39 protein-coding genes and 2 pseudogenes (1 of these 41 running past the window's edge) are annotated in these 48,298 nt (G+C 71.4%); 20 read left to right on the top strand and 21 right to left on the bottom strand.

Features of this window, described 5'->3' with window-relative positions; translation table 11 throughout:
* From GSY69_RS00980 to pknB, 5 genes and pseudogenes are all read left to right on the top strand, one after another.
* Window positions 1-664: pseudogene (locus GSY69_RS00980) on the top strand (hypothetical protein); the annotation flags it as partial.
* Window positions 661-2,544, top strand: coding sequence for an FtsW/RodA/SpoVE family cell cycle protein (locus GSY69_RS00975; protein ID WP_160952046.1), 1,884 nt, complete (start codon window positions 661-663; stop codon window positions 2,542-2,544). The pseudogene GSY69_RS00980 and the gene GSY69_RS00975, both read left to right, overlap by 4 nt.
* Window positions 2,541-4,010 carry a peptidoglycan D,D-transpeptidase FtsI family protein gene (locus GSY69_RS00970; protein ID WP_160952045.1) on the top strand — a complete coding sequence of 490 codons (1,470 nt, stop codon included), beginning with the start codon at window positions 2,541-2,543 and terminating at the stop codon, window positions 4,008-4,010. The genes GSY69_RS00975 and GSY69_RS00970 overlap by 4 nt, the downstream gene beginning before the upstream one ends.
* Window positions 4,007-5,815: a protein kinase domain-containing protein gene (locus tag GSY69_RS00965; RefSeq protein ID WP_160952044.1), complete on the top strand. Its 1,809-nt coding sequence runs from the start codon at window positions 4,007-4,009 to the stop codon at window positions 5,813-5,815. Before GSY69_RS00970 ends, GSY69_RS00965 begins: the two co-directional genes overlap by 4 nt.
* The gene (pknB, locus tag GSY69_RS00960; protein ID WP_160952043.1) at window positions 5,812-7,845 is read left to right on the top strand and encodes a Stk1 family PASTA domain-containing Ser/Thr kinase; all 2,034 of its coding nucleotides are present in this window, start codon (window positions 5,812-5,814) and stop codon (window positions 7,843-7,845) included. The genes GSY69_RS00965 and pknB overlap by 4 nt, the downstream gene beginning before the upstream one ends.
* 97 nt (window positions 7,846-7,942) lie before the next feature.
* Here the strand turns inward: pknB and GSY69_RS00955 are convergent, their stop codons facing one another.
* The 4 genes from GSY69_RS00955 to GSY69_RS00945 form a co-directional block, all read right to left on the bottom strand.
* Window positions 7,943-8,608: an anthranilate synthase component II gene (locus tag GSY69_RS00955; protein ID WP_160952042.1), complete on the bottom strand. Its 666-nt coding sequence runs from the start codon at window positions 8,606-8,608 to the stop codon at window positions 7,943-7,945.
* Entirely contained in the window at window positions 8,605-8,781 is a 177-nt protein-coding gene (locus tag GSY69_RS14355) for a hypothetical protein (RefSeq protein WP_235936187.1), read from the bottom strand. The genes GSY69_RS00955 and GSY69_RS14355 overlap by 4 nt, the downstream gene beginning before the upstream one ends.
* A complete protein-coding gene (locus GSY69_RS00950; RefSeq protein WP_328698705.1) occupies window positions 8,778-10,175 on the bottom strand; it encodes a class E sortase in 1,398 nt (465 codons plus the stop codon). Before GSY69_RS00950 ends, GSY69_RS14355 begins: the two co-directional genes overlap by 4 nt.
* Window positions 10,176-10,306: 131 nt before the next feature.
* A complete protein-coding gene (locus GSY69_RS00945; protein WP_202410706.1) occupies window positions 10,307-11,575 on the bottom strand; it encodes an MFS transporter in 1,269 nt (422 codons plus the stop codon).
* 663 nt (window positions 11,576-12,238) lie between these two features.
* Between GSY69_RS00945 and GSY69_RS14065 the strand changes: the two genes are divergently transcribed.
* Both GSY69_RS14065 and yczE read left to right on the top strand, forming a co-directional pair.
* The gene (locus tag GSY69_RS14065) at window positions 12,239-13,123 is read left to right on the top strand and encodes a cell division protein CrgA (RefSeq protein WP_328698704.1); all 885 of its coding nucleotides are present in this window, start codon (window positions 12,239-12,241) and stop codon (window positions 13,121-13,123) included.
* A 4-nt stretch (window positions 13,124-13,127) separates the two neighbouring features.
* A complete protein-coding gene (gene yczE / locus GSY69_RS00935; protein ID WP_268525650.1) occupies window positions 13,128-13,784 on the top strand; it encodes a membrane protein YczE in 657 nt (218 codons plus the stop codon).
* A gap of 219 nt (window positions 13,785-14,003) precedes the next feature.
* Here yczE and GSY69_RS00930 read toward each other — a convergent pair whose 3' ends face one another.
* Together GSY69_RS00930 and GSY69_RS00925 are read right to left on the bottom strand one after the other, a co-directional pair.
* Window positions 14,004-14,786 carry a rhomboid family intramembrane serine protease gene (locus GSY69_RS00930; RefSeq protein WP_268525648.1) on the bottom strand — a complete coding sequence of 261 codons (783 nt, stop codon included), beginning with the start codon at window positions 14,784-14,786 and terminating at the stop codon, window positions 14,004-14,006.
* Between the two features lie 43 nt (window positions 14,787-14,829).
* Entirely contained in the window at window positions 14,830-15,369 is a 540-nt protein-coding gene (locus GSY69_RS00925) for a peptidylprolyl isomerase (protein ID WP_160952041.1), read from the bottom strand.
* 247 nt (window positions 15,370-15,616) lie between these two features.
* Between GSY69_RS00925 and GSY69_RS00920 the strand changes: the two genes are divergently transcribed.
* The gene (locus tag GSY69_RS00920) at window positions 15,617-16,501 is read left to right on the top strand and encodes a hypothetical protein (RefSeq protein WP_160952040.1); all 885 of its coding nucleotides are present in this window, start codon (window positions 15,617-15,619) and stop codon (window positions 16,499-16,501) included.
* Between the two features lie 128 nt (window positions 16,502-16,629).
* Here the strand turns inward: GSY69_RS00920 and GSY69_RS00915 are convergent, their stop codons facing one another.
* From GSY69_RS00915 to GSY69_RS00900, 4 genes are all read right to left on the bottom strand, one after another.
* Complete coding sequence (locus tag GSY69_RS00915; RefSeq protein WP_160952039.1) at window positions 16,630-17,832, bottom strand: CoA transferase; 1,203 nt, start codon at window positions 17,830-17,832, stop codon at window positions 16,630-16,632.
* 1 nt (window position 17,833) lies between these two features.
* Window positions 17,834-18,391 carry a ribonuclease E activity regulator RraA gene (gene rraA / locus GSY69_RS00910; protein WP_160952038.1) on the bottom strand — a complete coding sequence of 186 codons (558 nt, stop codon included), beginning with the start codon at window positions 18,389-18,391 and terminating at the stop codon, window positions 17,834-17,836.
* Window positions 18,392-18,484: 93 nt separating this feature from the next.
* Window positions 18,485-19,228 carry a hypothetical protein gene (locus GSY69_RS00905; RefSeq protein ID WP_160952037.1) on the bottom strand — a complete coding sequence of 248 codons (744 nt, stop codon included), beginning with the start codon at window positions 19,226-19,228 and terminating at the stop codon, window positions 18,485-18,487.
* A gap of 163 nt (window positions 19,229-19,391) precedes the next feature.
* Complete coding sequence (locus tag GSY69_RS00900) at window positions 19,392-20,435, bottom strand: NAD(P)-dependent alcohol dehydrogenase (protein WP_160952036.1); 1,044 nt, start codon at window positions 20,433-20,435, stop codon at window positions 19,392-19,394.
* A 169-nt stretch (window positions 20,436-20,604) separates the two neighbouring features.
* On the opposite strand from GSY69_RS00900, the gene GSY69_RS00895 reads away from it, so the two are divergent.
* Window positions 20,605-21,504 (top strand): SMP-30/gluconolactonase/LRE family protein, encoded by a 900-nt coding sequence (locus GSY69_RS00895; RefSeq protein WP_160952035.1) that lies wholly within the window; start codon window positions 20,605-20,607, stop codon window positions 21,502-21,504.
* 143 nt (window positions 21,505-21,647) lie between these two features.
* Window positions 21,648-22,424: an SDR family oxidoreductase gene (locus tag GSY69_RS00890; protein ID WP_160952034.1), complete on the top strand. Its 777-nt coding sequence runs from the start codon at window positions 21,648-21,650 to the stop codon at window positions 22,422-22,424.
* A 20-nt stretch (window positions 22,425-22,444) separates the two neighbouring features.
* On the opposite strand, the gene GSY69_RS00885 is transcribed toward GSY69_RS00890, so the two are convergent.
* From GSY69_RS00885 to GSY69_RS00875, 3 genes are all read right to left on the bottom strand, one after another.
* Entirely contained in the window at window positions 22,445-23,365 is a 921-nt protein-coding gene (locus GSY69_RS00885; RefSeq protein WP_160952033.1) for a GDSL-type esterase/lipase family protein, read from the bottom strand.
* A 25-nt stretch (window positions 23,366-23,390) separates the two neighbouring features.
* The gene (locus tag GSY69_RS00880) at window positions 23,391-23,705 is read right to left on the bottom strand and encodes a hypothetical protein (protein WP_160952032.1); all 315 of its coding nucleotides are present in this window, start codon (window positions 23,703-23,705) and stop codon (window positions 23,391-23,393) included.
* 198 nt (window positions 23,706-23,903) lie between these two features.
* On the bottom strand, window positions 23,904-25,439 hold the full coding sequence (locus tag GSY69_RS00875; protein WP_160952031.1) for a class I adenylate-forming enzyme family protein: 1,536 nt from the start codon (window positions 25,437-25,439) through the stop codon (window positions 23,904-23,906).
* 135 nt (window positions 25,440-25,574) lie between these two features.
* Between GSY69_RS00875 and GSY69_RS00870 the strand changes: the two genes are divergently transcribed.
* The 3 genes from GSY69_RS00870 (at window position 25,575) to GSY69_RS00860 (ending at window position 29,497) form a co-directional block, all read left to right on the top strand.
* Window positions 25,575-27,284 (top strand): acyl-CoA dehydrogenase family protein, encoded by a 1,710-nt coding sequence (locus tag GSY69_RS00870; RefSeq protein ID WP_268525642.1) that lies wholly within the window; start codon window positions 25,575-25,577, stop codon window positions 27,282-27,284.
* Between the two features lie 156 nt (window positions 27,285-27,440).
* Entirely contained in the window at window positions 27,441-27,866 is a 426-nt protein-coding gene (locus GSY69_RS00865; protein ID WP_160952029.1) for a DUF485 domain-containing protein, read from the top strand.
* Window positions 27,863-29,497: a solute symporter family protein gene (locus tag GSY69_RS00860; RefSeq protein ID WP_160952028.1), complete on the top strand. Its 1,635-nt coding sequence runs from the start codon at window positions 27,863-27,865 to the stop codon at window positions 29,495-29,497. Before GSY69_RS00865 ends, GSY69_RS00860 begins: the two co-directional genes overlap by 4 nt.
* A 240-nt stretch (window positions 29,498-29,737) precedes the next feature.
* On the opposite strand, the pseudogene GSY69_RS15310 reads toward GSY69_RS00860, so the two are convergent.
* Window positions 29,738-30,052: pseudogene (locus tag GSY69_RS15310) on the bottom strand (ATP-binding cassette domain-containing protein); the annotation flags it as partial.
* Between GSY69_RS15310 and GSY69_RS00850 the strand changes: the two are divergent.
* Entirely contained in the window at window positions 30,030-31,355 is a 1,326-nt protein-coding gene (locus GSY69_RS00850; protein WP_160952026.1) for an ABC transporter substrate-binding protein, read from the top strand. The pseudogene GSY69_RS15310 and the gene GSY69_RS00850 overlap by 23 nt on opposite strands.
* A gap of 41 nt (window positions 31,356-31,396) precedes the next feature.
* Here GSY69_RS00850 and GSY69_RS00845 read toward each other — a convergent pair whose 3' ends face one another.
* Both GSY69_RS00845 and GSY69_RS00840 read right to left on the bottom strand, forming a co-directional pair.
* A complete protein-coding gene (locus tag GSY69_RS00845) occupies window positions 31,397-32,143 on the bottom strand; it encodes a cyclase family protein (protein WP_160952025.1) in 747 nt (248 codons plus the stop codon).
* Between the two features lie 234 nt (window positions 32,144-32,377).
* The gene (locus GSY69_RS00840) at window positions 32,378-33,844 is read right to left on the bottom strand and encodes an APC family permease (protein WP_160952024.1); all 1,467 of its coding nucleotides are present in this window, start codon (window positions 33,842-33,844) and stop codon (window positions 32,378-32,380) included.
* 157 nt (window positions 33,845-34,001) lie between these two features.
* Here GSY69_RS00840 and GSY69_RS15075 point away from each other — a divergent pair, with 157 nt between their 5' ends.
* From GSY69_RS15075 to GSY69_RS00815, 5 genes are all read left to right on the top strand, one after another.
* The gene (locus GSY69_RS15075) at window positions 34,002-34,898 is read left to right on the top strand and encodes a TetR family transcriptional regulator C-terminal domain-containing protein (protein WP_160952023.1); all 897 of its coding nucleotides are present in this window, start codon (window positions 34,002-34,004) and stop codon (window positions 34,896-34,898) included.
* Window positions 34,885-36,342, top strand: coding sequence for a flavin monoamine oxidase family protein (locus tag GSY69_RS00830; RefSeq protein ID WP_160952022.1), 1,458 nt, complete (start codon window positions 34,885-34,887; stop codon window positions 36,340-36,342). The genes GSY69_RS15075 and GSY69_RS00830 overlap by 14 nt, the downstream gene beginning before the upstream one ends.
* A 254-nt stretch (window positions 36,343-36,596) precedes the next feature.
* Window positions 36,597-37,877: a M24 family metallopeptidase gene (locus GSY69_RS00825; protein WP_160952021.1), complete on the top strand. Its 1,281-nt coding sequence runs from the start codon at window positions 36,597-36,599 to the stop codon at window positions 37,875-37,877.
* Between the two features lie 4 nt (window positions 37,878-37,881).
* Window positions 37,882-39,180, top strand: a complete 1,299-nt coding sequence (locus tag GSY69_RS00820) for an aminotransferase-like domain-containing protein (RefSeq protein ID WP_160952020.1) — start codon at window positions 37,882-37,884, stop codon at window positions 39,178-39,180.
* Complete coding sequence (locus GSY69_RS00815) at window positions 39,177-40,406, top strand: M20 family metallopeptidase (RefSeq protein WP_268525624.1); 1,230 nt, start codon at window positions 39,177-39,179, stop codon at window positions 40,404-40,406. The genes GSY69_RS00820 and GSY69_RS00815 overlap by 4 nt, the downstream gene beginning before the upstream one ends.
* Window positions 40,407-40,672: 266 nt before the next feature.
* Here the strand turns inward: GSY69_RS00815 and GSY69_RS00810 are convergent, their stop codons facing one another.
* A complete protein-coding gene (locus GSY69_RS00810; protein ID WP_160952019.1) occupies window positions 40,673-42,073 on the bottom strand; it encodes an MFS transporter in 1,401 nt (466 codons plus the stop codon).
* A gap of 294 nt (window positions 42,074-42,367) precedes the next feature.
* Between GSY69_RS00810 and GSY69_RS00805 the strand changes: the two genes are divergently transcribed.
* Entirely contained in the window at window positions 42,368-43,195 is an 828-nt protein-coding gene (locus GSY69_RS00805; protein ID WP_160952018.1) for a serine hydrolase, read from the top strand.
* A gap of 127 nt (window positions 43,196-43,322) precedes the next feature.
* Here the strand turns inward: GSY69_RS00805 and GSY69_RS00800 are convergent, their stop codons facing one another.
* The 4 genes from GSY69_RS00800 to GSY69_RS00785 form a co-directional block, all read right to left on the bottom strand.
* Window positions 43,323-43,754: a hypothetical protein gene (locus tag GSY69_RS00800; RefSeq protein ID WP_160952017.1), complete on the bottom strand. Its 432-nt coding sequence runs from the start codon at window positions 43,752-43,754 to the stop codon at window positions 43,323-43,325.
* Between the two features lie 75 nt (window positions 43,755-43,829).
* Window positions 43,830-44,351 (bottom strand): hypothetical protein, encoded by a 522-nt coding sequence (locus tag GSY69_RS00795; protein ID WP_160952016.1) that lies wholly within the window; start codon window positions 44,349-44,351, stop codon window positions 43,830-43,832.
* Window positions 44,352-44,419: 68 nt separating this feature from the next.
* Window positions 44,420-45,706, bottom strand: a complete 1,287-nt coding sequence (locus GSY69_RS00790) for an amidohydrolase family protein (RefSeq protein WP_160952015.1) — start codon at window positions 45,704-45,706, stop codon at window positions 44,420-44,422.
* Window positions 45,707-45,742: 36 nt separating this feature from the next.
* Window positions 45,743-48,298, bottom strand: partial view of a DEAD/DEAH box helicase gene (locus GSY69_RS00785; RefSeq protein ID WP_160952014.1) — the 3' portion only. It continues 900 nt past the right edge of the window; the window shows 2,556 of its 3,456 coding nt (coding positions 901-3,456); its start codon lies beyond the right edge, outside the window; it ends in the stop codon at window positions 45,743-45,745.

Here is a 48,298-nt window from a genome sequence, read left to right as displayed (position 1 = left end):
CTCCGCCGCCGAGGCGCCCCCCGGCTCGCGCCGCGCACGCCGCCGCGCAGAGCGGGCGGCCGAGGAGCGTGCCGCCCAGCAAACCGCAGCCGATGCTGGCGCCGCAGGCCACGATGGCACGGGCGAGCGCCGCAGCCGCGCCGAGCGCCGCGCCGACTGCCAGGCCGACAGCGAGGCCGCCCATGAGTTCGGCGCCCCCGCCGATGGCCTCGACGAGGACCTCGACGACGAGCCGCGCCCGCGCCGCCGCGCCCTCAAGGGCCTGCTCGCCGCGCTCGTCGTCGTCGCGGTGATCGGCGTCGCCGGCCTGCTGGGCTGGAACTTCGTGCGCTCGCAGTACTACGTGAGCAACGACGGCGGCTACGTCACGGTCTACCGCGGCGTGTCCCAGAAGATCGGCCCCGTGGCGCTCAGCCGCGTCGAGGACCGCTCGGACATCCAGGTCACCGGCCTGTCCTCCTACAGCCAGCACCGCCTCGAGGAGACCATTCCGGCCGGTTCCAAGGAGTCCGCGGAGAAGGTCGTGGGCGACATGCGCCGCGAGTCGGAGGCCAACTCCCAGCGCACCGGGATCCAGCCCGGGGCCTCGGACGCCACCGAGTCCCCGGACCCGGCGCCGAGCAGCCCGGTGGGCGCCAGCGCCGATGCGGGGGCCGGCGCATGAGCTACGCACCCGCCGCGGCGGCCCAGGAGGCACCCGCCCCCGCCGCCGCGCAGGCCGCCGAATCCTCGGAGCTGCGCGGCCCGCGCACGTACCGCATCGCCGAGCTGCTCTTCGTCCTCATCGCCGTCGCGATCTCCGCCGCGGCCTATGTGCTCGTGGGCCTGGGCACCTCCGACTCCGTGCCCGCGGACGTCTACGAGTACACGTTCTGGCTCGCCGGCCTGGGGATCGGCCTGCACATCGTCACGTGGTGGCGTGCCAAGTACGCCGATCCGGTGCTCGTGCCGATCGCGGTGCTGCTCAACGGGCTGGGCCTGGCGATGATCTTCCGCCTCGACATCGCGGCCGACAAGCACCAGGCGGACAGCCAGATGATCTGGATGACCCTGGGCTGCATCCTCGCCGCGGCCGTCGTCATCGTCATGCGCGACCACCGCATCCTGCGCCGCTGGATCTACCTGTCGGGCCTCGCGGCGATCGTGCTGCTCCTGCTGCCCCTGGTCCCCGGCCTGGGCACCACCGTCCACGGCGCCAAGATCTGGATCTCCGTGGGCCCGTTCTCGTTCCAGCCCGGCGAGGTCGCCAAGCTCCTGCTCGCCGCCTTCTTCGCCGGCTACCTCGTGAACTACCGCGATCAGCTCGCCCTGGCCGGCAAGAAGGTGCTGGGCCTGCGCCTGCCGCGCCTGCGCGACACCGGGCCCATCGCAATCGCGTGGCTGGCCAGCGTGGGCATCCTCGTCTTCCAGCGCGACCTGGGCACCTCGCTGCTGTTCTTCGGCCTGTTCGTGGCGATGCTCTACATCGCCACCGGGGTGAAGTCGTGGATCGCGCTGGGCACTCTGCTCTTCGTCGGCGGCTCCTACGTCGCCTACCTGCTCTTCGACCACGTCCAGCAGCGCGTCGACGGCTGGCTCCACGCCCTGGACCCGGAGGTGTTCAACCGCCAGGCGGGTGGGTCCTACCAGCTCGTCCAGGGCCTGTTCGGGATGGCCAACGGCGGGCTCATGGGCACCGGGTTCGGCGAGGGCCGGCCGCAGACGGTGCCGTTCGCCAACTCGGACTTCATCTTCGCCTCGCTGGGCGAGGAGATGGGCCTTGTGGGCCTCTTCGCGATCCTCGCGCTCTACCTCATCTTCTTCGAGCGCGGGATGAAGACCGCGCTCATGCTTCGCGACGGCTTCGGCACGCTGCTCGCGGCGGGGCTGTCGTTCACGTTCGCGTGGCAGACCTTCATCGTCGTCGGCGGCGTCACCCGCGTCATCCCGCTCACCGGCCTCACGACCCCGTTCCTGGCCGCTGGCGGCTCCTCGCTCGTGGCCAACTGGATCATCGTGGGCCTGCTCCTGCGCATGTCGGACAACGCGCGCCGGCCCGTCACGGAGATCCCCACGGGCGTGCTGCCCGTGCTGCGCGACGAGGACGACTCGCCGCGCCGCCGCGCCCGCCGTTCCTCTGCCGCCGAGGCGCCCGCGGCAAGCACCGCCGGCTCGGCCGGCGCTGGGCCGGCCGGCGCCGATGCACCGGTGGCTGCCGACTCCGCCGCCGGCGCCTACCACTCGGGAGCGACGGGCGAGTTCAGCGACGAGGACCTGGCCCGCGCCTCGGGCCCGGATGACGACGACGCCTGGCGGGTGGCCGGCAGCGCGCGGCCCAGCCGCGCCGCGGCCGCCCCGCAGGCCGAGGGCGGGCCCGCCGCCCGGGCCGGTCACCCCGAGGACGAGGCGCCGACGTCCGCGCTGCCCCAGCACGGGGCGCAGGCGGCCTCACCCGGAGTGCCGCCGCGGCCGCAGGAGGCTCCCCTCGGGGATCCCGAGGAGGCCGCGACGACCGCCCGGCCCGCCGTGAGATCCCGCAACCGCATGGGAGGTGAAGACCAGTGAAGAACCCGCTCAAGCACGTCGCCGTCGTGGGCTTCGTCCTGTTCGCCCTCCTCTTCGGCTCGACGAGCGCCATCCAGTACTTCGCCGCGGACAGCCTGCGGCAGAACCCGCTGAACAACCGCACGGTCATCGCCGAGCTCGCCCGTCCGCGCGGGCCCATCCTCGTCGACGGCAAGGAGCTGGCCGCCTCGAACCCCGTGGACGACGAGTACAAGTACCAGCGCACCTACGGCGGGGACGGCCTGTCGGCCAAGGCGTACGCGAACATGACCGGCTACTTCTCCATCGTCTCCGGCACCACCGGGCTCGAGCGCTCGGAGAACGACCTGCTCTCCGGCACCTCCGACGCGATGTTCTACGACCGCGTGGGCAGCTGGTTCACCGGCCAGCAGCCCTCCGGCGCGGCCATCGACCTGACGATCAACGCGAAGGCCCAGCGCGCGGCCTGGGAGGGCCTGGGCGATCAGCGCGGGGCCGCCGTCGCCCTCAACCCGAAGACCGGCGAGGTGCTCGCGATGGCCTCCACCCCGGGCTTCGACCCGAACACGCTGGCCACGCACGATCGCAGCAGCGCGCAGGACGCCTACCAGCGCCTCGAGGGCGCCAAGAGCAAGCCGCTGTACAACCGCGCGATCGGCGGCAATCTCTACCCGCCGGGCTCGACGTTCAAGCTCATCACGGCCGCCGCCGCCCTGGAGAAGGGCGACGTCAAGCCCGATTCGGAGATCTCCGCGCCGGATTCGCTCAAGCTGCCCCAGACCAGCCGCTCCCTGCGCAACGCCGGCGGCGAGACGTGCGGTTCGAACGGCCGGGCCACGCTCAAGCACTCGCTGACGATCTCGTGCAACACCGCATTCGCCCAGCTCGGCATGGACCTGGGCGGCAAGGCGCTCAACGCGCAGGCGGAGAAGTTCGGCTTCGGCAAGCGCTTCGACATGCCGCTGTCCGTCTCGCCGTCGACCTTCCCGGCGGATGCGAACGAGCCCAGCCTGGCGATGTCCGCGATCGGCCAGTACGAGGTGCGCGCCACGCCCATGCAGATGGCCATGGTCGCCGCCGCGATCGCCAACGGCGGCCGCGAGATGACGCCCAACCTCGTCAAGCAGGTGCGCAACGCCAAGACCCTCGAGACCATCGAGAAGCCCTCCCCCAAGGAGTTCTCGCGGCCCATCAGCTCCGGAACCGCGGACTCCCTCACGGACATGATGGAGTCCGTCGTGGAGGACGGCACCGGCACCGCGGCCCAGATCAGCGGCGTCAAGGTGGCCGGCAAGACCGGCACGGCGCAGCACGCGGAGGGCGGCTCCCCGCACGCCTGGTTCACCTCCTTCGCCCCGGCCGACGACCCGCAGGTCGCGGTCGCCGTCGTCGTCGAGGACGGCGGCAGCGCGGGCAGCGAGGCATCCGGCGGACGGGTGGCGGGCCCCATCGCCAAGGACATCATGGAAGCGGTGATCGACAAATGAGACCCCAGCCCGGAACGATGCTCGGCGGCCGGTACGAGCTCACCAGCCGCATCGCCGTGGGCGGGATGGGCGAGGTGTGGCGCGGCCGCGACACGATCCTCGACCGTCAGATCGCGGCGAAGATCATGAAAGAGGAGTACCTGAGCGATCAGTCGTTCCTCGACCGGTTCCGCGCGGAGGCCCGCAGCATGGGCGCCGTGTCCGACCCCGGGATCGCCGGCGTCTACGACTACGGCGAGGAGAACGGCTCGCCCTACCTCGTCATGGAGTACGTCCCGGGTGAGCCGCTGTCCTCCATCCTCGACCGCAACGGCGGGATGAGCGAGCACGATGCGCTCGACGTCACCGCCCAGGCGGCCCAGGCCCTCGATGCCGCGCACCGCGCGGGCGTCGTCCACCGCGACATCAAACCGGGCAACCTGCTCATCACGCCCGACTTCCGCGTGAAGATCACCGACTTCGGGATCGCGCGCGCCGCGGACCAGGCACCGCTGACGAAGACCGGCCAGGTGATGGGCACAGCGCAGTACCTGGCCCCCGAGCAGGCCACCGGCAAGGGCTCGGTGCCCCAGTCCGACCTGTACTCGCTGGGCGTCATCCTCTACGAGATGCTCGCCGGCCAGCGCCCCTTCACCGGCGACTCGCAGGTGGAGATCGCCATCGCGCAGGTCAACCGGCAGCACCCGCCGCTGCCCGAGACCGTCTCCGAGCCCGCCCGCCGCCTCGTCGACCTCATGCTCGCCAAGAAGCCCGAGCAGCGGCCGGACTCCGGGGCCGCCGTGGCGGCCGGCGCTCGCGCGCTGGCCAACGGCGACATCGCCGCCGCGCAGGCCGCGATCCCCCAGCTCGCCCAGGGCGCCGGCAGCGAGGACGCCACGCGCGCCTTCCAGCCCAGCGTCGGGGACCAGGCCACGCGCGTGCTGCCCGTGACCGCGCAGAACCCCGTCGTCGGCTCCGAGCAGCCCGGCACGGGCCAGTACGGGCAGGCCGCCGATGCGCAGGGCGCGGACGCCCAGCGCCCCGATGAGCTCCAGGACGGCCGGCGGAAGATGTCCGGCGGCAAGGTCTTCGCGATCGTGCTGGCCAGCATCCTCGTCTTCGCGCTGCTCGTGTGGGGCGTGTGGACGTTTGCCACGAGCGGTGACTCGCAGCCCGATCCCGGCCCCACCGCGCAGCAGTCCCAGACGACCGACAGCGCGACGGTCACCCTCGACCCGGATGACTACATCGGCCTGAGCCAGGAGTCCGCCACGAGCAACATCGAGCAGCTGGGCCTGACGGTGCGCGCCGTGACCGTGAGCTCGAGCCGCGATGCCGGCACCGTCACCCGCGTGCGCCGCGGCGATGACGGCTACACGTTCGCCAAGGGCGACCGCGTGACGATCGAGGTCTCGCGCGGCTCGGGCTCCTCGTCGAACGAGGATTCCTCCGGGTCCTCCAATGACAGCGGGTCCTCGTCGAAGAAGACCTCCGGCAGCGGCTCGGGGTCCAACGACAGCGGCTCGTCGTCGAAGAAGACCTCCGGCAGCGGCTCGGGGTCGAACGACGACTCGGACTCCGGCAGCGGATCCGATTCGGGCTCCGACAGCGGCAGCGACTCCGGATCCGGGTCCGGCAACGACTCCGGCGACTCCGGCGATTCGGGCTCCGACAACGGGGGCAGCGATTCGGACAGCGGAGGCGACTCGGGCGGCTCCGACAACGGCAGCGGGGGCGACGCCGGCGGCGGTTCGGACAACAACGGCGCCGGCGACTCCGGCGGCTCGGACAGCGGCTCCGGCGCGGGCAGCGGAGGAGATTCATGAGCGAGCCCAGGATTCTCTCCGACCGCTATGAGGTGCGCGACCTGCTGGGCCGCGGCGGCATGGCGGAGGTGCACGCGGGACTCGACACGCGCCTCGGGCGCCGGGTGGCGATCAAGCTGCTGCGCTCCGACCTGGCGCGCGACCCGTCGTTCCACGAGCGCCTCAAGCGCGAAGCGCAGTCCGCCGCGGGCCTCAACCACCCCGGCATCGTGGGCGTCTACGACTCCGGCGAGGAGACGTTCACGGAATCCGGCGGCTCCGCCGTGCAGGTGCCCTTCATCGTCATGGAGTACATCGACGGGCAGACCCTGCGCCAGGTGCTCTCCGCCCACGGCCACCTCACGGTCCGCGAGGCCCTCGACGTCACGGCGGGCGTGCTCGCGCCGCTGGAGTACAGCCACCGCAACGGCATCGTCCACCGCGACATCAAGCCGGGCAACGTCATGCTCACCCCGGACGGCGACATCAAGGTCATGGACTTCGGGATCGCGCGCGCCCTCGAGGACACCGGCAGCCTGACGAACACCCAGTCCGTGGTGGGCACCGCCCAGTACCTGAGCCCCGAGCAGGCGCGCGGCGAGATCGTCGATGCCCGCTCGGACCTGTATTCGACGGCGTGCCTGCTCTACGAGCTCCTCACGGGCCGCCCGCCGTTCACCGGCGATTCGCAGCTGGCCGTCGCCTACCAGCACGTGGGTGAGACCCCCAGGCCCCCGTCGGACTTCGTGGCGGGCATTCCCGTTAGCGTCGACCGCCTGGTCCTCCACGCCCTGCAGAAGGACCGCGACAAGCGCTATCAGGACGCGTTCACGTTCCGCGAGGACGTCCTCGCGGCCCGCGACGGCCGCCCGCTGTCCATCGACGGCGAGGACGCCACTCGGGCGATCACCCAGGCCCCGCCCACCGTCGTGGCCCCCCTCCCGGTGCCGATGGGCCAGGGGGCGGCGCCCACGGGCGGCACCCCCACGGGCGCCGTCGCGAGCATCGGCCAGGACCCCCATCCGGCGACCTCGGGCCTGTCCGCCCTGCCGGACGCCGGGCCCGAAGAGCAGGCCGCCACCCGCCGCAAGCGCGGCTGGCTGTGGGCCGGCGCCGCGCTCATGGTCCTCGTGCTCGCGGGGCTGGGCCTGTGGGTCTACAACGCCACGAAGCCGGAGGAGAACCCCCCGTTCGCCCTGGCCGACCTGGTCGAGCGCAAGGCCGACGACGCCGCGCAGTACCTGCAGGAGCAGGGGCTGCAGTCCAAGCAGCAGGAGATCGCGGACGACGACGTCGACTCCGGCAGCGTCGTCAAGACCGATCCGAACGCGGGCACCGAGGTGCGCCGCGGGGACACGGTGACGCTCTACGTCTCCACCGGTCCCGATGAGGTCAAGGTGCCGGACACCGGCGGCGACACCGAATCCCTGGCGCGCCAGAAGCTCGACGACGCGGGCCTCAAGGCCGGCAACAACACGGAGAAGAACTCGCCCACCGTGGAGAAGGGCAACGTCATCTCCACGAAGCCGGGCAAGGGCAAGACCGTGAAGAAGGGCTCGAACGTCGACCTGGTGCTCTCCACCGGCCTCGTCGACGTCCCGGACGTCACCGGCAAGTCCGGCGACGACGCCTGCAAGATCCTCAAGGACGACAAGTACCAGCTGGGCTGCCAGGTCGAGGAGGAGGAGACCGCGGACCACGACGCGGGCAAGGTCTTCCAGCAGAACATCAAGGGCGGCGGGCAGACCGACCAGCACGCCACCATCACGGTGACCGTGGCAAAGGCCCCGCCCACGCCGGAGCCCACCACCGAGGCGCCCCTGCCCTCGGCGACCGGCGGCCCGCTCCCGGTTCCCTCCGACCAGAACAACGGGGCCGACGGCGATGACTCCGCCCCCATCCCGGGAATGCGGACAGCGATTCGAGCGCCGTCGACGAGCTCATCGAGAGCCTGCGGCGCATGTAGCCCGTGCGTTCGCCCTCGCCCTCAGCGGCCGGCACCCATCCGGGTGCCGGCCGCTGTGCGCGTGCCGGGGCGACCGGGCTCGTGAGCTCGCTCGTGGCCGGGATTCGCCGGGAACCGGGCCGAGATGGGAGGTTCCGGCGAGGCCGGACCGTCGGCCGCGCCTCGGCGGCTGCAGCCCAGGCTCAGGCCCGGTTGAGGCCCGCCGAGGCAATGGGCGAGCGCCCCCGCGCGGCCTGGGCCGCCTCGGGCATCCCACAGACGGCGAGGAAGTTGCCCACCATCTGGTAGCCGTCCTCGGTGAGGACGGACTCGGGGTGGAACTGGACGCCGAAGAGCGGTGCGGTGCGGTGCGCGATCGCCATGACCACGCCGTCGCGGGTCTGCGCGGTCGTCTCGAAGACCTCGGCCGGCAGCGTGGAGTCGACGATGGCCAGCGAGTGGTAGCGGGTGGCGGTCAGCGGGTTGCGGCAGTGGGCGAACATGCCCTCGCCGGTGTGCTCGACGAGCGAGGTCTTGCCGTGCATGAGCGTGGGCGAGTGCGCCACGGTCGCGCCGAAGACCTCGCCGAGGGCCTGGTGGCCCAGGCAGACGCCGAACAGCGGCAGGCGGTGGGCCTCCGCCCAGGCGATGACCGCGGGGCTCACCCCGGAATCCGCCGGCGCACCGGGGCCGGGGGACAGGAGCACGCCGTCGAAACCGGGCAGCAGCTCGTCGAGCTGGGCCGCATCGAAGTCGTCATTGCGCATGACGGTCGTGCGCGCACCGAGCTCGCGCAGGTAGCCCACGAGCGTGTAGACGAAGCTGTCGTAGTTGTCGACGACGAGGATGTGCGCACCGGCTCCACTCACTGCCCGCCCCCTTCGTCCACCGTGGCGCCGTTGAACGGCATGTACGGGGCGATGACGGGGAAGACGAACTGCAGGAGCAGGTAGCACACGGCGGCGATGAGGATGAGGCAGATGAGCAGGCGGACGAACCACGGCCCGGGGAGGTTGCGCCAGATGAATCCGTACACGGTCACTTGCCTCCTGCATCTGCGAACGCGGGCGAGTCCTTGATGTCCGAGGGCGCGCCCTTGGACGCCGGCCGCCAGTCGGTGAGCTCGGAGTAGGCGATGTAGCGCTCACGCGCGGAGAACATGGGGTTGCACGCCGTCATCGTCATGATCCGGTCCTTGCCCTTGTACTTGGGGTAGGCCGGGACGGGCGAGAGCACGTCGGTGTCATCGGGCAGGACGATGTCGAAGTTGCGGAACGTGTACGTGTAGTAGCCATCCGCGGTCTGCACGATGATCTTGTCCCCCGGTCGCATCTCCGCGATCTGGTTGAGCGGCTTGCCGTACGTCACGCGGTGCCCGGCCAGGGCGAAGTTGCCCACGTCGCCGGGCATCGCGGTGGACGGGTAGTGGCCCAGGCCCATGTTGTTGAGCACGGGGTCCAGGGAGACGCCCTCGGCGAGCGTGCGGTAGTAGTCGTCGCCGAAGCGGGGGATGTAGACGATCCCGAAGGCCTTCTCCGCCTCCGGCGCCTTGCCCACGACGGGCTCGTCCGGGTCATCCGGCAGTTCGTCCTTGGGGTTGTCCTTCCACTGCGTGGTCAGCTGGTCCGCGAGCTTCTGGTTGTCGTTGTCCGCGGCGAAGTCGGTCCACCACAGCTGCCAGACGACGAAGAGGATGAGGACGAGGCCGGCGGTGATGCACAGCTCGCCGAACGCGCGGATGGTGCCGCGCACGGGGCCCAGCGGCTCGTACTCCCGGTTCCGGCTCCCACCGCCAGCGCCGGAGTCCCCGGCGCCCGCCGCCGAGGTGCTCCCGGCCACCGCGGGCGCCGCGGGCTGGGCCTGCTGCTGGCCGGCCCACGGCTGGGTCCGCGCCGAGTAGTCCGCGGCCGCGGGGGCCGCGGCGGTGGGCCAGCCGTACTGCGCGGACTGGGGATGCGCCTGACCGCCCGCAGGTGGGCCGGAGGGCGCCGCGGCGTTCGGGTGCTGCGCCGGCGCGTGGGGTGCGCTGCCCGCGTAGGCGCGGCCGCCGGTGCCGTAGCCCTGGCCGAGTGCCGCCTGCTGGCCGGTGGGCTGCGCTGAGCGGATGACGGGCCGGGCGGCGGACCCCTGTCCACCGCCGATCGGATCGAAGCGCTCGGTCGGGGGCTCGCCACCCGACTGCTCGTTACTCACCTGCTCGGCACTGAAATGCTCGGCGCCGCGCCGTCCGCCGCGGGACTGCTCGCCGCTGAGCTGCTCGCCCCGCGCGGCCGCCTCGCCGGCGGTCGGCTGGACCGCGGACTGACGACCCACAGGCGGCCGACCGGACGCGGGCTCCGCGGCATCCGCAGCGGACGCGGGGGTCCCTCCGCGCTGAGCCTCCTGGGCAGCGCGCTCCTGCGCAATCCGCTCGCGGCGGCTCATGGGCTGGTCCACTGATCATCTGCTTTCGGCTGCTCAAGCGGGCAGGCGCCCGCACGGTCCCCTCGTATTCTAAGCCGAACCGCACCGGCGCGCGGCGGCCAGCGCCTCAGGCCAGGGGCCCGCACTCCCGCTTGGCCCACGCCTCAGTCCACGGCTGCGCCTGCACCGCCTGGATCGCCCCCGTCCTGTGCCAGGCCCGCCTGCGCCAGCGCGGGGTCCACCGCCTCACCCGCGTGGGCTGCGCCATCGCGGCGCAGCCGGGGGCTGGCCCAGACGAACCCGGCGATCGCCAGGGCCGCGGCGGTGCCGAGCAGCAGCGGAACCGCCGGGGCGAAGCCGTAGAGCACGGTGGCGAGCAGCGGTGCGACGATGATCGTGAGGGCATTGACGGCAGCGATGAGGCCGGCGATGCTGCCCTGCTCCGCGCGCCCCACGACCAGGGTGGCGCCGCTGATGGCCCCCGGTGAGGCCATGCCCATGCCGATGCCGGCGAGGAAGACGCCGCCGAAGATGCCCACGGCACCGAGGTCTGGCACGAGTCCCGCGAAGCCCAGGGCCGCCACGATGGCGCCCACGAGCATGAGGCCGCGCGGGCTCCAGCTGCGCAGGCGCACGATGACCGTCTGGCTGAGGACCAGCCCCACGCCGGCGGCCACGAGCGCGAGGCCGGTGGTGAGCGCCGTGCGCTCAGGAGACTGGCCCAGGCGGTCCTGGGCGACGAAGCCGATGAGGATGTCGACGAAGCCCAACACCGTGAACATGCCGAACGAGACGACCAGGTATGGCAGCACGCGGCGGTCGAGCGGGGAGACCCGCGCGGTGGGGTCGGTGGCCGCCCCGCGGCGCGCCGGCAGGCCGATGAGCACGATGAGGAGGGCGGCCGCCAGCAGTCCGGGCGAGGCCCAGACCGGGGCCATGAGGCTGATGCCGCCCAGCAGCCCGCCGGCGGCCGGGCCGATGAGCATGGAGACTCCCTGCGCGGCGCCGATCGAGGCCATGCCGCGCACGCGCGCCTCCCGGCTGTCGGTGAGTGAGGCGACGTAGGTCTGGGCCGTGGGGACGAGCGCCGCCTCGCTGAGGCCGAACCACACCCCGCGCGAGGCGATGAGCCCGCCCACCACGGTGAGCACGGACAGCGCCCCCGCGAGGCCCGCCTGGGCGACGAGCGCGAACGCGACCATCGCGAGGATGCCGTTGCCCAGGCTCACGGCCAGGACCCGCTTGGGCCCCCAGCGCTGCGCGGCACGGCCCCACCGCGGCCCGGTGAGCACGATGCACAGGGCCGCCACGGAGATGACGAGGCCCATCTGCCATTCGGCGATCCCCAGCGCGCGGGCGAACGGGGCGATGACGGGCACGATCGACGTGAGAGCGGTCTGCGCCAGCAGGACGATCGCGGCGACGCCGAGCACGCGCCGTCCCGCCGCATCCGGCGGGCCAGGCGGACCCGGCGGGGCCGCCGCACTGGGACTCTGCGCGCCGGGACTCGTCGCGCCGGGACTCGTCGCCCCGGGGGCCGCCGAGGCGGTCCCCGGTTCCCGCACACCCGCCGGCGGGCCGACAACGGGGTCGCCGGGGTGCTGGCTCCCGGGCCACTGGCCGCCGTGGGCCGAGGCGTCCGAACCCGGGCCGCTCGAGACCCGGCTGTGCGGGTCCGCATCGCCCGAGCCCCGGCCGCTGGGGTCCGGGGCGTGTGAACCCTGGCCATTGCAAGCCTGGATATTCGGACCCTGGCCGGTCGAACCTTGATCATTCGGGCCCTGGCCGGCCGCTCCCCGGTGATCCGGGGCGTGGTCGTCGGGGACGGGGCCGGGGCGCTGAGTCATCTGCCCCTGAGTCCTCGTTCGACGGCGGATAAGGACAGGCTATGCACGCGGTCGAGCGCACACAACCCCGCGCCCACCGCGCGAACAAGGCACACGGCACCCCATCGCGCACCCGCCGGACGCACTGCGCGGTGCGCGGGAATGGGCAGCGCTCGACGATCCCGCGTAGACTTCACTGCATCTGACAGCCTGCCCACTGGTGAGCGGGACGACCCGATGTGCGATCGGACCCGCACCCTAAGGAGAGACGTGGCCAACTCGAGCCGCGGCAAGAAGCCGCACCGGACCCAGCGCACCCCCGCCTCGGCGGCGGAGACGACACCGGATCCCGCGCTCATCGACGACATCGACGACCCGCGCGCGCAGCCCATCGACCCCGAGGGCCCGGGCCTGCCGGAGCAGCTCGCCGCCGAGGACGAGCGGGAGCAGCGCGCCGAGGCACGTGCCCGCGCCGACCTCGAGGCCGCCGAGGACGAGGAGCGCCGCGCCGAGGCGGACAAGCGCACCGATGAGCTCGCCGGCAACGACGACGCGGTCGCAGCCGATGAGCACCGCGTGAAGAAGGCCAAGGCGGACAAGCGCGCCGCCCGCGCGGAGGCCAAGGCGGCCGAGGATCCCGATCCCGCCGACCGCGCAGGGTTCGCCGAGGAGGAGGCGAAGGACCGCGCCGAGGCCGCCGAGGAGGAGGCCGCCGCGAAGGCCGCGGACTCGAAGGGCTCGAAGGCCTCGGGCACCAAGGGCTCGAAGGACGCGGGTTCGAAGGACGCGAAGACTGCGGGTGCCACGGGCTCGAAGACTGCGGCGAGCGCGAAGGGCGCCAAGGAGAAGGCGAAGCAGCCCGCCAAGGGCGAGCGCTCGCCCAAGCGCACGGCGCGCTCCGGCAACCCGGCGAAGCGCTCGAGTTCGCGCAAGCAGTCGAGCTACACGTCCTCGGAGACCCAGCAGTCCATCAAGCCCAACCCGCGCTGGTTCGTGCCGGTGCTCCTGAGCATTCTGGGCCTGGGCCTGCTGTGGCTCGTCGTCTTCTACGTCTCCGGCGGCAAGTGGCCGGTCGAGGCCTGGGGCAACTGGAACCTGCTCGCGGGCTTCGGCATCCTCGTGGTGGGCCTGGGCATGTCCACGCGCTGGCGCTAGCCGCGTGGCGGCAGGGGCGGGCGGGCACTTCCGCCTGCTCGCGAGCTATCCGCTGCCCGTGCGCCTGGTCGCGCTCTACGCGGGCCTGGCCGGGTTCGGCTTCTCCAGCGGGCTGCTCATCCTCTCAACGCTCGGCAACACCCCCTGGGATGTGCTCCACCAGGGCCTCGCGCTGCACATCCCGCTGTCGATCGGCACGATCGCCGTGGGCCTGTCGCTGCTCCTGCTGCTCCTGTGGATCCCCCTGCGCCAGCGGCCGGGGCTGGGGACGCTGTCCAATGCGCTGCTCGTGGGGCCCTTCATCGACCTCACCCTGCGCTTCGTGCCGGAGCCGGACGCGCTCTGGCTGCAGCTCGCCTACATGGCCGCGGGCATCGTCATCAACGGGGCCGCGACGGTGCTCTACATCATCCCGGCGTTCGGCCCGGGCCCGCGCGACGGGCTCATGACCGGCCTCGTCGAGCGCACCGGCAGGCCCGTGCTGCTCGTCCGCTCCTGCATCGAGGTCCTCGTCATGGCGGCCGGCTGGCTGCTGGGCGGCCGGCTGTTCATCGGCACGCTGCTCTACGCGTTCGGCATCGGCCCGGTCACGCAGGCGATGCTGCGCCTTGCCGCGCGCGTGCTGCACCCGCCGGACCCGTTCGCCTCCGACGACACGTAGGACGGCCGCTGCCCCGCCCGCCCCGCGCCCGAGGTGCGGGCCGGCAGCGCGCGCCTGCGCGCCTCGGATACGGGGCTCCTCATGCGCGGAGCCGGGCCGGGTACGGGGCTGCTCAGGCGAGGGGTCGGTTGAGGCGCGGAACAGGTACGGGGCCGGGGCCGGGGAAGGCACAGTGCGCCGCGGGCCGGGGCAGGCGCAGGCCGCCTCGGGCGCCGGGATTCAGGCGAGGGCGTAGAGCGCGCCCATGACCACGGCCAGTGCCCCGGCGCCCACCCAGAAGACCGGCGGGCCCAGGCGCCGCGGGGGCAGCAGCCGCAGGCAGCCGAGCACGAAGCCCACGAGGAGGCCCCCCAGGTGCGCCTGCCAGGCGATGGTGGGCTCGATGGCCATGTAGCCCACGTTGAGCACGACGAAGAGCACGACCCCGCTGATGTTGCGGTCGAGGCGGCGGGTGGGAGTCAGCAGCACGCCCACGATGCCGAACACGGCACCGGAGGCGCCCACGTAGCCCGCGTGCCAGTTGGCGGCGGACGGGGAGGACAGCAGGAGCGTGAGCAGCGAGCCGCCGAACGCGGCCAGGACGTAGACCGCCACGAGGAAGCGGCTGCCCACGGAGCGCTCGACGAACGTGCCGAAGAAGAACAGGCCCACCATGTTGAAGAACACGTGCCCGGGGTTGGGCTGGGCGTGGACGAGTGCGGCGGTGAGCGCGCGCCAGGGCTGCGACTCCGCGAGCGCGGGCGAGAACGCCAGCGCCTGCTGCAGGTGCAGGCCGGGGATGAACTGGAGGACGAAGCACGCGAGCGTGACCGCGATGATCGTCGCGGTGGCAGAGGGCCGCCGCGGCCGGCGGCCACCCGCAGCGGGGCGGGCCGGGGCGTGCGCGGGGGCGGGGGCCGGCCGGGGCGCTCGCTCGGACGGGCCGAACCCGGCGCCGGCCTCACCGTGGGAGGGCCGTGCGCCGGGTTCGGGTGCGCCGTGGGCGCCGGGATCGTGGGTCACAGGTGCGCCCGGTCCACTGGCCCGGTCCGCTGAGCCGACTCGATCAGGACGCCGGCAGGACGTCGACCGAGGTGATGGTGACGGGCTCCATGGGGCGGTCCATGGGACCGGTGGGGACCTGCTCGATCTTGTCGACGACGGCCTTCGAGTCGTCGTCGGCGACCTCGCCGAAGATCGTGTGGGCGCCGTTGAGGTGCGGGGTGGGCACGGTCGTGAGGAAGAACTGTGAGCCGTTCGTGCCCTTGCCGCCGCGCTTGCCGGCATTGGCCATCGCGAGCAGGTAGGGGCGGTCGAACTTCAGCTCGGGGGAGATCTCATCGTCGAACGTGTAGCCGGGGCCGCCGGTGCCGGCGCCCACAGGGCAGCCGCCCTGGATCATGAAGTTCTTGATGATGCGGTGGAAGCCCAGGCCGTCGTAGAACTTCTGCGGGTTCGTCCGGCCCGCGTCGTCCTTGTACTCCTTGGTGCCCTCGGCCAGGCCGGTGAAGTTCTCGACCGTCTCCGGGGCCTGCTCGCCGAACAGGTTCACGGTGATGTCGCCCATGGTCGTGTGCAGGATCGCCTGCTGCGTTGCATTCGTCATGGCCGCCATTCTTCCACGCCGCCCGCACCGCTGTCCGCCGCGCCTGGGTGTGAGCGCCCAAAGCACAGCGGGCGGGCGGCGGAGTCTGCGCGAACGCTCAGCCCAATTGCCGATACCGGCCCTGACGTGGTGCGGGTGAGGCCGTAGACTGGCCGGGAGGGGCCGGTGCACGGGAGCCTCAGCGCAAGCTGACGGCGCTGCACCCCGAGATGCCGGCGCTGCGTACACGCTTGCGACGGAGGTTGAGATGTTCAAGAAGAAGGCCCAGCCCAAGAAGAAGGCCGATCGGCTGCTCAAGGACGTGAATCACGCTGCCGCGAACGTGGGCGACGCGGTGCGCGAGGGCACGGCGCCCTACCTGGAGCGCGCCAATGAGCTGCTGCACGAGGGCGGCGAAGCCCTGGCGCCCAAGCTGCGCGAGGCCAGCGAGTACCTCCAGCACACCGCGGACCGCGTCCGCCCCCGCCTCGAGGAGCTCGGCGAGCGCGTCGAGGCCAAGAGCCGCGAGGGCCTCAAGGACGCCCGCCGCTCGTTCGACAAGACGGCCGACGAGGCCGCCGGCCGCGCCTCGAAGTACCTCGGGGATGCCTCCGATGCGCTGGGCAGCGCCAAGACCCCGGCCGCGGTCGCCGTCCTGGCGGAGAAGCTGACCGGGGACAAGAAGGCCGCGAAGAAGGCGCAGAAAAACCTCGCCAAGCGGGGCCGCGCGCTGGCCAAGCAGACGAAGCCCAAGTCCAAGGCTGGCTTCGGCATGTGGCTGTTCTGGATCCTGCTCACCGGTGCCGTGGGCGGCATCGGCTACTACATCTGGAAGAAGGCGCAGCCGGTCGAGGACCCCTGGTCGACGCCGCTGCCCGGCAACCGCCCCGCCGATGCCCGCCCCGTGGGCTCGACGCCCCGCTCCGAGCAGGGCGCGGCGGCAACCGCGCCGGTCGTGAGCGAGGTTCCGGTCCCCGAGGCCGCGACCTCCGCGACGACGGATCAGGATGCCGACCTCGCCACCGGCGACGAGGCCACCGCCGTGATCGCCGAGAGCGAGACCGACAGCCTGGACTCCGAGCTCGACCGCGAGCAGTTCCTCGAGGACAACGACGACTCGATGTTCGAAGAGGTCGACAAGCCCAAGCACTGAGCCGGGCCGGGCGCTCGCGGGCGCCCGCCCCGAGCCGCCGCAGGCGGCAGGCAGGCGCCAAGCGGGCCCGAGGCAATTGCCTCGGGCCCGCTTCGCCGTCCCGGGTCCGGGCCGGGGATGGAGTTCGCTCAGGCGATGACGCCCTGCGCGGCCAGGTCGTCGAGTTCCGCGGCAGTGAGCCCCAGACGCTCGGCGAGCACGCTGCGGGTATCGGCGCCCAGGCGGACGGGGGCATCGGCGCGCAGGTAGGCGCCGTCCACCCGGATGGGCGAGGCGCCGGTGATGAGCGGTCCGGCTGCGGAGTGCTCGACCCGGTCGAGGACCGGGGTCGACGGCCAGGCCGCGGCCGCCTCGGCGGCGGTGGCGTACGGCGCGAAGAGCGCGCCCGTCTCCCCCAGCGCGGCACATGCCTGCGCGCAGGTGCGCTGCGCGAACCACGGGGCGAAGACCGCCTCGAGGACGGCGCGGTGGGCATAGCGCTGGTCCTCGGCCTCGAAGTCCGCCTCCAGCGCCTGCGCCAGCGCGGTGACGACGTCCCCGCGGCCGGTGGCCTCGACGAGCCCGCGCCACTGGCGCACGGTGATCGCGGTGACCATGATGTGCCGGCCGTCGGCGGTGGCGAAGTCCGTGCCGAAGGTGCCGAACAGGTGGTTCCCGTGGCGGGGGCGGTCGGCGGCCAGGGCCTCGGTGTACCAGCCCAGATCCGCAACAGCGGAGAGCGCGACGTCTTCGAGCGCGATCGTCTCGAAGCTGCCCCTTCCCGTGGTGGCGCGCCGCAGGAGGCCCAGCAGCACGGCGGAGACGACTGCCTGGCCGCAGAGCAGATCCCAGGCGGGCAGCACGTGGTTGACGGGCCGCTCCGAGTCCGCCGGGCCGGTGAGACCGGGCACGCCGGTGGCCGCGTTCACGGTGTAGTCGACCGCCGGGGCGCCGTCGGCCCTGCCGGTGACGCCCACGTGGATGAGGTCGGCGCGGCGTTCGCGCAGCAGGGCGTCGTCGAGGTGCCTGCGGGCGGCGCCGTTCTCCACGAGGATGCCCCCACCTGTGCCCGGTGCGGTGATGAGGTCCATCGCGAGCCGGCGCCCGGTGTCGCTGCGCAGGTCAAGGGCCACCGACCGCTTGCCGCGGTTGAGCGTGTGCCAGTAGATCGAGGTGCCGCAGGGGTCCACCGGCCAGCGGTCGCTGTCGGGGCCGCCGCCGAGCGGGTCGATCCGGATGACCTGGGCACCCAGTTTCGCAAGGCCCAGGCAGGCGCTGGGGCCCGCGATGAACGACGCGTTCTCGATGATCGTCGTGCCCGCGAGCGGGCCGGCCGAGTGCGCGTCGGCCATGTCAGCCGCGCGTCGGGGCGCCGGGCGCGGTGACGCCGTCTGCTCTCGCGGTGCTGCTGTGCGCGCTCGCGGTGCTCGCCGGCTCGACGAGGATGCCGTCCTCGTCGGCCCACAGCCGGCCACCGGGCTCGAAAGTCACGCCGCCGAAGCTGACGGGCACGTCGATCTCGCCGGCCCCGTCCTTCGCCGACTTGCGCGGATTGGAGCCCAGCGCCTTGACGCCCAGGCGCAGCTCGGCGATGGCGGCGCGGTCCCGGATGGCGCCGTTGATGATGACGCCCGCCCAGCCGTTGGCCACGGCCGATTCCGCGATCATGTCGCCCATAAGGGCGGACTCGAGGCTGCGGGCACCGTCGACCACGAGGACTGCGCCCTCCCCCGGCGTGTTGAGCAGCTGCTTGACCAGCGCGTTGTCCCGGTGGCAGCGAATCGTGCGGATGGGGCCGGCGAAGCGGGTAGCCCCGCCCAGGTCCTGGAACTGCAGCGAGACGGAGTCCAGCGCGTCACCGCGCTCGTCGTAGAGGTCGGCGGTGGGCTGCGGCTGTGTGTGCTCGGTCATAGTCCAAGGATGCCACTGCGGGCGGGCTGTCTCACTGCCAGGCCCTGGGATGGACGCAATGGCAGTCAGCTGCCCGCCAGCCGGCGGTGTGGGTCAGCGCGTAAAGGTGCGCGTCGCCGCGCCCGTTGCCCAGCTGACCCGGGGGTAGGCGACACGGTAGGCCCGCTTGCCCCGCTGCTTGACCGAGAAGTGGGCGCGACCATGTGAAAAGTTGCGCGTCTGCACTGTCTTCCAGCCCCGGCCGGACTTGACCTGCAGCTGGGCGCGCTTGGGACTGTAGGCCACGTAGCGCGGGTGCTGCCAATCGACGTTGAAGCGCTTGGCCTGCGCGCTCACGCGCACGGTCGAACCCGAGCGGCGAGAGCTCGCCGTCAGGGACGACTTCGCGCGGATGTAGAAGTAGCCCTTCACCTTCGAGCGCTTCTCAATCCACTTCGAACCGACTTTGAGGAATGCATGTCCCGGACCAATCGTGATCTTGCCGAGGATTTTGTTGTAGGGACAGAGTCCAATTCGCGCTGTCCGCGGATGATCACGACTGTCGAAATCCGCGTAAGGATATGAGAACGGGTACGTGTCGGCGATTCGCAGGACAGTCCTTCCCTTCGTCATTCGCGTGTGAAAGTCCCACGTGCGCACGTTCGTTCTCGACTTCAGGTGCACATACGAATACGGACATCCCGAGTTCCTTGAAACGACCATGTCTTTCATGGACAGCGACACCACATCGAAGCGCGGCGCAGATTTCGCGGCGGCGGGGCCCGCGGGGACGGTCAGGCCCAGCACGGCGAGGACGGCGGCGAGGACGGCGGCGCAGGCGCGCACGAGCGAAGGCATAGGAGTCCTAGGGCGGAGGGCCGATCGCTCGGCAAGTGGGAGAGACGCGGAACTGGGTCCGCAGCGACCCGCTCCACGCTCAGAATAGCCGAGATTCGCAGGGGTGCGAATCCGCGCCTCTCCTCCCCTTGCCACCGTGCGGAGACCGCACCTCCGCCGCGTCCTATGCGTTGGGTGTGACGACGGCTCGGCCGCTGATCTTCCCGGCCTCCAGGCTTCGGTAGGCCTCAAGGGCATCGTCCATCGCGAAAGTCTGGATCGTCGGCGTGATCTGCCCCCGGCGATACATCGCCGCCACATCGTAGAGGTCGCCCAGCGAACCCCAGTAGGTGCCGTTGAGCGTGGACTCATAGGGCGTGCCGAAGAAGCTCCAGTCCGCCGTGCCGTCGGCGATCCCCACCACGACAACGCGCGAGCCAATGCCCGCGGCCGCGCGTGCTGTGGCGATGGTCGCCTTCGCTCCCACGAAGTCGAAGGCCGCGTCGACTCCGCGACCGCCCGTCAGGTCGCGGATCCGCTCGACCTGGCCATCGCCGGCGGGGACCGTTTCCACCCCGTCGCCGGCCACGGCGTCCATCGCCTCCTGCTTCGCATCGGTCGCAATGATCTGCGCACCGGTGAGCGCGCGAAGGATCTGGACCGCAACCTGGCCCAGACCGCCCAGGCCCACGACGAGCGCGGACTTCCCACCGCCGGCCAGATTCGGCAGTGCCTGCTTGATCGCGTGGTAGGGCGTGAGGCCCGCGTCGGCGAGCGGGGCCGCGGCCACCGGGTCGGCATCGCCCAGCGGCACCAGGTTGCGGGCCGGCACAGCAACGTATTCCGCCATCCCGCCGTCGCGCCCGAGCCCGATCGCCAGGGCCGGGTTCGTCGCCGCGTTGTCGCAGTAGTTCTCCGCGCCCTGCACGCACATACGGCACCGACCGCAGCCGGTCGGCCCGTACACCAGATACGCATCGCCGATCTCCACACCGGTCACACCCGGGCCCAGCTTCTCCACCCACCCGGCGGACTCGTGCCCCAGGACGAACGACGGCTTGAGCGCACCGGGGTGCTCGGCGGTGAAGTCGCGGTAGACGGAGACGTCGGAGTGGCACGCGCCCGCGCCAGCCACCTTGAGCAGCACCTCGCCCGCACCGGGCTCCGGCACCTCGACATCGGTCAGCGAAGGAAAGGTCTGGTAGTTCTCGAACACGACTGCGCGCATGGGGGCGCCTCCTCGAACGCGGGGCTACCCGGCGCGCCCCTCGCGCCGGTGCGATCCGCTCGCCGTCCACGCTACTCGTGAAACGTCTCACATGCACGGGCGGTGATGCGTGCACCGTCAACTCCGGCGGGGGTAGAGAGGCGGCGGCGGCCTGGACTAGGTTGGCGGCATGAGCGAACGCGACGTCCAGACCATCGCCACCGGCTTCACCTTCACCGAGTGCCCGCGCTGGCACGACGAGCGCTGGTGGTTCGTCGACTTCTACACGCACCGGATCCTGTCGATGCGCGCCGACGGCTCGGACCTGCGCACCGAGGTCGAGGTCCCCCAGCGGCCCTCGGGGCTCGGCTGGCTGCCGGACGGCACCCTGTTGTTCGTCTCGATGCGCGACCGGCGGGTCATGCGCAAGGACTCCGACGGGTCGGTCTCCGTCCACGCGGACCTCTCCCGCCTCGCGGCCGGCTACCTCAACGACATGATCGTCGACGCGCAGGGCCGCGCCTACGTCGGCAACTTCGGCTTCGACCTCACCTCGGGCGCCGACATCGACCTCGCCGCCCTCATCCGCGTCGACACGGACGGCACCGCGACCGCGGTCGCACACGACCTGTGGTTCCCCAACGGCATGGCGATCACCGACGACGGTTCCACGCTGCTCGTCAACGAGACGTTCGGCGGCCGTGTCAGCGCCTTCGACATCGGCGCGGGCGGCGCGCTGGGCGAGCGCCGGGACTGGGCGAAGTTCTCCGAGCTGCCCCAGACCCGCTCCTTCGAGGCGGCCCGTTCCCAGCTGGTGGTCGAGCCCGACGGATGCGGACTCGACGCGCAGGGCAGGCTCTGGGTCGCCGATGCCATGGGCGGCCGGGCACTGCTCGTGGCCGAGGGCGGCGACGTCGAAGACGAGATCCCCGCCGGCACCGGCGTCTTCGCGTGCATGCTGGGCGGCCCGGACGGCCACGACCTGTTCCTCTCCTGCGCGCCGGACTACGACGAGCACAAGCGCTCCGCCGCCCGCGAGGCGACCGTCAAGATCGTCCGGGCCGAGGTGCCCCACGGCGGGCGCCCATAGCCCGCCCGCACCGCGCGCACCCGCAGTGCACCCGCAGGTGTGCGCTCGAGCGCACACACGTCGCCGTGCGCGCATCGCATTTCACGTACCGCTGCCACCGCTGGCCAGCCGCACCGGAACCGGCACCCGGGTAGGCTCGGCGCATGAGCGACGAACTGTTCTCCGTAACCGGCAAAACCGTCCTGGTGACCGGCGGCTCCCGCGGCATCGGCTACATGATCGCCCAGGGCATGGCCGCCCGCGGCGCCCGGGTCATCATCTCCTCGCGCAAGGCGGATGCCTGCGCTCAGGCGCAGCGAGCGCTGGCGGAGTTCGGCGACGTCACCGCGATCCCCGCCGACGTCGCAGACCCCGATGCCGCCACCGGCCTCATCGCCCAGGTGGAGGAGCGGTTCGGCGAACTCCACGTGCTCATCAACAACGCGGGCGCCGCCTGGGGCGCCCCGTTCGACGAGTTCCCCCTCCACGGCTGGTCGAAGGTCCTGGGTGTCAACGTCGTCGCCCCGTTCGTCCTCGTCCAGCGCGCCCGCGCACTGCTCGAGGCTTCCGGCAGCCAGGACGACCCGGCGCGCGTCATCAACATCGGCTCGATCGACGGCCTGCGGGTGCCGGAGTTCGACAACTTCTCCTACAGCGCCTCGAAGGCCGGCATCCACATGCTCACCCGGCACATGGCAGACGAGCTCGCGCCGCGCATCCTCGTGAATGCGATCGCTCCCGGGCCCTTCCCCACACAGATGCTGGGCGGCGCGATCGCGGAGAACGGCGGCGAGGAGGCCGCCAGGGAGCGCAATCCGCTGGGCCGGTTCGGCACCCCGGACGATGCGACGGGCATGACCGTGTTCCTCGCCTCCCGCGCCTCGAGCTATATCACCGGGGCGATCATCCCGCTGGACGGCGGTGCGTCGACGATCGCCTGAGCACCAGTCCTCCGCGGGCGCTACAGCGCGCGCTCGGCGAGCGCCTCCCAGAGCAGACGGTGGCCCTCCGGTGTGGGGTGCAGCCCATCGGCCAGCAGGTCCGAGCGCGCCTCGAGCACGGGGTAGAGGTCGATCACGTCGCGGTGCGTACCCGCGCCCCAGTCCAGCAGCTCCGCCCGCAGCGCCGAGGTGCGGGCGGGGTCGAGCTCGGCGCCGAACTCCGTGCGGGCGCGCTCGCGGTCGTGCCACAGGGGGCAGAGGACTACCGGGCGCACCCCGCCGGCCTCGAGCGCCTCGCAGGCGGCAGCGAGCGCAGCGCAGACCTCGGCAGGGCCGGCGCCTGCGGTGAGATCGTTGACACCGGCGGTGACGATGACGGTGTCGCAGCGCCGGTGCAGCGCCTCGTCGAGCGCGAACTCCTGAAGTTGCGCGGCCATGAGTCCGGGCACCGCCAGGCTGAACACGCGGTTGACCGTTTCGTCGGCGCCGATGTGGGCGCGGGCCAAGCGGTGCACCCACCCTCCCGCGGGATCGGCGCGGCCGTAGGCGATCGAGTCGCCCACGATTCCGATGCGCTGGGCAACGGCCAGGGGGCGAGCGTCCACGTAGGCCCAGGCCGCGCCGTTGTCCGCGGTGCGCACGCGTCGGCGCGCATAGGCCGCGACCTCGTAGGCATCGGCCTGCGCGAGCTGAGATGCCGTGAGCGCAAGGAGCGCTCCCGCAACCGAACCGTCGTCAGCGCGGGCGAGGCCGCGGTGGACGGCCAGGCCGCTGGCGGCCACCACCTCGGGATCGGAGATGGCCACCTCCGTGAGGCGGTGGCCCAGCAGCCGGTCGGCCGTGGGCTCGATCTCACACCCGAACACGTGACGCTGGACCGCGGGATCAAGCAGCGTGCCGAAGGAGAATACGCGGTGAGGGGGCAAAGCGCTGCTGGTCACGAAGCCAGCGTAGCCCGGCCGGGGCTCAGCCCAGGGCCACCGTCGCTCGGATCATCTGGTGATCCGAGGGCGTGGAGGCGAGGACACCGGCCGTGGCCGTGCGCGACTTGACGTCGACGACGGTCTCCCACTGCTTGACCGCGACGCCGCTGCTGCCCACCATCCAGTCGATCGTGGAGCCCAGGCCGTTCTTCGGCGCGAGCTTCACCTGCGTGGAATAGCCATTGAACGTCGGGAAATCGGCGTTGATGCGATCGCTGGGGGTCGCGGCCGTCGGCGCCCAGTGGCCGAACGAGTGGGCCAGGAAGTCGTCGTACCCGGCACCAGCGAACGTGTGCACGGCCGCGTCCCCTGGATCCGGCGCTGCGCGTGGAGTTGTTCCAGGGCCTCGCGGTGTGGGCGGTGCTCTGGGCCGTCTACGGCATTCGCAAGCTCGCAGCCAAGCGGGTAGACCGCAGGACAGGGGTCGCCAGCGCACCGGGGACGCGGGCGGGGCCGGCGCAGCGCCCCGATCCCGCGGCTGCAGGGGGAGGTGGCCTCAGCCGCCCGACGCCGAGTCGGCGGGCTCCGAAGCGGCCTCGGCCCTCAGCTGGTGCTTGAGCAGCTTGCCGGACGGGTTGCGCGGCAGCTCGGCGCTCATGACCACCTGGCGCGGAATCTTGTAGCGCGCCAGGCGTGGGGCGAGGTAGTCCTGCAGCTCGTCCACCGTCAGGTCAGCGCCCTCGGATGTCGTGATGTGGGCGACGAGCTGCTGACCCCACTCGGGATCCGGGCGCCCGACCACCGCGACGTCCGCCACGCGGGGATGGGTGGCGATGGCCTCCTCCACCTCGAGGGAGAAGACGTTCTCACCGCCCACGATGATCACGTCTTTGAGGCGGTCGACGATGTAGTAGAAGCCGTCGTCGTCCATGCGGGCGATGTCGCCAGTGCGGTACCAGGGGCCCTCGAACGCCGCTGCGGTGGCCTCGGGGTTGTCCAGGTAGCCGTCCATGACGGTATCGGTGAGGAACCAGACCTCACCGGTCTGCCCCGGGCGGATGTCGTGTCCATCGGCGTCGACGACGCGCATCCGCGCGCCGAGCATCGCCGCCGCACCGATGCTGCCGGGCTTGACCTGCTGCTCGTGGGGCAGCAGGACGGCACCGCTGGGGCCGGTCTCCGTCATCCCGAAGAGCTGGTAGTGCCCACCGGGGCGGTACGTCTGCACGATCCGCTCGACGGCGGCGGCGTCGATGGGAGCACCGCCGAACAGCCAACGGCGCATCGTGGAGAAGTCGAAGTCCGCGACCTCGCGGCCGGACCCGGCGAGCGCCCGGAACGGGGCGAGGAAGGCGACGGTGGGGCCGAAGAACGTCGTGATCCTCTCGGCAGCGATGAGCTCGAACGTCTCGACGGGGTGGTATTCCCTTTGGAGGACCACGGTGCCGCCCATGAAGAGCGTGGGCAGCACACACACGTTGATGGGCGCGGAGTGCCAGATGGGCATGGCCACGAGCATGCGCTCATCCCGGCGCGCATCGAGGTTGAGGCTGAGCAGGACGGCGAGCTGAGTGAGGGCGCGGTGGCTCAGCACGCAGCCCTTGGGGGCAGACGTCGTCCCGGACGTGTAGAGGATCTCGGCGGGCGCAGCGTCGTCGGCGTGAGCTTCCCCGAACGGCGGGGCCACCGCCAGGCGCTCGGCAAAGCCCTCCGCTCCCGAGGTGCCCAGCCATTCGATTTCCGGCGCACCCGCGCGCACCGTGGGCAGCAGCTCCGGCGAGGCGATGCCGAGCGCCGCGCCGCAGTGCCCCACCGTGTAAGCGACCTCCGGCGGCTTCATCTTGTGATTCACCGGTACCAGCACCGCACCCAGCTCCCACGCTCCGAAGGCGGCGAGAATGAACTCCGGCTCATTGAACGTCATGACAGCAACACGGTCGCCCTGGCCGATGCCCAGCTGGGCGAGCGCGCCCGCCGCACGGTCGACATCGGCGACGAGCTGGGCGTAGGTCCACCTGCGGGCGCCGGCGACCAGCGCCTCGGCGCCGGGGGCGCGGTCCGCGGAGGCCCGGAGCATGGCAGTGAGCTTCATCGTTGCCTTCCTGTGGGCACCGCCGTTGGGTCCCACCCACTGCGGCGGACCGTGATTGGTGCCACAATGGCGTCATTCAACCACAGCCCGAGCCATGGCCGGGTCCGCCCGCATCCGCCCTGGGAGGCATGCCCCGTGCCCACTCACACCGTGCTCAACCAGTCCCCACCGCGCACCGGCGTGGATGAGTTCGGCCTCAACACCGCGCTCGTCGAGGCTCTCGCGCACTATGCGCCCGCGGCGGATGTGACTGAGCTGCACCGAATCGGACGGCTAGTGGGCAGCGTCGAATTCCAGCGCGACGCCCGCGCCGCGGAGCGCAATCCCCCGGTGCTGAGCACCCACGACCGGTGGGGCAACCGGGTAGACGACGTGGACTTCCATCCGGGATATCACCGGGTGATCGCCGAGGCGTTGCACGCCGGGGCGCACTCGCTGGCCTGGACGCAGCCGCGGGCGAATGCCGAGCGCGCCGCCAGGTTCATGCTGTTCGCGCAGGTGGAACCCGGTCACGGCTGCCCGGTGTCCATGACACACGCTGCCTATGCGGCACTGCGGGGCACCGAGCACGAAGCGTACTGGGGACCGCGCCTGACCGCGGCCGCCTATGACCCGCGGCTCGTCGACACGGCTCAGAAGTCAGCCGTGACGTTCGGCATGGCCATGACGGAGAAGCAGGGCGGTTCCGATGTCCGCGCCAACACCACGCGCGCGGTGCCGGTTGCGCACTCCGGCTCCGCACCGCCGGCCGGCCTTCCGGGCTCTGGTGACGGGCTGCCGGGCCGGCCCTTCGAGCTCACCGGTCACAAATGGTTCTGCTCTGCCCCGCAGTCGGATGCATTCCTCATGCTCGCCCAGCTCGACGAAGGCCTCAGCTGCTTCGTCGTGCCGCGCGTCCTGCCGGGGGGCGAGCGCAACGGCGTACGCATCCAGCGGCTCAAGGACAAGCTGGGCAACAAGTCCAACGCATCCTCGGAGATCGAACTCGAGGGCGCCGCGGGGTGGCTGGTGGGGGACCCCGGCCGGGGCGTGCGCACGATCATCGAGATGGTGAATCGAACGCGCCTCGACTGCATTCTCGGCTCAGCTGCCGGAATGCGGCAGGGGGTCGCCGAGGCCGCGTGGCACACTCAGCACCGCTTCGCATTCGGCGCCCGCCTCAGCGAGCAGCCCCTTATGCGCGCGGTGCTCGCAGATCTCCAGCTCGAGGCCGAGGCGGCCACATGGACAGCCCTGCATCTGGCCTCGGCACACGATGCGGAGAGCGGAGACGACGCGGACTTCCGCCGGATCGCCACGGCGATCGCGAAGTACTGGATCTGCAAGCGCGGTCCCGAGCACGCCTACGAATGCCTCGAGTGCCTCGGCGGCAACGGCTATACCGAGTCGTTCCCCCTCGCCATGCGATATCGGGAGCAGCCGGTCATGGCCGTATGGGAGGGGTCAGGCAACGTCATCGTGCTCGATGTCCTGCGCGCGCTGGCGAAGGACCCCCGCAGCGCCAAGGCCCTGCTCGCCCAATTGGAGGGCGCGCTGGGATACATGCCGGACTACGACAGGGCATTCGACGTCGCCGCGCGCGAACTCGCACGTGCGTCCACCGCGGCGGCGGACGGCGAGCCGGCGGCCCTCGCTGAGTTCGCGGCGGCCGGCCGGGTGCTCGTGGAACGCCTCGCCCTGCTGCTGCAGGCTTCCGTGCTGCTGACCCGCGCACCCGGGGAAGTCGCCCGGTCCTTCGTGCTCGCACGGCTCGGGCCCGATCGCGGTCGCGAATACGGGGCGCTCCCCGGCGGGGTCGACATCGACGGCCTCGTCGCACGGGCGATGGGATGCGAGGAGGGCTGACGCGATATGCGTCCATCCGCCGCCCCTACCCCAGGCAAACGCGGGCAATCGTTACACCGGTGTGACCGCCGGCGGTGCTAGGGTCGCCAAAAGTGATCCAGCTCACCTGTATCGATGCGACGGTGCGGGTGCGCTCCCCGACACAACGGAGTGTCCATGTCACATCCCACCGAACCCCCGCCCCACGACGCACCCGAGGCCGGTCAGTCCCGCGTGGACTTCGAGCAGGTGGAAGGGTCCGAGGACTTCCGGCGACTGCGCTCCACCCACCGCCGGATCATCGTGCCGCTGACCATCGTCTTCCTCCTCTGGTACTTCGTCTACGTGCTGCTGGGCGCCTACGCCCACTCCTTCATGGCAACGCCCGTCATCGGCAACATCAACGTGGGCCTGCTGCTGGGCCTCGGCCAGTTCGTCACGACGTTCGCCATCACGATGATCTACGTGGCGCTGGCCAATCGGCGCCTCGACCCCCAGGCCGCGGCCCTGCGCGAGCAGCTCGAGGCAGTCGACCATCCGGACGGCGCACTGGGCGACGAGCCCCGCGCGGACGGCCCCACTCCGGCAGGAGGCCCTGCATGAGCACGCTCGCCCTGGCAGACGGCGCTGCGGTGATCGCCGCAGCGAAGGTGGAGAACAACCCCGTCCTCAACATCTCGATCTTCGCGGGATTCGTCGTCGTCACGATGGCGATCGTGCTGCGCGCCTCGAAGAACAACGCGACGGCCGCGGACTTCTACGCCGGCGGCCGGCAGTTCTCCGGCCCCCAGAACGGCTTCGCCATCGCCGGCGACTACCTCTCGGCCGCCTCGTTCCTGGGCATCTGCGGGGCGATCGCCGTCAACGGCTACGACGGATTCCTCTACTCGATCGGCTTCCTCGTCGCCTGGCTCGTCGCCCTGCTGCTCGTCGCGGAGCTCATGCGCAACACCGGCAAGTTCACGATGGCCGACGTGCTCTCCTTCCGCCTCCGCCAGCGCCCCGTGCGGCTCGCGGCGGCCACCACCACGCTGGCGGTGTGCTTCTTCTACCTGCTCGCCCAGATGGCCGGTGCCGGCGGGCTCGTCTCCCTACTGCTCGGCATCGAGGGCAAGGTGGGGCAGTCCCTCGTCATCGCGGTGGTGGGCGTCATCATGATCGGCTACGTCTTGGTGGGCGGCATGAAGGGCACCACCTGGGTCCAGATCGTCAAGTGCTTCCTGCTCGTCGCCGCGGCCGCGGTCATGACCCTCTGGGTCCTCGCCCTCAACGGTTTCAACCTCTCCACCCTGCTGGGCGCCGCGGTGGAGGCCTCCGCCTCGGACCCGAAGGCCGCCATCCTGGCCCCGGGCCTGCAGTACGGCAAGCTGCCGCTCGACTTCATCTCCCTGGCCCTCGCGCTCGTGCTCGGCACCGCGGGCCTGCCGCATGTCCTCATGCGGTTCTACACGGTGCCCACCGCCAAGGAGGCCCGCCGCTCCGTCGTCTGGGCCATCTGGCTGATCGGCATCTTCTACCTCTTCACCCTCGTCATCGGCTACGGGGCCGCGGCCATGGTGGGCTCGAAGGAGATCGCGGGTGCGCCCGGCGGAGTGAATTCGGCGGCCCCGCTCCTGGCGCTCCAGCTGGGCGGGCCCATCCTGCTGGGGCTCGTCTCCGCTGTCGCGTTCGCCACGATCCTCGCGGTGGTCGCGGGCCTCACCATCACGGCGGCTACCTCGTTCGCCCACGACGTCTACACCTCCGTCATCAAGAAGGGCCAGGCGTCAACGAGGGCCGAGCTGCGCGTCGCGAAGATCACGGTCGTCGTCATCGGCGCCGTGGCGATCATCGGCGGGATCGGCGTGCAGGGCCAGAACGTGGCATTCCTCGTGGCCCTCGCCTTTGCGGTGGCCGCCAGCGCCAACCTGCCCACCATCCTCTATTCGCTGTTCTGGCGCGGCTTCACCACCCGCGGTGCCGTGTGGTCGATGTACGGGGGCCTGCTCACGGCCATCGTCCTCATCGTGGCCTCCCCCGTCTTCTCCGGGGCGAAGACGTCGATGCTCGGGCCCGATGTGGACTTCGCGATCTTCCCGCTGAGCAACCCCGGCATCGTCTCCATCCCCGTGGGCTTCCTCCTGGGCTGGCTGGGCTCCGTCCTCGACCGCCACGGGGAGAGCGCCCGCCTGGCTGCGGAGATGGAGGTCCGCTCGCTGACCGGCTACGGCGCGGAGAAGGCCGTCGAGCACTGAGGCCCTTAGATCTCCCCCTTCGGGTTCCACCGCATCGAGGGGGCCGGCAGGCAGGCGCGGAGTGGAACGCAGTAGACGCTGCGTGTAGGCGTGCTGGGGGTCGTCGAAGATTGCCTGCAGCCCGCCCTGCTCGACGATGCGCCCACCCCGCATCACGCTGAGGGCCGTGCAGAGCTGGGCGACAACGGCAAGATCGTGTGTGACGTAGAGCAATCCGAGGCCCCGTTCCTGCTGCATGCTGCGGAAGAGGTCGAGGACCTGCGCCTGGATAGTGACGTCGAGGGCGGTGGTGGGCTCATCGCACAGGAGGACGTTCGGCTCCTGCGCGAGTGCCGCGGCAATCATTACCCGCTGCCGCATCCCACCGGACAGCTCGAAGGGGTACGCCCGGGCGCGGCGCCCCGGGTCCGGGATGCCGACGCGCTCGAGGAGTTCGACGGCGAGATCTGCGGCGGCCCTGCGGGAGAGTCGCTTGCGCTCCGCCACCGCGTCGGTGATCTGCTGGCCCACGCGCATCACCGGGTTGAGTGCGATGGCCGGCTCCTGGAAGACCATCGAGATGCCCGGCTGGCACGAGTCCAAGGACAAGCGGAGCTGGACGTTCAAGCTGCGCCGCGGTGTTGAGTTCCACAGCGGCAAGAAGCTGACGGCAGACGACGTCGTCTTCTCGCTCAACTACGCCCGCAACGCGAAAGATGAAAAGAACCAATGGGCCTCGGAGTTCGAACTCGTCAGCGACGTGAAGAAGATCGACGACGAGACGGTCCGCATCGACACCTCGAAGCCCTGGACCCCGTTGCCCAGTTACCTGGCTCTCTTTGCCGCCTCGATCTACCCCAAGGACTTCGGCGGCCATGACAAGGCGTACATGGAGACCCACGAGGACGGCACCGGTCCGTTCGAACTCGAGTCCTGGACCAAGGGCCAGAGCATGAAGCTCAAACGCAACCCCGCGTACTGGAAGCGCGGAGTCCCTTCGCTCAACACCGTCGCCTTCAACGTCGTCAGCGATGACAACACGCGCATGCTCCAGCTCCAGGGTGGCCAGATTGACATCGACGAGGGCCCGGCTGCGCTGTCGATGGCCACACTCGGGCGCTCCCAGGACATCACCGCTGCCGACTTCCCGTCGACCCGCGTGGACTACTTCAACATCAATACCAAGGCGAAGGGGCTCGACGACCCCAAGGTGCGCCGCGCGATGTCCTACGCCCTCAACAGGGATGCCATCGTCAAGGTCGTCTACGGGGGCTATGCCCAGGCGGCCAACTCCTACATCTCGCCCGGCCTCGCGGGCCACGACGACCGGGTCAACGGCGGCGAGTACAACATGGACAAGGCCCGGCAGCTCATGCGAGAGTCTTCCCACCCGGACGGTGTCGACGTGACGCTCCAGATCACCGCCGGCGACGGGGAGCGCGAGCTGCAGGCCCAGATCGCTCAGCAGACGTGGGCCGACCTGGGGATCCGCATCAAGATCCAGAAGCTGGATTCGGCGACGATGACAACGAACCGCAGCACGGGCAAGTTCGACATCGCGGCGAGCTATGCCACCTCCGATGTCGCCGACACCTCGCAGATGATCGCGTTCATGGGCATCACCGACGGCAGCGGGATCCGCTCCGGTTACGCCAATCCGGACGTGAAGAGGTGGTACGGCGAATCGCTTGTGGAGTCCGATACGAAGAAGCGCGATGCCCTCTTCGGCAAGATCCAGCAGCGGGTAGCCGATGATGCGCCGCTCATCCCCATCGTCTTCCGCCCGGCCCTGTACGGCGTGAGCAAGCAGGTGCAGGGCTTCCGCCCGGCTGTCCTCGGCACCTACGGGCTCAAGGAGACGCGGCTCGAGCGCGACTGACACCGCCTCACCGCCTCTCACCCGCCGTGACGCCCGGGCACTCAGCCGAACATCGCCGCACGGATGGGCGAGCCGGAGCCGCCGTCGATCTTGAGCGGCATCGCGAAGAACGCGCCCTCGACAGGCGGCGCGCCCAGGTTCACGAGCCCCTCGATGATGAGGATGCGGTTGGGCAGGAAGTGCACGGCGTGGCCGGGAGCGTCGGTGAGCTTGCCGTCCTTGATGACGATGTCCACGGCCGCGGAGTCCGCGCCGATGGCCCGGATCTTCCTGTCTGCGAAGTGCTTGCACGCCTCGTCGGTGAGGCCCGGCTCGTTGGCGCCCCACCAGCCGCGCTCCTCCGGATCGTGGCTGTCCGGCTTGAGGTACTGATCCCACCCGAACTGCAGGATCGCGATGTCGCCCTCCCGCAGCTCGATGCCGTCCTCGCGCTCCACCTGCTCGATCTGCTCGAGCGTGACGGGGACACCCGCCTCCAGCTCGAAGCGCGTGAGGTCGTACTTCTTGTAGGGCGCGAAGAGGACATCGGGGCCGAAGTCCTCGATCGTCTCCGACCCGGGGTGGATGTGGCGCGGCGCGTCGACGTGGGAGCCCGTGTGCTCGGAGATGAGCAGGGTCTGGGCGAAGTAGCCGTGCTGGTCGAAGTTCCGGCCGTCGCGCACGATCCCCATGGTGGGGTGGGTGAACCAGCCGGGAAGGTTGGTGTCCAGCGTGGGCGAGACATCGTACGAGGTCAGCGAGTGCAGCGCGGAGAACAGCTCCGTCACCGCAGCGGTGTTGTCGGCCATGGGATTCCTTTCGCACGTCATCGGGCGGGTCCGTCTTCATCGTAGGCCGAACGAGCGGTAGGTCAAGATTCAAAACCGCGCGGGCTCCCCCGCGCGGCGCCTGCGCCACCGGGCGTCCGAGGCGCAGCCCACCCGGGCCACCGGGGCGAGGCACCTGCGCCAGCGGGCGCACGAGGCGCGGCTCGCCTGCGCTGCCGGCCCGCACCTCGGGCGCGGGCCGGCAGCGCTGGTGACTCAGTCGATCTCCATGGAGGGCACCGGCCGGCGGAAGCCGCGGGTGAACCACAGGAGGTAGAGCAGGCCGATGGCAATCCAGGCCAGGCCGACGAGGAGCGTGATCCCGGTCAGCGAGGTCCACAGCCAGACCGTGAACCCGAACCCGATGGCCGGGAAGAGCCCGTGGCGCAGCAGCGAGGGCGCACCGCGGCCCGGGGAGCGGCGCACGAGGAAGACCATGATGACGGCCAGGTTGACGACTGTGAAGGCGGTGAGCGCGCCGAAGCTGACGATCGACGCAACGAAGTCGACGTCGGCGAACGCGGCGGAGACGCTGATGACCGCGACCACGAGGATCGCCCCCACCGGGGTGCGGAAGCGCCGCGAGAGGAAGCCGAACACCCGCTTGGGGATGACTCCGTCGCGGCCCATGCTGAAGAGGATGCGCGACACGGAGGCCTGCGAGGCGAGCGCGGAGCCCATGGCACCCGTGACGTATGCGGCGAGGAACAGCGCGGTCAGCAGGTTGCCGCCCACGTGCGCGAGCATCGTCAGCGCCGCGGAGTCCGCGCCATCGCCGGTGATGACCTGCGGGAAGACCATGTAGCAGACCCAGGCGACCATGACGAAGAAGACGCCGGCGAGCACGGTCGTGAGGATGATGGCCCGCGGCACGGTGCGCTGCGGGTCCTTCGCCTCCTCGGCCATCGTGGAGATCGCGTCGAAGCCCAGGAACGACAGGCACAGCACCGCGGAGCCCGCGACCACCGGCCCCAGGGCGAAGTCGCCGCGGAAGAACGGGTCCAGCAGCGAGACCGAGGGGTCGAACGAGCGCGCCGCGAAGAAGAAGAACACGACGAAGAAGACCACCTGCAGGGCCACGATGACGACGTTGGCGCCCTTGACCGCGGAGATGCCCACGATGTTGAGGGCCGTGACGAGGACCAGCCCGGCCATCGCGAACACCCACCCCGGCACCGCCGGGAACTGCTCGTGGAGGTACACGCCGATGAGCAGGTAGTTGAGCATGGGCAGCAGGACGTAGTCCATGAGCACGGCCCAGCCGGTGAGGAAGCCGATCCGGCTCCCGAAGCCCGCCCGAGCATACGCGTAGGCGGAGCCCGCGGAGGCGACCTCGCGGCTCATGGTCGCGTAGCTCAGCGCGGTGAAGAGCACGGCGATGAGGGTGATGACGTAGGCGGCCGCCAGGTACCCGTTCGTCGTCTCGTTCACGATCCCGTAGGTGGTGAAGACGGTCATGGGCACCAGATAGGCGAGCCCGAACACCACGAGGGTGGGGATGCCCAGCGTGCGCTTGAGCGACGTGTGCTGGCGCTCGTCGCGCCGCTCCGCGCGGGAGGAGTGCGGACGGGCGCCGAGGTGCTGGCCGGCTGCGCTGCCGGTTCGGGCGGCGCTGCTGGACCTGGCCGCGTTGGCGGCGCCGCTCGTGGCGCCCGGATCGGATTCCGGAGGGGTGTGCGACATGGGCTCGCTCCTTCTGCTGGGCGATGTCCGGGCGGCTGGCCGGGTCCGGAGTGTGGAAGGGGTGGCCCGTGGAGCTGCTGTGCTCCGGGGGGCTTGCCTCTTATTGACCATGTGGTCAATAATCGGTTTCATCGAGATTAGAGTGAAGGGGGTCACAGTGTCAACGCCTTCGGCCAACCCGCGGACGGACGTCCGCGACCGCACCGGCGGTGCGGCTCGGCCGGCCGCAGCCGCACCTCGGACCCCCAGCGGCGGACCTCGCCGCACCCGGCTGAGCAGGGCCCAGCGGGCGGAGCAGATCCGGGCCGCCGCGCTCGAGCTCGCGCTGGCCGAGGGGCTGCCGAACCTCACGCACCGCAGCCTCGCCGCCCACCTCGCCGTCACGCACGGACTCATAGCGCACTACGAGCCGGACATCGATGCGCTGCGCGCACACGCCTACACCGCGCTCATCGACGCGGAGTTCGAGGCGGCCGCCGCCCCCGCGCTCGCTGCCCCCACGGCGACCGCGGGCCTGGCCATCCTCATCGACCGGATGAGCGTGAGCGGCCGCGAGGCCCACGCCGCGCTCTGGCTCGACGGCTGGACCATGGGGCGCGCCGACGCCACCATGGCCGCCAGCGTGCGCACCGCCATGGACGCCTGGCAGGACATGGTCGAATCCCTCCTCACGCGCGGCCGCGACGCGGGCGAATTCGCAGTCGTCGATCCCGCCGGCGCCGCCTGGGAATTCATCGCGCTCCTCGACGGCCTCAACGCCCACCTGCTCGTCGCCTATCCCGGCCCGGGCACGTACCGCGAGCGCATCGCCACGGCCTTCGAACACCGGCTGCACCTGGCCCCCGGCACGCTGGGCTCACCACCACCGGAACAAGCGCGAGCACGGCCGGCGCCCGCAGCCCCGCAGCCCGCAGGCGCACCGGAGACCGGTCAGGCATCGGACACCAGCCGCGCACCGAAATCCACCGGTGCCCCGGGATGCGCAGCCCCGAGCCCAGCAGCCCCCACCCCCAGCCGCACCGCCACCGAAGGAGACGCCGATGACCGCGCCTGACCACCACGCCACCACCGCAGCCCCGCAACCCGGCGCCGGCGACCCCACGGCTCCCGGAACCGACGCGGACGAGCGCGCGGCGAGTACCGCCTCGGCGGTGGACTACGACGCGATCGTCGTCGGCGCCGGCATTGCGGGGCTCAGTGCCGCCGAGGCACTCGAGCGGGCCGGGCTGCGCGTCCTCGTCCTCGAGGCCCGCGAGCGGGTGGGCGGGCGCACGGACGGCCGGCAGTTCGCCTCGGGCACGTGGATCGAGATGGGCGGCCAGTGGCTGGGCCCCACCCAGGACGAGGCTCTGGCGCTCGCGGAGCGGCTCGGTCTCGAGACCTTCACCGTCTACGACGAGGGTCAGTCCCTCCTGTTCGCCCGGGGCGAGCGCACCACCAGCGACGACGACACCTTCGGCCTTGGCCCCGAATCCGGACGCGCCTGGGCCCACCTCGTCGAGGACATCGACAGCCTCGCCGCACGGATCGACCTGGCGCACCCGTGGGCCTCACCGGAGGCCGCAGCCCTCGATGCGATCACCGCGGCACAGTGGCTGGCGGACAACTGCCCGGACGAGCGGGCGCGCGCCTTCGCCCACGTCATGCTCGGCTCCATCTTCGCCGCGGACGCGGAGACCTACTCCGCCCTCCACATGCTCTTCTACCTGGGCTCCGGCGGCGGGCTGCACCGCATGATGCTCACGATCGGCGGCGCCCAGGAATCGCGCGTGCGCGGGGGCACCCACCAGCTCTCCGAGCGGCTCGCGGCACGGCTCGCGGGACCCATCCGCCTGGGCGAGCCCGTGCGCGCGGTCGAGGGCTGGGACGGAGACGGCCCCGTGCGCGTGCGCACGGACCGCGGCAACTACACCGCCCGCGACGTCGTCATCGCCCTGCCGCCCATGCTGGCCAATCGGCTGGAGTACGCACCGAGGCTGCCGGCCAACCGCGACATCCTCGCCTCCCAGGTCATCCCGGGCAACGTCATCAAATTCCAGGTCGAATACGAGCGCCCCTTCTGGCGCGAGGAGGGCCTGTCGGGCACCGTGCTCAGCCTCGACCACCGCGTCTCACTCGTCTACGACAACGTCGTGCCGGACTCAGACGCCGGGATCCTCGTGGCCTTCGTCGAGGGCCACCGCGCCCGCGAGCTCAACGAGCTGCCGGAGGGCGAGCGCGCCCGCCTCGTCGTGGGCGACCTCGCCGCCTTCTTCGGCCCACAGTCCGCGGCGCCCCGGGAGGTGCTCCAGCGCAACTGGAGCGAGGAGCCCTTCACCCGCGGCTGCTACGGCGGCCGCCTGGGCACCGGGCTGTGGACGAGCGTGGGCGCGCACCTCGCGCAGCCGTGCGACCGCATCCGCTGGGCGGGTGCGGAGACGGCGCAGGTGTGGAACGGCTACATCGACGGCGCCATCCGCTCGGGTCAGCGCGCCGCCGCCGAGGTGCTGGGCGGCTGAGGCGCAGACGGCCGGCCGGGGCGGGGCCGGCGAGGTGACGGGACGGCGGGCCGACCCGCCGGGCGGGGGTTCGCCGAGCACAGGGCCGGTTGCTCCCAGGCGCGCACGGGGAAGGCGGGCCGGACGCGCTCCCCCCGCGCACACCCCGCCGCCCCGCGCGCCTCGTTGACACCGTCAGAGTCCAGGCGACACGATGACGAGACGCACACCTATGGTGTGGCTCACGCACGGATGTGATGCTCGCGAGGGGACCCATGACTGACACTGCTCGACCGGACGCATCCCCCACGGCCGCCGGGACGGGCAGCGCCGCGGCCTCGCCCTCACTGCGTGCGCCGGCCCCGGACACCGATGTGCGCGCGGCCCTGTTCTCCGACCAGGAGTATGCGAGCCGCCTGGCCAAGGTCCGCGAGCGGATGCGCTTCCAGGGCCTGCAGGCGCTCATCGTCACGGACCCGGCCAACATCTTCTACCTCACCGGCTATGACGCCTGGTCGTTCTACACCCCGCAGATGCTCTTCGTCGGCCCGGACGGCGATCCGCTGCTCTTCATGCGGGAGATGGACGCCAACGGCGCCTGGCGCACCGCGTGCATCGACCGCGAGCTCATCATCGGCTACCCCGAGCGCTACGTGCACCGGCCCCACATCCACCCCTTCGACTGGGTGGCCTTCCGCCTGCGCCAGCTGGGCTGGGTGGCGCGGACCCACGGAGTGGTCGGGCTCGAGATGGACTCGCACTTCTTCAGCCCCAAGGCCTACCGGGCACTCGTCAACGCCGTGCCGGAGTGGACGCTCGTGGAGAGCTTCGAGCTGGTCAACTGGGTGCGCGCCGTGAAATCGGATGCGGAGATCCAGTACATGCGCCACGCCGCGCGCGTGGCCACGGGGGCCATGCAGGCCGCCGTCGACGCGATCGAGCCCGGTGCCCCGCAGAACGAGATCGCCGCGGCGATCGCCCACGCCCAGGCGCTGGGCGCCGGTGAGAGCTTCGGGGACTACCCCGCGATCATGCCGCTGCTGCCCACCGGCGCCAGCGCGGACACTCCCCACCTCACGTGGTCGAACCGTGTGCTGCAGGACGGCGAGGCCGTGGTCGTGGAGATCGCCGGCGCCCACCGCCGGTACCACGTGCCGATCGCCCGCACCATCAGCCTGGGCGAGCCGGGAGACGACCTCAAGCGCCTCGAGGAGGCGGTGGCCGAGGGCCTGCAGGCGGTGCTCGACGCGGCGGCGCCCGGGGTGCCGGTGCGCGAGCTGGCCCTGGCCTGGAACTGGAAGCTCGCCCAGTACGGTCTGGCCAAGGAGAGCCGCCTGGGCTATTCGATCGGAATCGGCTACCCGCCGGACTGGGGCGAGCGCACCATGAGCATCCGCTCGGAGGACGAATCGATCCTCGAGCGGAACATGACCTTCCACATCATCTGCGGCATGTGGATGGAGGGCCATGGCTACGAGGTATCCGAATCGGTGAGGATCTCCGACACCGGAGTCGAGGCCTTCACCGCCTTCCCCCGACGCATCATCAGGAAGTGAGAGCATGAGCAGCGCCACCCACCCCCTCATCACCACCGTCAAGAGCCTCGTCGATGCGGCCACCGCGCCCACGGCGGGGCTCAGCGGCGCGGCGGCCCACGGCAAGTTCCCCCTGGCCGGAGGCCCGGACGGGTTCGTGGGCTCCGTCATCGACTCCTCCACGAGCCTCATCGCCGCCCAGCGCCACGACATCGTGCGCTTCGGGATGGGCGCGCCCGCGGCAGAGGTCATCCCCACCGAGGAGCTCAAGGCCCTGGCCGGTGAGGCGCTGACCGTCGAGTCCTTCGGCTACGGCGCCACGGAGGGAGAGCCGGACCTCATCGAGGCGATCCTGGGCCTCGCGGACTCCGATGGCGCCCCCACCTCGGCGGAGCGCATCAGCGTGACCGCGGGCGGCATGCAGGGCCTGGACCTCGCCTTCAAGCTCTTCGTCTCCCCCGGCGACCTCGTGGCCGTCGAGTCGCCCACCTACACGAACGGCTCGGCCACCGCGTTCGCCTACGGGGCGGACCTCCTCGAGATCCCCATGGACCAGCACGGCATGGACGTCGACGCGTTCGAGGCCATCGTCGGCGAACTCGACCGCGTGCCCAAGGCCATCTACGTCATCCCGAACTTCCAGAACCCCTCCGGGACCACGCTGTCCGAGGAGCGCCGGCGCAAGCTGCTCGACCTCGCCCACCGCTGGGGCTCCGTCATCATCGACGACGACCCCTACGGCGATCTGCGCTTCTCCGGCGAGCACGTGCCCTCGTTCTCCGCGCTCAGCCCCCAGGACCCCCAGGTCTTCTCCGTGCGCACGTTCTCCAAGGTCATCGCGCCAGGGCTGCGCGTGGGGTGGGTGGACGCGGACGCGCGCCTGCGCACGCTCATCGGCAATGCGAAGCAGACCATGGACTCCTGCACGAACGTGCCCGCCCAGCACATGGTCTCCCGCTTCGTCACCGGCGGCGGCTACGCGGACCACCTGGCGCGGCTGCGCCGCGAATACCACGCGCGCAAGGACGCCATGGTCGCAGCGATCGGCCGGGTGCTCGGCGAGCGCGCACGCACCACGGACCCGGAGGGCGGCTTCTTCCTGTGGCTGACGCTCCAGGGCGAGGACGCGGGGGTGGACACGGAGGCGCTGTTCGAGACGGCGCTGGCCCGGGGCGTCGCGTTCATCCCGGGCGCCGCGCTGAGCCCCTCGCGCCAGTTCCGCAATGCCGCGCGCCTGTGCTTCGCCTCATCGAGCCCCGAGCGGATCGAGGAGGGCGTCGCGCGCCTGGCCGGTGCCCTCGACGCGGTCGGACAGCGCCCGTGACCGGGCCGTCCGCCGCGCCCGGGGCACCCATCACCGCGGCCGAGGCGCGGGTGCTCGAGCGCATAGACCCCGCTGCGCTCACCGCCCTCACGGTCCAGTTCGTCAACGCCGGCGGCGAGAATCCGCCCGGTGACGAGCAGGGCAGCGTCGACGCGCTCACCATCGCCGCGGCCGCCGCCGGCCTCGCATCCAAGACCGAGGAGGTGGCCCCCGGCCGGCCCAATCTCACCGTCGACCTGCCGGGCGGCAAGGGGCCAGGCCTCATGTTCCTCGGCCACTCCGATGTGGTCCCGGCGGGCACCGGCTGGACCGGCGACCCGTTCGCGGCCACCGTGGCCGGCGGCCGGATCACCGGGCGCGGCGCCTGCGATATGAAGGGCGGTCTCGCCGCGGTCCTCGCCGCCATGTCCGCCCTGCGTGAGGAGGGGGTCGCGCTGTCGGGCCCCGTGTCCCTCGTGTGCACGGTGGACGAGGAGGACCTGGATCTGGGCATCCGCGCCTACGTCGCGCAGGAGAGCGCGCTGCCGGCCGGCCGGCGCCGGCGGTGGGCCGGCTGCGTCGTCGCGGAGCCCACGAACCTCGAGACGGTCATCGCCTGCCGCGGGGATGCGTACTTCCGCATCCGCGTGCGCGGCGTTCCGGCCCACTCCGGCCGGCCCGAGGACGGGCGCAACGCCATCGACGCCGCCGCGCGGATCGTCGACCTCATCCGCGCCGACCATGCGGCCCTGGCAGCGGCTCCCGAGGATCTCATCGGCGCCGGCACGTGGAACGTCGGCACGATCGAGGGCGGCCAGGCCACCACCACCGTGCCCGCGCACTGCAACCTCACCGCCGATCGGCGCCTGCTGCCCGGTGAGGACCCGGAGGCCATCCGCGTCGAGCTCGTGCGCCGCATCGAGGCGGCGGGGATCACCGGCGACGGGATCGCCGTGGAGGTGGAGGAGGCCATGTTCATGCCCGGTTTCCGCACCGCCGCGGACCATCCGCTCACGGCTGCGGCCGGTGCGGCGCTGCGGGCGGTGGGCCGCGAACCGCGGCTGAGCGGGTGGACCGCCGCCTGCGACGGTGGCTTCATCGATCGCGACCTGGGGGTGCCCACGGTGGTCCTGGGGCCCGGCGACCTCAACGCGCAGGCGCACCAGGTCGACGAGCGCGTCGAGGTCGACGACCTCCTCGCGGCCGCGCGCGCCTATGCGCTCCTCGCGCTGCGCACTCTCGCCTGACCCCGCATCCGGGGCCGGCGGGCATCGGCGACCAGACGCTGCCACGTGTGGCGGCCGCTTCGGGCCGCCGCGCGTGGCCGGCGCACGGCGGACATGACCGTGGCCCAGCGCCCACTGACCTGACCGCGCGCGTTCGGGCACGGGCGGCGCCGTGCCCGCCCGCGCCTCGGCGGCGGAGGAGCGCCCGAGGTGCGGGCCGAGCGCGGCCGGCCGGCGCCTCGGGTGCGATGACTACTCCGGAAGACGTGCCGGGGCGGGCTGCCGCGTCAGCGGGCGACGGGCTCGCCGTCGACGGTGGGCGCCACCCCGGTCTCCGGCACCTGGGTGCCGCGCAGCGAGGCCGCCTTCGTCTCCTTCATGAAGAAGGTGGCCACGAGGCCGATCACGCACGCCGCCATCATGTAGAACGCCGGCACGAGCGGGCTGCCCGTCTTGTCGATGAGGAAGTCGTTGGCCGCCGGCGCGGTGCCGCCGAACGCCGCCGTGGCCACGTTGTACGTGATGGCGAAGCCGGCGAAGCGCACGTGGGTGGGGAACATGGCCGGGAAGGTCGCGGAGATCGACGACAGCTGGGGGATGTAGAGCAGGCCCAGGACCGCGAAGCCCAGGAGCGCCCAGATGAAGCCGTTGGCCATGAGCATGTACATGGGGACGGAGAACACGATGAGCCCGATGAGGGAGAAGAACCACATGGGCTTGCGGCCCACCCTGTCCGAGAGCGCGCCGCCGAACGGCATGACGATCATCATGGCGAACTGGGCGATGAACATGATGGTCAGCGTCGTGGTCTGGTCGAGGCCCACCTCGGAGCCCAGGTACGTGGGCATGTAGGACAGCAGCGTGTAGTTCACGACGTTCACGGCGGTGACGAGGCCGGCCATGATGAGCACCTGCTTGAGGTGGTGGGTGAAGAGCTCCTCGTAGACCCCGCCCACGGTCTGCGTCTCGCGGTTCTGCTCCTCGAGCTCCGCGAAGACGGGCGACTCCCCCAGGCGCATGCGCAGGTATAGGCCGATGAGGCCCATGGGGCCCGCCAGCAGGAACGGCACGCGCCAGCCCCACGCCATCATGGCGTCCGAGCCGATCGTCAACTCGCCCAGGAGCACGATGAGCGAGCCCAGGGCGAAGCCGGCCATGGTGCCGAACTCCAGGAAGCTGCCGTAGAACCCGCGCCGCTTGTCCGGGGCGTGCTCGGCCATGAACGTGGCGGCGCCGCCGTACTCACCGCCGGACGAGAAGCCCTGGACGATGCGCAGGAGGATGAGGATGATGGGCGCTGCCACGCCGATCGTCGCGACGCTGGGCGTCACGCCGATGAGGAACGTGGCCCCGGCCATGAGCAGGATGGTCATGGCGAGGATGCTCTTGCGCCCGATGCGATCGCCCAGCGGGCCCCACACCATGCCGCCCAGCGGGCGGCAGACGAAGGAGACGGCGAAGGTGAGCAGCGTGGCCAGCTGGCCGTGCTCGCCAGGGAAGAAGTGGGCGGTGATGTAGGCCGTCGAGACGGCGAACATGCCGTAGTCGAACCACTCGGTGGCGTTGCCGATCGCCGAGGCCGCGACGGCCTTGCGCACCGTGCGCAGGTCCGGCTCCTTCCCGGCGGCGCTGTGCGCTGGCCCCGAACCGGGCGATGGGGAGTGGGGCTGGGCGGCTGGACTGCTCACGAAGACCTCCGGGAAGTCGTGCCGCCCGCTGGTCGCCGACGGCGCTGAAAATGTGTCGTCCGTCTCACGACGCTACGGATTCGAGTTCCGCGGGTCAACAACGCCCCCTGCCGCCAGCCGCGCCTGCCAACCTCACCGGTGAGCGCAAATGACCCGCTCACCTGGGGCTTTACCCGTCATCTCGACTTCCAGTCGTACTTCGAAATTCGCAGTCCGGCGCGCGGCGCGGCGGGCCCCGTCGGTTCCTCGACGCCCGGGCTGGCAGGATGGTGCACCCACGACGACGGAGGCGCCATGATCGAACTCGACCTGCCCACTCGCGGCATCCGGTGGTCCGTGCGGATCGACGAGGCAGGCGGTCCCGTGCTTGCCGAGCACGAACCCCAGCGCGTGCTCAACACCGCGAGCGTCGGCAAGATCTTCCTCTTGGCGGAGGTCGCGCGGCGCTTCGAGGAGGGCGCCCTCGATCCCGCGGAGGTGCTGGCCCCCACGCCGGGGGATCGGATCGCCGATTCGGGGATCCTCTACCTGTTCGGCCAGCAGGAGCAGAGCGCTGCCGACCTCGCGGTGCTGGTGGGCGCCTTCAGCGACAACATGGCCACGAACATGCTGCTGCGCCGGGTGGGTGTGCCGGCCGTGGCGGCGCTGACCCGTCGGCTGGGGTTCGAAAAGTCCGGGCTGCACGACTTCGTCCGCGATGACCGCGGGCCTGAGCATCCTCCCGCCCTGTCGACGGGAACGGCAGCGGAACTCGCCGCCGCCTGCGCCCGCATCGAGACCGGTGAGCTCGTCAGCCCTGCAGTCTCGGCACGCCTGCGGGGCTGGCTGAGCGCCGATGCGGACCTGTCCATGACCGCGGGGGCCTTCGGCCTCGATCCGCTGGCACACGGCTTCGCCGACCGCGGGGTCGCCCTGTGGAACAAGACTGGAACCATCGAGACGGCGCGGATCGATGTGGGGTGCGTGCGCGCGGGTGAGCGCGCTCTCGCGTACGCGGTCCTCGCCAATTGGGATGACCCGGGCACGGCGGCCGGTGCGGGTGCCCACGGCGACCCCCGGGATGAGGTCCTCGCGGCCATGCGGCGCATCGGCGAGCAGGTGCGCCAACACCTCCAGGAATGAACGCGCGCAGCGCGAAGGTGCCCGCACGAATGAAGAGGGACCCGACCTGGAGGTCGGGCCCCTCTTCTCGGTGTCAGCGCGGACCGCTCACCCTGGACGGGGTGCGGCCGGCACTGCGTCCGCGTTCTCAGCTGTAGAACGAATCCCGCGAGATGACATCGCCGGTGGCCTCGCCGCTGTCCCCCAGGCCGATGGCGATGAAGGAGTACTCGGTGTCCTCATAGGCCGTCTCCAGGCTCCAGCACTGCTGGTCCCATGCCGCGATATGGGCGTCGACACTCGGCCCCACCCCGTTTTGCGGCTTCAGGACAACGTGGTAGTTCCATCCGCCGGCCTGCGCGCAGAAGGCGTCGTCGGCGTCGTTGTAGGTGAACGTCGGGCTGTATTTCGACGGCAGCTGATCGGTATCCGAAAAGCTGTTCGCCGAGGCGGGGCCACCGCCCATCATCGCGCCGGTGATGCCCAGGGCTGCGGCGGCGCCGATGCCTGCCAGTGCGGTCTTCCAGGTGCGTGCCATGATGTCCTCCAAAGTCCGGTGGTGCCGGAATTTCTCTGACACCCTCAGACTCTCGAAGACCGCTCCGCACCGGGTTGCAGGCTTGTTCCAGGCTCGCAACAACCGCGCGGGGCGCCCTCAGTGCTTGCGGCCCGGCTTCTGGCTGCGCGCCCGGTGCTCCGCGCTCACCTGCGGCGGGGCCGCTGCGCCGTCCTGACCAGTGCGGGCCTGTCCATCGCGCACCTGACCGCCACGGGCCTGATCACCCGCAGGACGCTGGCCGCGGCCCCGCGGGCGCGCGTCACCGCGGCGCCAGGTGAGGAATGCCCAGACGGTCAGGCCGATGCCCACCGCGCCCAGCAGCAGCGCGAAGATGACGATGACGCGGGTGCGCCCCTCGCCGTCGTCGCTGTCCGTGCTCTGCTCCTGTGTGGGCGCTTCACCGGGGCCGCCTCCCAGCCCGGGCTGGGTCTTCTTCGCCAGCGGCTCGGCGCTGGGCAGGCCCGCCGCCTGCGCTGCGTGCTCGGCAACCGCCGCCGAGGCAGGCTGGGCGGCCACTGCCGGTTCCGCGGTGCTCGCCAGGGCAGAGCCGCCCGCGGCGAGGAGCAGTGCGCACAGCGCAGTGGTGAGGCGCGGGGCGCGCACAGTCAGCAGCTTCACGGTGTCCCTCCAACGGCCCGGGCGGCCATGTCATCGACTGAGGCAAGCCTACTGGTTCGGGATGCGGATCAGCGGAGCCGGCGGCCCCCGGCGATCACCGCCGCGCGATCGGGCGTGCGCACCAGCGCATCCATGGGATTGACCGCGTCGACGAGGACGATGTCGGCGCGGGCACCGACCACCAGGTCGTGGGCCCCGGGGCCGCGCCCGACGGCCCACGCACCGTCGGTCGTGGCCAGGCGCACCGCCTCGAGCAGCGCCCCGTCCTCGTTGAGCGCCGAGGCGCGCGCGAACTGCCATGCGATCCCCAGTGTGTCCCCCGTGCCGTAGGGGCTCCACAGGTCGCGGATCCCATCGGTGCCCAGGCCCAGCCGAACTCCGTGCTCCGCCAGCTCCCGGTGCGGCAGCTGCGGCAGGCGCAGCGGGGCGACCGTCGTCACCGTCATGCCCAGGCCGCCCATTCGCTCGAGCAGCGCTGACCTGCGGGCCGAATCCACCTGGGCGAGCGCGAAGGCGTGGGCGAGATTCACCCGCCCCCGCAGGCCGCGCTGCTCCGTCAGGTCGCACAGCAGCTCGATCTGGAAGGCACCCAGCTCCCCCGGGTCGTGGAGGTGGATGTCGATGCCGGTGCCCGTGTCCGCCGCGAGGGCCGTGAGGAGGTCGAGCTGGCCCACTGGGTCACGGTCGATGCCGGCCGGGTCGAGGCCCCCGATGCACTCGGCCCCCTGTTCCGCGGCGGTGCGCAGCAGCTGCGCGACACCGGGACGGCGCAGGATGCCGTCCTGGGGAAAGGCGACGATCTGCACGTCCAGCGCTCCCTCGTACGCGGCCGCGGCCGCGCGGACGACCTCGATGCCGCGCAGGCCGAGTCCCGTGTCGACGTCCACGTGCGTGCGGATCGCCGTCGTGCCCATCGACACCATCTGCTCGAGCACCCGCGCGGTCTGCTCCGCACCGGGGATGCCGAGGTCGTCGCGCAGCGCGCGCTCGTGGGCAATTCGCCCCTCGGTGGTCGGTTCGCCCGCATAGGACTGCCACGGCAGCCCCCACCACGACTTGTCCACGTGTGCGTGGGCGTTGACGATGCCGGGCAGCGCGAGCAGGCCGTGCCCATCGACCACCGCCTCGGCGACTGCAGAACCGGGATCACCGGGGCCGCTGTGCCGCGAGAGCGCACCCTGGGCGCCGGCGGGTGGCGCCCCGGCTGCGGGAGTCTGCGCGGTGCCCGGCGCATGCGGACGGATGTCGACGATGCGGTCGCCGGAGATGGCGATGTCGCAGGGCGCACCGCCCCAGGGCCGCACGTTGCGGACGACGGAAACGGGCTCGGGGCGGCGCACCGGGGGGATGGTCATGGCCCCATTCTCGCCGTTCGCACCCGCGGCCGTGCCTCAGCCCCCGAACAGCTCGCGCAGGTCATCGGCGGTGAAGCCGGAGCTGAAGCCCTCGCCGCCGCTCATGAGGTCGTCGAAGAGCTTGGCCTTGCGTGCCTGGAGGGCGAGCACCTTCTCCTCGATCGTGTCCTCCGCGACCAGGCGGTAGACCATGACGTTCTTGTCCTGGCCGATGCGGTGGGTGCGGTCGATCGCCTGTGCCTCTGTGGCCGGGTTCCACCAGGGGTCCATGAGGAAGACGTAGTCGGCCTCGGTCAGGGTCAGGCCGGCCCCGCCGGCCTTCAGGCTGATGAGGAACACGGGGGCGCTGCCGGCCTTGAACTCGTCGATGACCGCGGCCCGGCGCCGCATCGTCACGGACCCGTCCAGGTAGGCGTACTCGATGCGCTGGTCGTCGAGCTCATCGCGCACATGCCGCAGGAACGAGGTGAACTGGCTGAACACGATGACCCGGTGGCCCTCCTCGATGGCCTCCTCGAGCCGGATGAGCAGCGCCTCCAGCTTGGACGAGGGCACTCCGTCGGCGTCGATGCCGTCGACGACCGTGGGGTCGAGCGCGAGCATGCGCAGCAGTGTCAGCGAGCGGAAGACGATCATCCGGTTGGAGTCATCGTCCATGTCCGTGAGCAGTCCGAGGACCTTCTTGCGCTCGCGCTGCAGGATCTGGTCGTAGAGCCGCCGGTGGCGCGGGGCCAGCGGGACAGTCTCGATGAGCTCCTGCTTCTCCGGCAGGTCGGCCGCCACTGCGTCCTTCGTGCGGCGCAGCATGAAGGGGCGCAGCCGCTTGCGCAGTCGGGCGATGCGCAGCGGATCGATGCCCTCCTCGATGGGGCGGATGTAGTCGTCCTTGAACTTCGCTGCACTGGGGAACAGCCCAGCGGCGGTCAGCGACAGGAGCGACCAGAGGTCCGCCAGCGAGTTCTCCATGGGCGTGCCGGTGATCGCCAGCCGGAAGGGCGCGCGGATCTTCTTCGCGGCGCGGTAGACCTTCGAATTGCGATTCTTCACCGCCTGCGCCTCATCGAGGATGAGACCGTCCCACTCCACCTGGGCGAACTCCGCTTCGTCCGTGCGCAGGAGGGTGTACGAGGTGACGACGAGGTCCGCCCCGGCCGCTGCCTGGGCGACCGAGGTGCCGCGTTTGCGCGCGGTGGTGTCGAGGACCCGAACGTCGAGGTCCGGCACGAAGCGCCGTGCCTCTGCCCGCCACACACCGACAACCGAGGCGGGGGCGACCACGAGGAACGGGGGCGCGGAGACCACTCCCTCCTCGTCGACGACGACGAGCTCGTCATCACCGCGGCCCTCGAGGCGCGCAGCGGCGATGAGGGCGAGTGCCTGCAGCGTCTTGCCCAGGCCCATGTCATCGGCGAGGATGCCGCCCAGCCGGTGGCGGTAGAGGAAGGCCAGCCAGCGCAGCCCGTCGCGCTGGTAGTCGCGCAGCTCGGTGCGCACCGTGCCCGGCACCTCGGCGGAGGGGATGTCGTCGATGCTGCGCAGTGCCGCCACCGAGGACTGCCAGGCCTGCGCTTCGGTCGATTCGTCTGCCAGCTGGACGAGGTCGTCCCAGAGGCTGAGCTGGTAGCGGCTGATTCCGGGGTTCTCCGGCTTCCACTCGCCCTGGGCCTCCGCCTCCTGGATGAGCTGGCGCAGCTGCTGCAGATTGGGGTGGTCGAGGCGGAAATAGGTCTTATCCGGCAGCATGAGGCGGTCGTGGCCGACGGCGAGCGCCTTGAAGAGGGCCCCGAAGGGGATGTTCACCCCGCCGAGGGTCACGACGATGCCCAGGCCGAACCAGTCCGTGCGCTCCGTGCCGGTGGTCTCCACGGTGATGACCGGCGTGCCCTCGAGTTCGCTGTAGGAGGGCCGCTCACCCTCGATCGTCACCTCGACATCGTCGCGGGACTGCAGGCGAGGAAGCACGTGGACCGTGAATTCCGCGGTGGCGATGCCGGTGAGGTACTCGCGGTCGCTCAGGGCGGCCGCGGGGAAGTCCGCCCGCACCGTGGCCAGGACACGGTCTTCGAACGCGAGGTCCCGGCGGTGGTCGCCCGCGCGGCGCACCGGCACCTGGCGCGGCGGATCGGAGTAGTGCCAGGACCACGCGAGCATCAGGACGTCGTTCACCCCATACTCAGCGCGCAGCTGCAGCACCGGATCGGCGATGACGGGCAGTTCGACGAGGTCGGAGCTGGAGGTGACGGTGACCGCGGACTGCAGGCCGGGGTAGAGGCCGGTGAAGAAGTCCTCGCGGTCTGCGGCGGGCACGCGCACCGGTCCGTGGACGAAGAGAGCGGCCAGGCGCGGGTTGAGGGGCTCCGCCACCGGGGCGAGCAGCAGGTCCGCGCGCTTCCTTCGCCCCTGCCCCGCCTCCGTGAGGGCGGCCATGCCCCCGGTGCCGATGGGCAGCGGATGGGCCAGCTCGACGCCGTCGATCTCTGCCCAGGGGGTGAGGAGGAGGTCCTCGCCGTCCGGGTCGGCGCGCAGGCCCGCGGTCGCGGCGGCGCCCACCTCAACCTCGTCGACGAATCCCGCGCCGACGAATGCGACGCC

The organism is Brevibacterium rongguiense, assembly GCF_009857845.1.
Lineage (GTDB): Bacteria > Actinomycetota > Actinomycetes > Actinomycetales > Brevibacteriaceae > Brevibacterium > Brevibacterium rongguiense.
This window is presented reverse-complemented; position numbering and strand designations above follow the sequence as displayed.

Excerpts from the sequence above, each read along its gene's own strand:
- GSY69_RS00790 (WP_160952015.1), bottom strand. The coding sequence starts at position 45,706 with ATGACCATCCCCCCGGTGCGCCGCCCCGAGCCCGTTTCCGTCGTCCGC.
- GSY69_RS00895 (WP_160952035.1), top strand. The coding sequence starts at position 20,605 with ATGAGCGAACGCGACGTCCAGACCATCGCCACCGGCTTCACCTTCACC.
- GSY69_RS00920 (WP_160952040.1), top strand. The coding sequence starts at position 15,617 with ATGTTCAAGAAGAAGGCCCAGCCCAAGAAGAAGGCCGATCGGCTGCTC.
- GSY69_RS00825 (WP_160952021.1), top strand. The coding sequence starts at position 36,597 with ATGACTGACACTGCTCGACCGGACGCATCCCCCACGGCCGCCGGGACG.
- GSY69_RS00840 (WP_160952024.1), bottom strand. The coding sequence starts at position 33,844 with ATGTCGCACACCCCTCCGGAATCCGATCCGGGCGCCACGAGCGGCGCC.
- GSY69_RS00865 (WP_160952029.1), top strand. The coding sequence starts at position 27,441 with ATGTCACATCCCACCGAACCCCCGCCCCACGACGCACCCGAGGCCGGT.
- GSY69_RS00890 (WP_160952034.1), top strand. The coding sequence starts at position 21,648 with ATGAGCGACGAACTGTTCTCCGTAACCGGCAAAACCGTCCTGGTGACC.
- GSY69_RS00850 (WP_160952026.1), top strand. The coding sequence starts at position 30,030 with ATGGCCGGCTCCTGGAAGACCATCGAGATGCCCGGCTGGCACGAGTCC.
- GSY69_RS00905 (WP_160952037.1), bottom strand. The coding sequence starts at position 19,228 with ATGCCTTCGCTCGTGCGCGCCTGCGCCGCCGTCCTCGCCGCCGTCCTC.
- GSY69_RS00875 (WP_160952031.1), bottom strand. The coding sequence starts at position 25,439 with ATGAAGCTCACTGCCATGCTCCGGGCCTCCGCGGACCGCGCCCCCGGC.
- GSY69_RS00845 (WP_160952025.1), bottom strand. The coding sequence starts at position 32,143 with ATGGCCGACAACACCGCTGCGGTGACGGAGCTGTTCTCCGCGCTGCAC.
- GSY69_RS00805 (WP_160952018.1), top strand. The coding sequence starts at position 42,368 with ATGATCGAACTCGACCTGCCCACTCGCGGCATCCGGTGGTCCGTGCGG.
- pknB (WP_160952043.1), top strand. The coding sequence starts at position 5,812 with ATGAGCGAGCCCAGGATTCTCTCCGACCGCTATGAGGTGCGCGACCTG.
- GSY69_RS00915 (WP_160952039.1), bottom strand. The coding sequence starts at position 17,832 with ATGGCCGACGCGCACTCGGCCGGCCCGCTCGCGGGCACGACGATCATC.
- GSY69_RS00965 (WP_160952044.1), top strand. The coding sequence starts at position 4,007 with ATGAGACCCCAGCCCGGAACGATGCTCGGCGGCCGGTACGAGCTCACC.
- GSY69_RS00900 (WP_160952036.1), bottom strand. The coding sequence starts at position 20,435 with ATGCGCGCAGTCGTGTTCGAGAACTACCAGACCTTTCCTTCGCTGACC.
- GSY69_RS00820 (WP_160952020.1), top strand. The coding sequence starts at position 37,882 with ATGAGCAGCGCCACCCACCCCCTCATCACCACCGTCAAGAGCCTCGTC.
- GSY69_RS00925 (WP_160952041.1), bottom strand. The coding sequence starts at position 15,369 with ATGACGAATGCAACGCAGCAGGCGATCCTGCACACGACCATGGGCGAC.
- GSY69_RS00830 (WP_160952022.1), top strand. The coding sequence starts at position 34,885 with ATGACCGCGCCTGACCACCACGCCACCACCGCAGCCCCGCAACCCGGC.
- GSY69_RS00860 (WP_160952028.1), top strand. The coding sequence starts at position 27,863 with ATGAGCACGCTCGCCCTGGCAGACGGCGCTGCGGTGATCGCCGCAGCG.
- rraA (WP_160952038.1), bottom strand. The coding sequence starts at position 18,391 with ATGACCGAGCACACACAGCCGCAGCCCACCGCCGACCTCTACGACGAG.
- GSY69_RS00975 (WP_160952046.1), top strand. The coding sequence starts at position 661 with ATGAGCTACGCACCCGCCGCGGCGGCCCAGGAGGCACCCGCCCCCGCC.